This is a genomic window from Salinibacterium sp. NG22 (genome assembly GCF_015864925.1).
Lineage (GTDB): Bacteria > Actinomycetota > Actinomycetes > Actinomycetales > Microbacteriaceae > Rhodoglobus.
Genome location: NZ_JADYWG010000001.1, coordinates 284,603 through 342,273, shown reverse-complemented (window position 1 = coordinate 342,273; position 57,671 = coordinate 284,603). Strand labels below are relative to the sequence as shown.

Genomic DNA, 57,671 nt, shown 5'->3' with positions numbered 1-57,671 from the left:
ACTGTTGATGCGCAAATGAACGAGGGCGCAGTATCCAGTGAGCTTGGTCTTGCGGGCTGGCCTGCCGTTGCAGAAGAGTCGATCATCGCGCGCGACGTGCTCCTCGCCGAGCATGTGGGGGCACGCCTCCATATCTGTCACCTGTCGACCGCTGGCTCGGTCGACGTCATCCGCTGGGCTAAGGCTCGCGGAATTGCTGTGACGGCAGAAGTGACGCCTCACCACCTGCTTCTCACTGAGGAACTGGTGCGCGGCTACGACGCTCGCTTCAAAGTGAACCCGCCTCTGCGTCGTGACGAAGACGTTCACGCGCTTCGTGCCGCTCTCGCCGACGGAACCATTGACATCGTCGCTACCGACCACGCACCACATCCGCCAGAGGCAAAAGAGTGCTCGTGGGCAGAAGCTGCGTTTGGCATGGTCGGTCTTGAATCCGCTCTCAACGTTGTTCAGCAGGCTGTCGTCGATACTGGCCAGTTGAACTGGACGGATGTCGCCCGCGTTCTTTCGCAGAAGCCGGCCGAGATCGGTCGCCTCGACGGCTACGCGACCCCGTTCGCTCTCGGCTCGGCCGCGAATCTCGTGCTGCTCGACCCGAGCGCACGGTCAACGTTCTCGACCGAATCCCTGCGGGGCAAGAGCACGAACTCGCCCTACCTAGGCCGCGAACTCCCTGGCCGAGTGATGACCACCATCCACAACGGCTACGAAACCGTTCGCGATGGCGACGTCGTCGATGCGACTGAGGTCGCTCAGCAGGCCAGACTGGCTGAAAGCGAGGCAGCGAATGTCTAAAGACGTCTCACTGCTCATCGTGATCGGCATCCTGGTTATCTTGCTGGCACTCATGGTTGCTGGCTGGTATTCACGAAAGCGACGACAGGCTCACATCGGGCTCCCGATTGCACCGCCGGCTGACCTCGCCGACACTGAGCTGCGGTTTAGCGGCAAGTACGTATCGACCACGGTTGCCGGCGATCAGCTCAACCGTGTGAACGTGCACGGCCTGGGATTCCGGGCGAACTGTTTGCTCGAAGTGCATCCCGAGGGCATCGTCGTCTCGCGCGCGGGATCAGACGATCTCTGGCTTGCTCGTGACACAGTGCGCGGCATTTCCCGCGCTACCTGGACCATCGACCGTGTGGTCGAAAACAACGGATTGCAGGTGATCGAGTGGACGCTCGATGGCACTGCAGTCGATAGTTATTTCCGAATGGACGACCCCGAGACGTGTGAACGCGCTCTCGATACAGTCGTCGGCAATGAAAGGCAGTCCCTGTGACTTTTGAACCTGCAGTGCTCGTCCTTGAAGATGGCACACGCTATCTCGGTCAGGCCTACGGCGCCCGCGGTCAGCGCCTCGGCGAAGTAGTCTTCGCCACCGGCATGACCGGCTACCAAGAGACGATCACCGACCCCAGCTATGCGGGCCAGATCGTTGTCATGACGGCACCGCACATTGGCAACACCGGTGTGAATGATGAAGACCCTGAATCCTCACGAATTTGGGTCTCCGGTTTCGTCGTGCGCGATGCGAGCCGCGTGGTGTCGAACTACCGTGCCGATGGGTCGTTGGATGACGACCTCGTCACCCAGAACATCGTCGGCATCAGCGGCGTCGATACCCGCGCGATCACCCGTCGCTTGCGCGACTCCGGCTCCATGCGTGGAGGAATCTTCTCCGGCGCGGATGCTGAACTCAGCGACGCCGAGCAACTTGCCGCGGTCACCGCCGCAGCACAGATGAGCGGCCAAAGCCTGTCGTCTGAAGTGTCGACATCTGAGACCTACGTCGTTGCCGCAGTGGGGGAGAGCATCGGCCGCTTGGCTGTTCTTGACCTCGGAGTGAAGACGTCAACGCTCAACTACCTCGCCGAGCGAGGCTTCGACGTTCATGTGCTGCCCCAGACCGTTACTTTCGACGAGCTGCTGTCGATCGAGCCGGTCGCCGTCTTCTACTCGAACGGACCAGGCGACCCGTCGGCATCCGACGCTCACGTTGCACTCCTCACAGAGGTGCTCAAGAAAGGGCTTCCTTTCTTCGGTATCTGTTTCGGCAACCAGCTTCTCGGTCGCGCGCTCGGCTACGGCACCTACAAGCTGCCGTTTGGCCACCGCGGAATCAACCAGCCCGTCATCGATGTGCAGACGCAGCGCACCGAGATCACCGCCCACAACCACGGCTTTGCTGTTGATGCTCCGGTCGGCGAGATCAGCCAATCACCGGCAGGTTTCGGCCGCGTCGAGGTCAGTCACGTCAACCTCAACGACAACGTTGTTGAAGGACTTCGAGCCCTCGATATCCCCGCATTTTCTGTGCAGTACCACCCCGAGGCGGCCTCAGGCCCCCACGACGCCAATTACCTTTTCGACAGGTTCCGCGACCTTGTCCTCGAGAACGCAAAGGACAGCAAGTAATGCCCAAGAGAGAAGACATTTCCTCGGTACTGGTCATCGGCTCCGGCCCGATCGTTATCGGTCAGGCCGCAGAGTTCGACTACTCCGGAACGCAAGCCTGCCGCGTACTGCGTGAGGAGGGCATCCGCGTCATCCTGGTGAACTCGAACCCGGCCACAATCATGACTGACCCCGATTTCGCCGATGCAACCTACATCGAACCGATCACGTGGGAAGTCATCGAGTCGATCATTGCCAAGGAGCGTCCGGATGCGCTGCTGCCGACATTGGGTGGCCAGACCGCTCTCAACGCAGCCATCGAGCTCGACGCTCACGGCATCCTCGAGAAGTACAACGTCGAACTGATCGGCGCGAACCTCGAAGCGATCAACCGTGGTGAAGACCGCCAGATCTTCAAGCAGCTCGTGATCGATTGTGGGGCCGAGGTCGCGAAGTCCTACATCGCGCACACGGTTCCTGAGGCGGTTGAGTTCGCCGAGGATCTCGGATACCCACTCGTGATCCGCCCCTCCTTCACGATGGGCGGCCTCGGCTCGGGCTTCGCGTATTCACGCGAGGAACTGATCCGGATGGTCACCGACGGCTTGCACCAGAGCCCCACGACCGAGGTGCTGCTCGAAGAGAGCATCCTGGGCTGGAAAGAGTACGAGCTCGAGCTCATGCGCGACACGTCAGACAACACCGTTGTCGTGTGTTCCATTGAGAATGTTGACCCGGTCGGTGTTCACACCGGCGACTCGATCACGGTGGCTCCGGCGCTCACGCTGACCGACCGCGAGTACCAGAACCTTCGCAATATCGGCATCGACATCATCCGCGCGGTTGGCGTCGACACCGGCGGCTGCAACGTTCAGTTCGCTATCGATCCCGCTACCGGGCGAGTGATCGTCATCGAGATGAACCCCCGCGTTTCGCGGTCGAGCGCTCTCGCATCGAAGGCAACGGGCTTCCCGATCGCCAAGATCGCAGCCAAGCTCGCCATCGGCTACCGTCTCGATGAGATCCCCAATGACATCACGAAGGTCACCCCGGCGAGCTTTGAACCGACCCTCGACTACGTCGTGGTCAAGGTTCCGCGGTTCGCGTTTGAGAAGTTCCCGGCGGCAGACACCCGCCTCACGACCACGATGAAATCGGTCGGTGAGGCCATGGCAATCGGTCGCAACTATTCGACCGCTTTGCAAAAGGCTCTTCGTTCACTCGAAAAGCGCGATTCGAGCTTCCACTGGAAGGGCGAAGTCGGCGACAAGGCTGAACTGTTGGCGCTGTCGTCCATTGCGACCGATGGTCGTATCGTCACGGTGCAGCAGGCGATGCGCGCTGGCGCCACGACCGAAGAGGTCTTCGAGGCCACCAAGATTGACCCGTGGTTTGTCGATCAGATCGCTCTCATCAACGAAGTTGCGGTTGACATTGCGGATGCCGCAGAGCTGTCAGCCGCATTGCTCACGCACGCTAAGAACCACGGTTTCAGTGACGCGCAAATCGCTGAGCTTCGGGGGACCACTGAGACAGAGGTTCGCGACCTGCGTTGGGGACTCGATGTGCGTCCCGTCTTCAAGACGGTCGACACGTGTGCCGGAGAGTTCCCGGCTCTCACCCCGTACCACTACTCAAGCTACGACTCCGAGACTGAAGTTGCCCCGAGCGATAAGACGAAGGTCATCATTCTTGGTTCCGGCCCGAACCGTATCGGTCAGGGAATTGAGTTTGACTACTCGTGTGTTCATGCCTCGTTCGCCCTCTCTGATGCGGGCTACGAGACCATCATGATCAACTGCAACCCCGAGACGGTCTCGACTGACTACGACACGAGTGACCGTCTCTACTTTGAGCCGCTCACGCTCGAAGACGTGCTCGAGATCGTCCACGCGGAAAGCCAGAGTGGCGAACTCCTCGGAGTGATCGTGCAGCTTGGTGGCCAGACGGCACTTGGTCTTGCTCAGGGTCTCAAGGATGCCGGCATCCCGATTTTGGGAACAACGCCCGAGGCGATCGACCTTGCCGAGGAACGTGGTTTGTTCTCCAAGATTCTCGACAACGCCGGGCTGCTCGCACCCAAGAACGGCACTGCCACGAACCAGACCGAAGCGATTGAAATCGCCGAACACATTGGGTTCCCGGTTCTCGTTCGTCCCTCGCACGTTCTTGGTGGGCGTGGCATGGAGATCATCTATGACTCCGAGGCTCTCGCCGACTACTTCGAACGGGTTCGCGATGTCGTCATCATTTCGCCGAGCTCACCGTTGCTCGTCGATCGGTTCCTCGATGACGCGATTGAGATCGATATCGACGCGATTTACGACGGCACTGAGCTCTACGTCGGCGGCATCATGGAACACATCGAAGAAGCCGGCATTCACTCCGGCGACTCTGCCTGCACCCTTCCTTCGGTCACTCTTGGCCGCGACGTGCTCAAGCGCGTGCGGGAAGCAACCCTCGCTATCGCGGAAGGCGTCGGCGTGCGCGGCTTGCTGAACGTGCAGTTCGCGATCGGTCAGGGCATCCTCTACGTGCTTGAAGCCAACCCGCGTGCCAGCCGCACGGTTCCCTTCGTCTCGAAGGCGCTCGGGATTCCACTCGCGAAGGCTGCGGCTCTCGTCATGGCCGGTTCAAGCATCCGCCAACTCGTCGACAGCGGACTGCTGCCGATTCTTGACGGCTCGCAAGTACCGTCGACGTCACCGGTCTCGGTAAAAGAGGCGGTACTTCCGTTCCGACGCTTCCGCACCGTTGAGGGCCAAGTCGTTGACTCGGTGCTCGGCCCGGAGATGCGTTCCACCGGTGAGGTTATGGGTATCGACTCGAACTTCCCCAAGGCATTCGCCAAGAGCCAAGAGGCCGCGTACGGCGGGCTGCCCGATAGCGGGTCGGTATTCGTGTCGGTTGCTGACCGCGATAAGCGTGCCGTCATCCTGCCGGTTCTGCGCCTTAGCCAGCTGGGCTTCACGATTCTCGCCACCGAAGGCACCGCCGAGATTCTCGCGCGCAACGGCATCGAGGCTCAGGTCGTGCGCAAGTACTTCATGGGCCAGGAAGCAAATGCTGCTGAACCGTCGATCGTTGAAATGATCAACGACGGCAAGGTGGATGTCGTGATCAATACGCCAAGCGGACGCAGTGCGCGTGCCGATGGCTACGAGATCCGCACCGCGACAGTCGCCGCCGACAAGCCGATCTTCACGACCATGGCCCAGCTTGCGGCCGCTGTCGCGTCGTTTGAAGCTATTCGCGACGGCTTTGATGTGCGTTCGCTTCAGGACTACGCCTTGGATCGCGCCGCCGAGCTCGAGAAGGTAGCCAACAATGCCTAGTTTCTCCTCACGGCTTGCGCAGACCTTCGAAGAGTTCGGGGGAGTGTGCATGGGAGTGGACCCGCATCCGTTCCTTCTCGAAAGCTGGGGCCTCTCCAACGACGCCCACGGCGTGCGCGAATTCGCCCTTCGTGCGGTGGATGCTGCCGCCGGCAACGTGGGAATGATCAAGCCCCAAGTCGCTTTCTTCGAACGCTTCGGGTCCGCGGGCTACGCGATTCTCGAGGAGTCTTTCGCCCTGGCGCGCTCCGCCGGATTACTCGTGATTGCCGATGTGAAGCGTGGCGACCTGTCGTCGTCCGTCGATGCTTATGGGCAAGCCTGGCTGACGCCGGGCTCACCCCTGGAGGCCGACGCAATGACTGCCGTGGCCTATCAAGGAGTGTCGGAGCTGTCTGGGCCATTCGAACTTGCTCGCTCTGCAGGCAAAGGAATCTTCGTGCTGGCGGCAACCTCTAACGCTTCGGCGCACAGCATCCAATCGGCGCGAATCGCTGAAGGTGAACACGCGGGCGCGACTGTCGCCGCTAGTGTCGTGCGCGATGTGGCGGCCCTCAATACTGAAAGCGGGCTTGGATCGTTTGGTGTCGTAATCGGTGCGACGGTTGAGGTTGCCGACTACGGCATCCGCAACGGTGAACTGGTTGACTTGCCCATTCTTGCTCCAGGGTTCGGCGCTCAAGGGGCGCAGGTCGAGCAGGCCCGCGAACTGTACGGTGATGCCGTCGCGAATACGATCGTGACCGTTTCCCGCAGTGTGCTGCAAGAGGGTGCCAGTCAGATTCCGGCAGAGCTTCGATCGCTGCGCTCGCAACTTCGTGAGCAGGTTCGCTAATGGGACCTCGCCCGGAGCCACCCGCCGTTGACCGTGCAGCGGCATCTCGCGCGGCAATTGCAGCGCGACGCGCCCGGGCTTCTGTCAAACGTGAAGTTGCTGAGCGCGCTCGAACCGCCCTCAGCGTCGCTCGCACAGCATGGGCTCAGCCCGACAGCGCAGAAGCTCGACTGCTCGTGCGCGAACTACTGATGAGCGTTCCCTCTCTCGGGCCAACCCGGGTCGAATCGATCATGGCCGATCTGGCTATCGCCGATCGCAAACGGGTCGGCGGCCTCGGTCCGAAACAGCGTGAACGCCTCACAAATTACTTGTCAGAGCGTCAGGGGCCCGAGCCAACACGACTCGTTGTCTTGGCTGGTCCGACCGCTGTCGGCAAAGGTACCGTCTCCAGCTTTATCCGCGACAACCACCCCGATGTGCTGCTGAGCGTGTCAGCGACTACTCGTAAGCCCCGTCCGGGCGAGGTGAACGGTGTTCACTACTACTTCGTGACCGACGACGAGTTCGATTCTATGATCGCGAATAATGAATTGCTGGAGTGGGCGGTAGTCCATAACTCCTATCGTTACGGCACTCCACGACCCCCTATCGATGTCGCCCTCTCTGAGGGAAAGCGCGTGATGTTGGAGATTGATCTGCAGGGTGCACGCTCGGTGCGCAAGGTTATGCCCGAGGCACTTTTGGTCTTTCTTCTGCCGCCAACCTGGGAAGAATTGGTGCGCCGCTTGATCGGTCGCGGCACCGAGGATGCCGCAGAACAGAGCCGTCGTTTGGAGACCGCCAAGGTAGAAATGGCGGCCCAAGAAGAGTTCGATGTGAGAGTCGTGAACACAGAAGTAAGCCAAGCGGCTCAAGAAGTCGTAGAATTGATGGATGCGCCCGCTGGCGCGACCACTTCCGACTCCAAGGAGCACCCTCATGGCTGACAAGAACTCGGGCATCATTGATCCCCCCATCGACGAACTGCTGTCGAAGGTTGACTCCAAGTACCAGCTCGTTATCTTCGCTTCGAAGCGCGCTCGCCAGATCAACGACTACTACGCTGACCTCCACGAGGGCAGCCTGTTCGACAACGTCGGACCGCTCGTAGATTCCACGATCGACGACAAGCCGCTGTCCGTTGCTCTCCACGAGATCAACGAAAACAAGCTCGAGCTCAAGCGCCTCAGCAACGAATAGAACCTTTCGGTGGCCGCGCTCAACATTGTCGTCGGTATATCCGGCGGAATAGCTGCCTATAAGGCGGTGTCCGTTGTGCGTGAGCTGGTGCTCGCGGGCCACGACGTTCATGTCGTGGCCACGAGCAACGCTCTCAAATTCGTGGGTCTTCCCACCCTTGAGGCCATCAGCCGCAATCCGGTTCACACCGACCTCTATGAGGGTGTGGACGAAGTACGGCATGTCTCTGTCGGCCAAGCCGCAGATGTCATCGTCGTCGCTCCCGCGACTGCGAATACGATCGCTAAGATCGCGACCGGTCAAGCGAGTGACTTCCTCGGCAACACCATCCTCGCGACCCGTGCGCCCGTCATTGTGGCGCCGGCGATGCACACCGAGATGTGGCAGAACCCGGCGACCGTCGCCAACATCGAGACGCTACGTTCGCGTGGCATCCGCATTGTTGGTCCAGAGTCTGGGCAGCTGACTGGTTCCGATAGCGGGCCCGGTCGGATGTCTGAGCCCAGCGACATCGTCGCCGCGGTTCTTGAGACGGTGGTCTCCTCGCGCGACCTCGTCGGTCGCTCGGTGCTGGTCACGGCGGGTGGCACTCGGGAACCCCTCGATCCTGTGCGCTTCATCGGTAATCGTTCGAGCGGCAAACAGGGCGTCGCTCTGGCAACGGCAGCCGCGGCGCGCGGCGCTGATGTCACCCTCATCGCCGCCAATCTTGAGGTTCCGCTTCCTGCCGGGGTTCGCTGCATCCAGGTGTCTACGACCCTGGAGTTGCAATCAGCGGTGCAGGCTGCAGCGAAGTCGGCCGATGCCATCGTTATGGCGGCGGCGGTTGCTGACTACCGCCCAGCCGAGACTGCTCAATCGAAGATCAAGAAACGCAGCGATTCGAGCACCCTCGAGTTGCGTCTTGAAGAGAACCCCGACATTTTGCGTGGTCTCGCGGCAGAGAGCCCCGAGAGCCAAATCGTCGTGGGCTTCGCTGCGGAGACTGAGCCTCAAGACGCTGCGCTGCTTGAGTTGGGCCGCGCAAAGATCGCCCGTAAGGGCTGTGACTTCTTGGTCATCAACCGCGTCGGGTGGACTGAAGGTTTTGCCTCAGACCGTAACACCGTGATCGTCATCGATAAGGTCGGCGATAGAGTGGGTGAGGCAAGCGGAAGCAAGTTGTCGGTGGCTCACCGCATTCTGGATCTTGTGTTCGCAGCCCGCTGACATCCATTCATCACTACCGGAGACGGCTTATGACTTCGCCCCTGCGCACCTTCACCTCAGAGTCTGTTACCGAGGGACACCCCGACAAGATCTGCGATCAGATCAGTGACAGCATTCTTGACGCTTTGCTCGAGGAAGACCCGAATGCTCGGGTCGCTGTTGAGACTCTCGTGACAACGGGGCTCGTGCATGTCGCCGGTGAAGTGACGACAACCGGCTACGCCGACATCCCCGCGATTGTGCGTGATCGGATTTCCTCCATCGGTTACAACTCGTCTGATGTTGGCTTTGATGGTCGTTCGTGCGGTGTGTCCGTCTCTATTGGTGCACAGTCACCCGACATCGCTCAGGGTGTTGACCGTGCGCTCGAAGCGCGTGAAGGCAATTCAACAGACTCGCTGGATGTCTTGGGCGCTGGCGACCAGGGCGTCATGTTCGGGTACGCCACTAATGAGACTCCGCAGCTCATGCCCGCCCCTGTCTGGTTCGCTCACCGCATGGCCGAGCGTCTCGCGGCTGTGCGAAAAGAGGGGCTTGTCGACTACCTGCGTCCCGACGGAAAGACTCAGGTCACCGTGGGCTACGAGGGATCGGTGCCGCGCAGCATTGAAACCGTCGTGTTATCGACGCAGCATTCGCCCTCGGTGTCAACCGCTCAGTTGCGCCGTGAGATCGAAGAACTCGTCGTGCGACCGATTGCGGAAAGCTCGGGCCTCGACCTGTCGAATCTGCAATCAATCGTTAATCCCAGCGGCCGTTTTGAGATTGGCGGCCCTCAGGGCGACGCCGGTGTCACCGGTCGTAAAGTCATTGTTGATACTTACGGCGGAGCATCCCGTCACGGTGGGGGAGCATTCAGCGGTAAAGACCCCTCGAAGGTAGACCGCTCGGCAACCTATGCCATGCGCTGGGTGGCGAAGAATGCGGTTGCCGCAGGTCTTGCTGATCGTCTCGAAGTGCAGATCGCGTATGCGATTGGCCGGGCAGCACCCGTCAGCCTGTACGTCGAAACCTTCGGCACCGGCCATGTTTCTGACGAGGCCATTCTGGGCGCGATCCATGATGTCTTCGATCTGCGCCCGGGCGCGATCATCCGCGATCTCGATCTCTTGCGTCCCATTTACGCGAAGACTGCAACCTACGGTCACTTCGGTCGTGAGCTTCCTGAGTTCACCTGGGAGCGCCTTGACCGCGTTGAGGCTCTTCGCGGGGCCGCCGGGCTGTAGAGATGAGTGAAGCATCCATCGCTCGGGTGCTCATTGATTCGCCGCTGCCCCAACTCGACAGACTCTTTGACTATGCGGTTCCCGAGAAGTTTCGTGCCGAGGCGCGCGCTGGCGTTCGCGTCAAGGTGCCGCTGCGCACGCTCGGCCGGCTCGTGGAGGGCTGGATCGTCGAGCTCACCGACACCGTCGCCTACGCCGGCAAACTCAGCGAGCTTGAAGCAGTAATCTCCCCGTTCCCCGTGTTGTCTCCCGAGGTGTGGACACTAGCGCGCACGGCGGCGGATCGAGCGGCGGGCAACGCAGCTGATGTGCTGCGGTTGGGCATCCCGAAACGTCATGCTCGGGCGGAGAAGTCACTTCTCGACCCCACGACGGTGACGTACGAACCGCTCCCTGAAGCACGTGCAGTGTCGTACTTCGACGCGGGTGCCATCGGCACTCTTATCGCCGAGCACAAGCGGGCCGCGCTGGCCGCACCGACCGGCGTAGCGGAGGTCGCTCCCGGCGTGTGGGTTGGCCGTTGGGCTGTCACGATGGCCGAACTCGCCTCGCAGGCTCTTGCTCGCGGCACGACCGCGATTCTGGCGACCCCTGACTTTCGTGATCAGGAACAACTTGAGGCAGCCGTCGCGGCTCTGCTGCCCGCTGAGCGCGTGTTGAGATTGGATGCTCGCCAGAGCGTTCAGAAGCGCTACGGCAACTTTCTGCGCACCCACGAAGACACCCCGTTCGTCATCATCGGCAATCGTTCCGCGGTGTATGCACCCGCGTCTAACCTCGGGCTGATCGTGGTGTGGGATGACGGCGATCCGCTCTACAGCGAGAACCTCACGCCCTACATCCATACGCGGGATGCCGCGCTGCTCCGCCAAGAGCAACAACAGTGCTCGCTGGTGTTCATGAGCCATTCGCGCAGCACCGAAGTGCAACGACTCGTTGAAGTCGGGTGGTTAGCGGCCATCAGCCCCGGCGGCATCCGACCGCCAAAGGTGATTCCCACCGCAAACCAGGAGAGCCAGGATCGCCTCGCAGCCCTTGCTCGTATTCCCTCATCAGCGTGGAAGGCGGCGCGCGCCGGGCTCGACGAAGGTCCCGTGCTCGTGCAGGTGGCGCGCCCCGGCTACGCACCCCGCTTGGCCTGCGCCGAGTGCTCGCAGACTGCACGCTGCACGACGTGCGCCGGTCCGCTTGCGCAACACTCTGCCTCCGCCACTCCCAGCTGTGTCTGGTGTGGCGCGCTTGCCGTCAAGTGGCGCTGTCGCGAATGCGATGGCACCCGACTGCGCATGGTGGGGTCGGGCACCGGCCGTACCGCGGACGAATTGGGGCGCGCCTTTCCTGGCTATCGCGTGATCGTCGCCGACGGCGAGCATCAAATCCTCACGGTGCCGAACGAACCTTCGCTCATCATTGCCACTCGCGGCGCAGAGCCGATCGCGGAGGGCGGCTACCGCGCCGTCATCCTGCTTGACGGTGCCGGAATGTTGGCGCGAGAGAGTCTGCGCGTCGCCGAGGACTGTCTGCGCGCGTGGTCAAATGCGATTGCTCTCGGCGCTGACGGCGTCCCCTCCGTCGTTGTCGGGGTCGGCGGCTCACTCGCGACGGCACTTGTCACGTGGCGCCAAGAAGATTTCGCGCAAGCGGAACTCGCCGATCGCCGTGAGTTGCGGTTTCCGCCGGCAGTGCGGGTCGCGACTCTCACGGGAAAGATTCCGCTCGTTTCGGATGCGATTAGCCAGCTGCCGGTCGCTCCGCTCGATGTGCTCGGCCCCGTCGATCTGCCCGATGGGCTGGTTCGCACCATCATCCGTTTCGACTACAAAGACGGAGCAGCCGTCGCTGAGCAACTCAAAGCACTCGTGGTGGCGGCCACGACGGTCTCCCGCAGCAGCCGCAAACCGGGGGCTCCACGCTCCAGCCAGCCGGCGCCAGGGCTACGCGTTCATCTCGACGATCTGGAGCCGTTTGTTGACCTGTAGCCCCAGCGTGCACCCGTTCGGGCCATTTCGCGAGACAATTGGGGGATGACTTCGTTGCGACTTCTTTTTGCCGGTAGCCCCGAGGTTGCTGTTCCCAGTCTCGACGCGCTCTTGAACTCCGAGCACGAGGTAGCTGGCGTCCTCACCCGCACCGACTCGCCGCAGGGCCGTCGACGCGTCATGACACCGACGCCGGTGGCCGCGCGCGCTGAAGAAGCGGGGATCAGCGTGATTCGCGCCAATCGGCTCGACGCCGCTGCAGCATCCGCGATTACTGACCTCACTGTTGATCTGGGCGTCATTGTGGCCTATGGCGGGCTTGTTCCGGCCTCAGTTCTCACGATTCCGCGGCTCGGGTGGATCAACCTCCATTTCTCTCTCCTGCCTCAGTGGCGCGGAGCCGCCCCGGTGCAGCGCGCGATCATGGCGGGCGACACCGTCTCAGGCGCAGCGGTCTTTCAACTCGTCGAACAGCTTGATGCTGGCGACGTTTTCGCGACGATGACTGAACCGATTGGCGCCCAGCAAACAGCAGGGTCGCTCCTGCAACAGTTGTCCTTCTCGGGCGCTGAGCTGCTCAGCCGCGTGGTCGACTCCATCGGCGCAGGCACTGCCACCGCAGTTCCGCAAACCGGCGATGTGACTCTCGCGCCCAAGCTGTCGCTCGAAGACGGCCGCATTGACTGGACAGAGTCCGCTCAGACAGTGCACAACCGCATTCGTGGCGTGACGCCAGAACCCGGTGCCTCGACGACAATCGACGGAGCACGACTCAAGGTTCTCGAGGCCGCGATCGCTCGCGACGTCCCGACGCTCGCGCCGGGGCACTTCGATTTCGTCGGCAAGAAGGTGCTGGTCGGTACCGCAACCGAACCCCTTGAACTTCTCCGGGTCCATCCCGAGGGACGCAAAGCAATGGATGCCGCAGCCTGGTGGCGCGGCCTTAACTCAGAATCAGAGGTGGTGGCTTCGTGAGCTACGCACAGTCAGCCCGTCGGGTCGCGCTCGACGTCATCATGGCGGTGCGCGAGTCGGATGCGTACGCGAACCTTCTTCTTCCCGTGCACCTGGAGCGCGCGAAACTCTCGAGCGCGGATGCCGGCCTTGCCACCGAACTGACCTACGGCACGCTGCGCATGCAGGGCTATTACGACGCGGTGATCGCTCAGGCGGCCGGCCGCGACGTGTCCAAGATCGACCCGCCTGTGCTCGACGTGTTGCGCCTCGCCACGCACCAGTTGCTGTCGATGCGCGTTCCCTCGCACGCGGCAGTGGATGAGTCGGTGCGGCTCGCTAAGACGATCGGATCGCGTTCCGCGGTCGGGTTTGTCAACGCGGTGCTGCGTGCGATCACGAAGCACGATGCTGATACGTGGCGCGAGCGAGTGATTGGTGCTGCAAGCTCGGGGGAGCAAGCCCTTGCGGTGGCGTATTCCCATCCGTTGTGGGTGACCCGGGCTTTCCGGCAGGTATTGGTCGCTGAGGGTCGCGAAGCTGAGCTCGAAGGTTTGCTCGCAGCAGACAATGTTCCGGCCCGGGTATCGGTCGCGGCGCTTCCTGGATTCTCGGAGGTCGCCGACATCGATGTCACGCCGGCAGAATATTCGCCCGTTGGCGGAACTTTGCGTGAAGGAGACCCGTCGAAGAACTCGGCTATCGCCGCAGGGCGCGCTCGAGTGCAAGACGAAGGCTCCCAGATTGCGGCACTCGCGCTCAGCCGCGCTCGGCCCATTGTGGCTGGGGAGTCGTGGCTCGATATGTGTGCCGGACCGGGTGGCAAAGCCGCTCTGTTGGCCGCGGAAGCTCTGGAAGGCGGTGCCGTGCTCACCGCCAACGAACTGATTCCGGCCCGCGCCAAGCTCGTTCGCAACGCCCTCGCGGTCTTCGACGCTCCGCCTGTGGTCTGGGAGAAAGACGGCATCGATATCGGCGAGGAGCATCCCGAGCAGTTTGATCGTATCCTTCTCGATGCGCCGTGCACCGGCCTCGGTGCGCTACGCCGTCGCCCTGAAGCTCGCTGGCGCAAACAACCCGGCGATGTCGCTCAGCTGGGCGCGATTCAGACGGCGTTGCTGCAATCAGCATTGAAGGCACTCAAGCCGGGCGGGGTGTTGGCGTATGTGACCTGCTCGCCTCATGCTGCCGAGACAAAGGCGATTGTCGGTTCTGTGCTGCGCAAGGCTGAGGGCATCACCAAGATGGATACGCCCTCCGTGGTTCAGAGTTTCTCGAAAGCAGAACTCGACCTGCCGGAGGCAACTCATGTTCAGCTGTGGCCACACCGTCACGGAACAGACGCCATGTTCATCCAACTCCTTGTCAAAGCAGACTCCTAGATAGGCTCTCGGTATGTCAGTGCGCATTAGCCCCAGTATTCTCGCCGCCGATTTCGTCAACCTTGAGCGGGATATCGCGAAGATTTCGAATGCGGATTTCGTCCACGTCGACATCATGGACAACCATTTCGTGCCCAACCTCACGTTCGGTCTCCAAATGACAGAGCGTATTCAACAGGTGTCGTCGATTCCGCTCGATGTGCACCTGATGATCACCGATCCCGACCGCTGGGCCCCCGACTACGCCGATCTCGGTGCCTATGGTGTTACTTTCCACGCCGAGGCGGCAGCGGATGCGGTGGCCCTCGCCCGCACGCTGCGGGCGAAGGGTGCGCGAGCGGGCATCGCGGTCAAGCCGGGCACCGCCATCGAGCCGTACCTCGAGTTGCTCGAGGAATTCGACCAGGTTCTCGTGATGACTGTCGAACCGGGTTTTGGCGGCCAAAGCTTTATGGAAGAGACAATGCCGAAGCTGCGACAGCTGCGGGAGCTGGTCGACAAGCGCGGTCTCGACGTGTGGCTCGAAGTTGATGGCGGTGTCGATGAGCGCACGATTGAGATTGCCGCAGCTGCGGGTGCCGACACCTTTGTCGCGGGCTCCTCGGTGTATCGCGGAGATGATCCCTCGTTGCGTGTCTCAGAACTTCGTGAGCGCGCGAGCGCGCACCAGCACTGATCATCGCCGCCGCGTGACCACGCCGCCGAGAGCGAACATGGGCTCACACGGCATCCACTAGCGCCGGTTTTAGTTTTGTTTCTGGTTGACTGGTCATATGACCGATTCAGGAAAAACTAAGCCAGAGGTCGAGTTCTATGCGGGCGATGCCCCCACCGAACTCGTCATTATTGACATTGAAGAGGGAACCGGCGCCGAAGCAACTGCTGGTTCCACCGTTGACGTGCACTACTTGGGCGTCGACTTTGAGACTCTCGAAGAGTTCGACTCCTCGTGGAGCCGCGGCGAGTCCATCAACTTCCCGCTGATGGCGCTCATCAGCGGTTGGCAAGAAGGAATCCCCGGCATGAAGGTGGGCGGCCGTCGCCAGCTCATCTGCCCGCCGCACCTCGCTTACGGTCCCGCAGGCGGAGGGCATCAGCTCTCCGGCCGCACGTTGACCTTCGTGATCGACCTGCTCGGCACGAACTAGTAACCCCACGTTCGAGTCATGCGGCAAGGGACCGCCCTCCGGGGCGGTACCCTTGACGTGTGAAAGACTTCGACGCACTTTTTGCTGAACTCAGCCGCAAAGCGGTAGAACGCCCGGCCGACTCCGGTTCGGTTGCCCTATTGGATGCCGGAGTGCATTCGATCGGCAAGAAGATTGTGGAAGAGGCTGCCGAAGTATGGATGGCAGCCGAGTACCAGTCGGATGAAGAAACCGCAGACGAAATCTCCCAACTCATTTATCACCTTCAGGTTCTGATGGTTGCTAAAGGGCTCAGCCCCGAGGACGTGTGGCGACATCTCTGATGTCCCTACGACCACTTTTCGCACCAACTGACTGAGAGCTGACATGTTAAGAGTTGCAGTGCCCAACAAGGGTTCACTGAGTGAGACCGCTTCCGAAATGTTGTACGAAGCGGGCTACACGGGCCGTCGCGATCCACGCGCGTTGAATGTGCGTGACGACCGCAACGGCGTCGAGTTTTTCTATCTTCGCCCTCGCGACATCGCGACTTACGTGGGCTCGGGAGCGCTCGACGTAGGAATCACCGGCCGAGACCTCCTGTTGGATTCCGGATCCACCGCGACAGAGATCGCCAGCCTCAACTTTGGCGATTCCACGTTCCGTTTCGCCGGGGAGCCTGGCCGCTTCACTGAACTTTCCGATCTCAACGGTGTTCGCGTTGCCACGAGCTACGCCGGGCTCGTCGGTGCCTTCCTCGAACGCAATGGCGTCACGGCAGAGCTCGTCAGCCTCGACGGTGCCGTTGAATCTGCGATCCGACTTGGTGTTGCGGATGCCGTGGCCGACGTCGTGTCGACAGGCTCAACCCTGCGCGCGCAGGGCCTCGAAATTTTCGGCCCTGTCATCCTCGATTCAACTGCTGTGTTGATCAGTTCAGGCAATGAGGTTGAGGGCAGCGCCACGCTCCAACGCCGCCTGCAGGGTGTGCTTGTCGCCCGCCAGTATGTGTTGATCGACTACGACGTGCCGGTAGCCCTCCTCGAGGCTGCGACGAAGGTGACTCCCGGTATCGAGAGTCCAACCGTTTCTCCGCTCCAAGACCCCGCGTGGGTTGCGGTGCGCTCAATGGTGCGTCGCGTCGATACCAATCAGGTGATGGACGAGCTTCACGCGGTTGGGGCGCGCGCGATCTTGGTCAGCGCGATTCACGCAGCGAGGATCTAAAATGGCGGTCGCAGTTCGGGTCATTCCGTGCCTCGATGTCGCCGACGGCCGTGTCGTCAAAGGCGTCAACTTCAAAGATCTCCGCGATGCGGGTGACCCGGTTTCCCTCGCGCGGCTCTACTACGAGCAAGGCGCTGACGAGGTGACGTTTCTCGATGTCACGGCCACAGTCGAGGGACGCGCAACGATGTATGACGTCGTGCGGTCGGCAGCCGAGCAAATCTTTATTCCCTTGACGGTCGGTGGGGGAGTCCGCGAGCCAGACGATGTCTCCAAGCTTCTCGCCCACGGCGCAGACAAAGTCGGGGTCAATAGTGCCGCTCTCGCCCGACCACAGCTCATTGATGACATCGCCCACCGCTTTGGTGCCCAAGTCCTCGTGATGAGCCTCGATATCAAACGGCGTGGTGATGGTTGGATCGTCACGACCCACGGCGGCCGCACCGAAACAGACCGCGACGCGCTCGAGTGGGCGCGCGAGGCGATGGAGCGAGGAGCGGGCGAACTACTCGTCAACTCAATCGACGCGGATGGCACGAAAGAGGGCTTCGACCTCGAACTCGTGTCCGCGATCAGTGAGTTTGCGACAGTCCCCGTCATTGCCAGTGGCGGAGCGGGCAAGGTCGAACACTTTGCGCCGGCTATCGACGCCGGCGCCGATGCCCTGCTCGCGGCATCCGTTTTCCACAGTCGCCAGTTGACGGTGGGAGACGTTAAAGCTTCACTCAACAGTCATGGATTGGTTACACGATGAGCGATGAACTCACTCTTGAGACCGTCAGCGATGTGCTTGAACGCGCGCAGTTTGCTGCCGATGGTTTGTTGCCGGCAATTATTCAGCAGTGGGACACCAAAGAGGTGCTCATGCTCGGGTACATGAACGCTGAGGCGCTCACCCGCACGCTCACCGAAGGTCGCGTGACGTTTTATAGCCGTAGCCGCCAAGAGCTGTGGCGCAAGGGTGACACGAGTGGGCACCGTCAATACGTCCGCACTGCGGCCCTTGATTGCGATCGCGATGCGCTGTTGGTCGGAGTGGAGCAGGTTGGTCCTGCATGCCACACCGGCGCTCATTCCTGCTTCGAAGTAGACCCACTCGTACCTCATCAGGGGTTTTCTCTTGAATAGCACGACGAGTCGCGAGGAATTCGAGGCGCTGGTTTCCGGCGGCAATCGCGTTGTCCCCGTTATCCGTCAGCTCTTTGCCGATGGTGAAACTCCCGTTGGGGTGTATCGCAAGCTCGCCAAGGCAAACCCGGGAACGTTTTTGCTTGAGTCGGCGGGCCAGGGCGGCATCTGGTCACGCTTCTCCTTCGTGGGCGTCGCCAGCTTCGGTGTTCTCACCCAACATGAGCACGGCGTCGAGTGGATTGACTATGGGATGCCGCGCGAGCGAATCCTCGGTGATGACTGCCCGACGGCGCCGCTGGAAGCCCTCGCTCATCTCAACGAGCGTTGGAAAACGCCGCGCGTCGAGGGGCATCCTCCGCTCACCGGCGGCCTTGTCGGGTTCATTGGTTGGGAGGCTGTTCGCGAGCTGGAGAACCTTCCCGATGCCCCGCCCGCCGACTTCGAGGTTCCGAGCCAGGCGCTGAGCTTTGTCTCCGACCTCGTGGTGCTCGACCACCGTTTCGGCACCGTCATGCTCATCTCGACTGCGCTGAACGACGGGCATCAGGATGTCGAGGAGATGTGGACCGAGACCCAGTCCCGCCTCGACGTGCTTCAGTCTGGCCTCGCTCAACCCACGGACGCCTTCCTCGCTGATGTGGATATCGAGATCGATCCCGAGCCAACGTCGCGTTCCACGCCGGCGGAGTACGCGAAGTCGATCGAGAAATCGAAGGAGTTCATCCGCGACGGCGATGTCTTCCAGGTCGTCATTTCGCAGCGGTTCGACCATGAGGTTTCGGCGACTCCGCTTGATGTCTATCGCGTCTTGCGCACTCTTAACCCGTCGCCCTATATGTATTTGCTGTCGCTTGTTGACATGGATGGTCGTCCGTATTCGATCGTCGGCGCGAGTCCGGAAGCACTCGTGAAGGTTTCCCAAAAACGCGTGCACATGCATCCCATCGCCGGTTCACGACCTCGTGGCGCTGACACCGAGCGAGACCTTGAGCTCGCCGAGGAACTGCTCGCCGACACGAAAGAACGCGCCGAACACCTGATGCTTGTTGACCTCGCGCGTAATGACCTCCTGAAGGTATGTACGCCGGGTACCGTCGCCGTCACCGAGTTCATGCAGGTCGAACGATTTAGCCACATCATGCACCTCGTCTCCTCGGTGGAAGGCGATCTCAGGCCCGAAGCCTCCGCTGTCGATGTGTTCCGTGCTACTTTTCCTGCAGGCACGCTCTCGGGCGCGCCCAAGCCCCGCGCCCTTGAGATTATCGACGAGCTAGAACCCGCCCAGCGTGGCGTCTATGGGGGAGTCGTGGGCTACTTCGACTTCGCCGGCGATGCTGATCTCGCGATCGCCATTCGCACGGTCACGATCGTGGATGGCGTTGCTCGCGTTCAAGCCGGAGCTGGCCTTGTTGCCGATTCCGACCCTGCCGCCGAGCACCAAGAGGCTCAGAACAAGGCTGCGGCGCCCCTTCGCGCTGTCGCGGTCGCTAATGCGATGACTCACCTCAGCTCATGATCTGGAAACGTTCACGTTCGATCGTGCTGAGCAGCCTGGTGCTGCTTGGTGCAGTAGTAATGCTGTCGTGGACGCAGCGCTGGTTCACGATCACACTCCAGGATGAGGTGAGCGTCGAGGTGCTGGGCAGCGATGTTGCCGGGGCACTTGCTGCGCTCGCGCTCTCGACTTTCGCGCTCGTCGCAGCCCTCGGCATCGCATCGGTCACTGTACGGCGTGTTCTCGGAGTCATCGCCGCCATCGTGGGGGGAATCATCGTCGCGGTCAGCCAGGCGACGCTTGCCGACCCCGCCCGCGCAGCCTCGGAATTGATTACGGAGGCGACGGGAATCAGCGGCATCGACTCAATCCGTTCCTTAGTGGTCGCTGTTGACGGTAGTGCGTGGTCGTTCACGGCACTGGTTGCCGGCGTCCTCATCATCGCTATCGGCATCGCTGCCGCAGTTTCCGCTCGGCACTGGCCGACCGCAACCAAGAAGTATGACCGAACGACCACGGTTATCGCCGATGATCCGGCATCACAGTGGGATGCTCAAAGTCGAGGATTAGACCCGACAGAGGGCTGATTGGCAACGCCAAGCGGGTTACTCCCGCTACAATTTAGGATCAGCAAAGAATGGAGCCTGATGAGTACTGATACTGACCCCGGCCACGGAAATTCCCCGGCGGCATGGACCGCTGTAGTGATCATGTTGGTCGCGTTCACGATCGGAACGCTCGCTTTTTGGTTCAACGTGGCATGGCTGGTGTACGCATCGGCTGGGCTGGTCGTCGTTGGTCTCCTTGTTGGCCAGGTGCTGAAGAAGCTTGGCTATGGCGTGGGTGGCGACAAGCTCACCCCCAAGCCGCACAGCTAGAGTGCTCTCCGATTTAGTTGACGGCGCGCTCGAAGATGCCGCTGTCCGTCGTGAGTCCGTCAGCCTTGCTGATGTAGAGCGTGCTGCCGCTGATGCGCTTCCGGCGTTAGATGCGCTGGAGGCGTTGTCTCCTCGCGAGCGAGTTCACATCATTGCGGAGATCAAGCGGTCAAGCCCGTCTCGTGGTGCTTTGGCTGAGATCAGCGACCCGGCGTCGCTTGCGACGTCCTACCAAACTGGTGGAGCAAGCGCGATCAGCGTTCTGACTGAACAGCGTCGTTTTGGTGGTTCTCTCGAGGACCTCATGACGGTGAAGTCGATCGTGCGCCTCCCGGTGCTTCGCAAGGATTTCATTGCTGAGCCGTATCAAGTGTTTGAGGCGCGAGCCGCTGGTGCTGACCTCGTTTTGCTGATCGTGGCGGCCCTGGAGCAAGAGAAACTTCGCACGCTCTACGACCTCATCGTCGAGCTAGGCATGACGCCGCTCGTCGAAACACACTCCGCAGACGAGGTCTCTCGTGCTCTCGATGTTGGCGCAAGCCTCGTCGGCGTTAACGCGCGCAACTTGAGCACTTTCGAACTCGATCAGAATCTGTTCGGTGAGCTTGCCGACCAGATTCCTAGTGGAGTCATCCGTATCGCAGAATCAGCGGTCAAAACGGCCGCTGATGTCGCGCACTATCGCAACGCCGGCGCCGATGTGGTTCTGGTTGGCGAGGCTCTCGTCACCGGTGATCCGATCGCCACGTTGCAAGACTTTTTGGACTGCTAATGCTGAAAGATGAACTGGGCCCCTACTTTGGTGAGTTCGGTGGTCGATTCGTTCCTGAATCGCTCATCGCTGCTCTCGACGAGTTGGATGCCGCCTATAACGAAGCCAAGAATGATCCGGAGTTTGTCGCTGAGCTTGCCGAGCTTCACGCAAGCTACACCGGTCGGCCGTCGATTATCACCGAAGTACCGCGGTTTGCGGAGTACGCCGGTGGGGCTCGCATCATTCTGAAGCGCGAAGACCTCAATCACACGGGTTCGCACAAAATCAACAATGTGCTCGGCCAGGCGTTGCTTGCCCGTCGCCTGGGCAAAACCCGCCTCATTGCTGAGACCGGCGCCGGTCAACACGGCGTTGCAACGGCCACCGCTGCTGCGCTCTTCGGAATGTCATGCATCGTGTACATGGGGGAGGTCGATACCGAGCGTCAAGCGCTCAATGTTGCCCGCATGCGGCTTCTTGGCGCCGAGGTTATTCCGGTAACTGCAGGGTCGCGCACTCTCAAGGACGCGATCAACGAGGGTTTGCGCGATTGGGTAGCCAACGTCGATGACAGCCACTACCTCATGGGAACTGTTGCTGGCCCGCATCCCTTCCCCGTCATGGTTCGCGACTTCCACCGTGTCATCGGTGACGAAGCTCGTGAGCAAGTCATCAAGCTGACGGGCGCACTGCCGGATGCCGTCGTGGCGTGCGTCGGTGGTGGCAGCAATGCCATGGGTATTTTCCATGCCTTCCTCGACGACGCCGATGTTGCGCTCTACGGCTACGAGGCCGCTGGAGAGGGCCACCTGACGGAACGTCACGCCGCTACGCTCACTCGCGGTCGTCCCGGTGTTCTCCACGGGGCGCGCAGCTATATGCTGCAAGACGCTGAGGGCCAAACTATCGAGTCGCACTCCATCTCTGCCGGTCTCGACTACCCCGGAGTTGGCCCTGAGCATTCGTGGTTGAAAGACATCGGTCGAGCCAACTATGAGCCCATTACTGATGCTGAAGCCATGGATGCGCTGCGCCTGCTCAGCCGCACCGAGGGCATCATTCCCGCAATCGAGTCGGCACACGCCCTCGCCGGAGCGATCAAGCTCGGCAAGGAACTTGGTCCGGATTCGGTGATCCTCGTGAACCTCAGCGGCCGCGGCGACAAAGATATGGAAACTGCGGCGGAATACTTCGATCTGATCGATTCGGCTGAGAAGGCGTCAGCGGAGGACAGGAAGGCGTCCGACAAGAAGGCCGCCGACGAGCAGAACGCTGCGGGGGATAAGTCATGAGCGCTGTAGAAGAAGCAATCGCTCAGGCGAATCGTGACCGTGCGGGTGCCCTCATCGGCTACTTGCCTGTCGGTTTTCCCACTGTTGCTGAGAGCATCGAAGCTGCTGTGGCCCTCGCAGAGAATGGCGTCGACGTCATTGAGCTCGGCCTGCCGTACTCAGACCCCGTCATGGACGGCCCTGCTATTCAGAAGGCTACCCAGCTCGCTCTCACGAACGGTTTTCGCCTCCAGGACGGCTTCGACGCGGTCGCCGAGATCACGTCTCGCGTGTCGACGCCTGTCGTTCTCATGAGTTACTGGAATCCGATCATGCAGTATGGCGTCGATCGTTTTGCAGACGAGCTGAAGGCTGCTGGCGGAGCGGGAATCATCACGCCAGACCTCGTGAGCGATGAGGCCGCTGACTGGATTGCCGCCTCCGAGCGCACCGGTCTTGACCGCATTTTCTTGGCGGCTCCGTCCTCCAGTGATGAACGGCTCGTGCGCGCTGTTGAGGCCAGCACCGGCTTTGTCTATGCCGTATCGACCATGGGTATCACTGGTGCACGTTCCGACGTAGATATCGCGGCCAAAACCCTCGTGGCACGCTTGCGTGAGGCAGGCTCCACGAGTGCGTGTGTCGGTCTGGGTATCTCCACTGCTGAGCAGGTTCGCGAAGTTCTTACCTACGCGGATGGCGCCATTGTGGGGTCCGTTTTCGTTAGTGCGTTGTCTTCCGGTGGGGTGGATGCTGTCGCTAAAACGGCCGCGTCGCTTTCGACCGGTACTCTTGCTTAGTCGCAGTTCAGAAAGGTCACCGTTTTGTCACTAGTGCCGTTGAGCATTCCCAGCCCGCCTGATTCATGGGCGACGCTTGTTACCCTTCCGTTTGGCCAGTGGTTCAGCAACCTGGGCCTCAATTTCGGCGGTACGGTCGTGATTCACACGTACGCGATCTGCATCCTGATCGGCATTATTGCGGCAACATGGCTGACGTCACGTCGGTTGACTCGTCACGGTGCTGAGCCCGGGATTGTCATTGACATCATCATTTGGGCTGTCCCCCTTGGCCTTGTGGGTGCACGTTTGTATCACGTGTTCACCCACCCGGGCGATTACTTCTACGATGGCGCAGACCCCTGGGAGGTCATTCGCATCTGGAATGGTGGAAACGCCATCTTCGGATCGCTGATTGGTGGTGCTGTCGGTGCCTACATCGGTGCTCGCCTGACGGGCATCCGTTTCTGGAGCTTTGCGGATGCACTGGCGCCCGCAATTTTGCTCGCTCAGGCCATTGGCCGCCTCGGTAACTACTTCAATCACGAACTCTTCGGTCAGCCGACGGCTTTGCCCTGGGGCCTCGAGATTGAGGCGGGCAACTCGGCTATTCCCGTTGGCCTGCCGGTTGACACTCTCTTCCACCCGACCTTCCTGTACGAAATGGTCTGGAACGTCGTCGGAATCGTCTTCTTGCTCACGATGGAGCGCCAGTACGGCTTCGTCAAGAAGCACGTTCTTGGCCTCTCCGTTCCTGTTTTCGCTGCGGTCGGTCCTGTCCGGTTGCAGTGGGGCAAGGTCTGGGCCTTGTACATGATTTGGTACGGAGTCGGCCGCTCGTGGTTCGAATCGATCCGTATTGATCCCAGCGAGGTCTACTTCGGTTTGCGCGTGAACGTGTGGGGAGCCATCCTTACTGTTGCGCTCGGTATCCTGCTCTACGTCATTCAGTCTCGCCGTCACGTTGGTCGCGAAAAGAGCGCCTACGTCGACGGTCACGTCTGGAGTGCCGATGGTGTTGTAAACTCCGATGAAAGATATTCCGAGCATGACATTGTCGTCAGCGCTGCGGAGGAGTCCGCTCCTGTCGTAGATTCGAAGTAGTCCGCCACAAGCGGCCACACCCCCTCAGGCCTGAATCAGGTACTGATTTTCTTTGGGCCATAGAAGTCCCTCTCCGCACCAGTAATACGTGAGGACGGTACGGCATGGCTGTTACCCCACCCTTTGAACGCTTTGGTTCTATTCCCGCAGCACAGGGAATGTACGACCCATCCAATGAGAAAGATGCCTGTGGCCTTGCCATGGTGGCGACGCTTCGCGGCACGCCGGGGCATGACATTATTGCGACGGCTCTAGAAGCGCTGCGCAACCTTGAACACCGCGGGGCCGTAGGGTCCGACGCGGGCACCGGTGACGGTGCTGGCATCATGACGCAGATCCCGGATGCCTTCTTCCGCGATGTTGTCGACTTTGAGCTGCCTTCTGTTGGCCGCTACGCCGTCGGCATTGCGTTCTTGCCGCTCGACAGTGTTGCTCGTGATGACGTCAAGCGCGGCATTGAGAAGCTAGCGGAAGAAGAAGACCTCACTGTCCTCGGGTGGCGCACTGTGCCGATCCAGCCGGGGGAGCTCGGTTCGCTCGCACGGGGAGCAATGCCCGCATTTGAGCAGCTCTTTCTGCAGTCGAAGCGCGTTGACCTCAAGGGCACGCTTCGCGGCATCCACCTCGATCGCCAGACCTACCGCTTGCGCAAGCGGGCTGAGCGGGATCTGCACGTCTACTTCCCGTCGCTGTCGTGCCGCACCATTACCTACAAGGGAATGGTCACGACTCTGCAGCTCGAGCCGTTCTACCCTGACCTGTCAGATGAACGCTTTGCCTCGAAGCTCGCTCTCGTGCACTCGCGGTACTCCACCAACACGTTCCCCTCATGGCCGCTCGCACAGCCGTTCCGTATGGTCGCCCACAACGGTGAGATCAACACGGTGCAGGGAAACCGCAACTGGATGCGCGCACGCCAGTCGCAGCTTGAATCTGCCGTTTTCGGCGATATCAAGGACATTCTGCCGGTCAACACGCCTGGCGCTAGCGACTCGGCGTCGTTCGATGAGGTTGTTGAGCTTCTCAATCTCGCTGGCCGTCCGCTGCCGCATGCCATGATGATGATGGTTCCGGAAGCGTATGAGAACCAGACAGACACCGATCCTCGTCGCCGTGCATTCTACGAGTACCACTCGATGCTCATGGAGCCGTGGGATGGTCCAGCCGCCCTGGTCTTCACCGACGGTTCGCTCGTAGGCGCGACTCTCGACCGCAATGGGCTTCGCCCCGGTCGCTACCTTGTCACCGACGATGGTCTTGTCGTGTTGGCGAGTGAGATTGGCGTCTTCGATATTGAGCCGACGAAGGTCGTGCGCAAGGGTCGGCTTCGCCCGGGCAAGATGTTCCTTGTCGACACGGCTGCCGGTCGTCTTATTGAAGATGATGAGATCAAGGCCGAGCTTGCCGCGTCGCGTCCCTGGGCTGAGTGGCTCGAGAGCGGCCGCATTGCTCTCGAAGAACTTCCCGAACGCGAACACATCGTGCACACGCCGGCGTCAGTTACGCGCCGCCAACGTACCTTCGGTTACACCGAGGAAGAAGTTCGCATTCTCATCGAGCCAATGTCGCGACTCGGTGCAGAACCGCTGGGCGCCATGGGCTCTGACACTCCCATTGCCGTGTTGTCTCAGCGACCCCGTTTGCTATTCGACTACTTCACGCAGCAGTTTGCTCAGGTTACGAACCCGCCGCTTGACTCGATCCGCGAGGCCGTCGTCACGTCGATGCGCCTCGGGGTTGGCCCTCAGCGCAACTTGCTCAGCGCAACTCAGGACCACGCTAGGCAAGTAGCGCTAGCGTTCCCGGTGATTGACAACGATGAGCTAGCGAAGATCCAACACATCGAGCCTCATCCTGGCAGCCGCTTAGCTACCACGATCAAGGGTCTCTATCGTGTGGATGCTGGTCCGTCCGCGATGCAAAAGCGTCTTGACGAAATGTGCGCGGAAGCTGACGCAGCAATCGCCGACGGCGCAGAATTCATCGTGCTCTCCGACCGCGATTCCAACAAGGATTTGGCACCGATTCCGTCGTTGCTCATGTTGGCAACGGTTCACCACCACCTCATCCGCCAAGAAGAGCGCATGAAGGTCGGCATGATCGTCGAAGCTGGCGACGTGCGTGAAGTTCACCATGTTGCGCTTCTAGTGGGTTATGGCGCTTCCGCCATCAACCCGTACCTCGCTATGGAGTCAGCTGAAGAGCTCGTGCGTAATGGCACTATCACCGATATCACTCCCGAGAAGGCTGTTCGCAACCTGATTACCGCGCTCGGTAAGGGCGTTCTGAAGATCATGTCCAAGATGGGCATCTCTGTGGTCAGTTCCTATGCTGGCGCTCAAGCTTTCGAAGCTGTTGGTTTGTCGCAGGCGTTCGTTGACCAGTACTTCACGGGAACCACGAGCATCTTGGGGGGAGTCGGTCTCGACGCGATTGCGCGCGAGAACGCTGCCCGCCACGTAGCGGCGTACCCCGAAGACCGCGCACCCACGGTTCACGAACGACTCAACACGGGTGGCGAGTACCAGTGGCGTCGCGAGGGTCCGCCCCACCTCTTCAACCCGGAGACCGTATTCAAGCTGCAGCACTCTACTCGCACGCGCCGCTACGACATCTTCCGCGAGTACACCTCGAAGGTCGATGAGCAGGCCGAAGCGCTGATGACCCTTCGCGGGCTCTTTAAATTCAACATGACGGATCGCACGCCGGTTCCGATTGATGAGGTTGAACCGATCTCGAGCATCGTTAAGCGATTTAGTACCGGTGCGATGAGCTATGGATCGATTAGCAAGGAAGCGCACGAAACCCTTGCTATTGCGATGAACCAGCTCGGCGCGCGCTCGAACACTGGTGAGGGCGGGGAGGATGTCGATCGACTTCTTGACCCCACTCGCCGCAGCGCCATTAAACAGGTGGCATCCGGTCGCTTTGGCGTCACGAGCATGTACTTGACGCACGCTGACGACATTCAGATTAAAATGGCTCAGGGAGCGAAGCCCGGTGAGGGTGGCCAGCTTCCCGCGGGCAAGGTTTATCCCTGGATTGCGCGCACTCGACACGGCACGCCCGGCGTCGGCCTCATTTCGCCGCCTCCGCATCACGACATCTATTCGATCGAAGACCTCAAGCAATTGATCTTCGATCTCAAGCGCTCGAACCCTTCGGCGCGGGTGCACGTCAAGCTCGTGAGCCAAAAGGGCATCGGTGCTGTTGCTGCCGGTGTCACGAAGGCAAAGGCCGATGTTGTTCTGGTGTCCGGCCACGATGGCGGAACGGGTGCTAGCCCGCTCAACTCGCTCAAGCACGCCGGAACGCCGTGGGAAATCGGTCTTGCGGAAACGCAGCAGACCCTCATGCTCAATGGCATGCGCGATCGCGTTGTGGTGCAGGTAGATGGCCAAATGAAGACCGGTCGCGACGTCATTATTGGCGCGCTTCTCGGTGCCGAAGAGTACGGTTTCGCCACCGCACCTCTCGTTGTCTCTGGTTGCATCCTCATGCGTGTGTGTCATCTCGACACATGCCCGGTCGGTGTTGCCACGCAAAACCCCGTGCTTCGGGAGCGCTTCACCGGCAAGCCAGAGTTCGTCGTCAACTTCTTCGAGTTCTTGGCTCAAGAAGTTCGCGAATACCTCGCTGAGCTCGGCTTCCGCACTCTTGAGGAAGCCATTGGCCACAGCGAGATTCTCGACGTCAACCGCGCTATTTCACACTGGAAGACTGACGGTCTCGACCTGTCGCCCGTGTTCAATGGTCCGGAGTTCAGTGACACTGAGCCTCGCACGCACGCTGTCGAACAGGACCACGAGCTTGCTGAGCACTTTGACCAGCAGCTGATCGCCCTGAGCGAGGCTGCTCTTGAACGCAAAGAGCCTGTCTCGATCGATCTCCGCGTTCGCAACACCGACCGCGCGGTCGGCACGATGCTCGGTCACAATGTCACGTTGCGCCACGGTGAGCACGGCTTGCCCACCGACACGATTTCGATCACGCTGCACGGTTCTGCCGGTCAGTCGCTGGCCGCGTTCGTTCCGGCCGGTATTTCGATCAAGCTGTATGGCGATAGCAATGACTACGTCGGAAAGGGATTGTCTGGCGGTTCCGTCGTAGTACGCCCTGATCTGACGAGCACGTTTGCGGCGGAGACCAACGTCATCGCCGGAAACGTCATTGGTTATGGCGCTACGAGCGGCAGCATCTTCATTCGCGGCAAGGTTGGCGAACGATTCATGGTGCGCAACTCGGGAGCCACTGCCGTCGCGGAGGGAGTGGGAGACCATGCCCTGGAGTACATGACCGGTGGCCTCGTTCTCATTCTGGGAGCCACAGGCCGCAACCTCGGCGCTGGTATGTCGGGCGGCACCGCCTACATCCACCAGCTTCGCGAGGAGCGCGTCAACGGTGACTCACTGAGTTCCGGCGAGCTTCAGCTGAGCGGACTCGGCGGCGCCGACGTTGAGATCGTCAAGGATCTTCTCGAACGCCACCTCGAAGAAACCGGCTCGGTCGTTGCCGAAGGCATGCTGGCAGACATGGATGCCACGGCAGCCCAGTTCACGAAGGTTACTCCTCGTGACTACGCGGCTGTCATCCAAACTCGAGAGACTGCAATAGCCGAGGGACTCGACCCCGACGGGGACGTTACCTGGGCTCGAATTAGGGAGGTAACCGGTGGCTGATCCCAAGGGATTCCTCAAGGTTCAAGAGCGTGAATTGCCGAAGCGGCGGCCTGTCAGCCTTCGGTTGATGGATTACAAAGAGGTCTACGAGCAGCAAGAATCGGGTGAACTGGCCCGTCAAGCTGGCCGCTGCATGGATTGCGGTGTGCCGTTCTGCCATCAGGGATGCCCGTTGGGCAACCTGATTCCCGAGTGGAACGACCTTATGCGTCGCGGCGAGAGCGCTGAAGCTATTGAGCGCCTCCATGCGACAAACAACTTTCCGGAGTTCACCGGACGTTTGTGTCCAGCACCGTGTGAGAGCTCGTGTGTTCTGGGAATCAATCAGCCTGCCGTCACGATCAAGCAGATCGAAGTCTCGATCATTGATCAGGCGTTCGCCGACGGTAATGTCACTCCGCATCCTCCGGGACGTTTGACGGGTAAAACTGTTGCTGTTGTCGGTTCGGGGCCCGCCGGCCTTGCGGCTGCTCAGCAGTTGACGCGCGCTGGCCACACGGTCGCTGTTTTCGAACGTGAAGATCGCATCGGTGGATTGCTGCGCTACGGCATCCCCGACTTCAAGATGGAAAAGCGCCACATAGAGTTGCGTTTGGCTCAAATGCAGGCCGAGGGAACTCGTTTCCGTGCCGGTGTGAACATCGGTGTCGATATTTCGTGGAGCGATCTTCGCACCCGCTACGACGCTGTCGTAGTTGCTACCGGATCTACCGTGCCGCGCGATCTGCCCATCCCCGGCCGCGATGCGCTCGGCGTTCACTTCGCTATGGAGTACCTCGTTCAGTCGAACCGCGCCGTTGCCGGCGACACCGTGAGCGAGCAGGTCACCGCAGAGGGCAAGCACGTCGTTGTTCTCGGTGGTGGCGACACTGGTGCTGACTGCATCGGCACAGCTCACCGTCAGGGTGCATTGTCGGTCACAAACCTGGCCATTGGTGTTCAGCCTCCCGCGGAGCGCCCGGAACACCAGCCGTGGCCATTGACACCGACCCTGTTTGAGATGTCGAGCGCCCACGAAGAGGGCGGCGAACGTGAATACCTTGCATCGACGGTGGAGTTCTTGACGAACTCGGTCGGCGAAGTTCGTGCGATTCGTGTCGCTGAGACCGAGTTCCTCGACGGCCGTCGTGTTCCTAAGGCTGGAACCGAGCGGGAGATTCCTGCCGACCTGGTTCTTCTTGCACTGGGCTTCACCGGGCCTGAGACCGAAACGCTCTCCACACAGCTTCCTCTCGCAGCGGATGCGCGGGGAAACCTCTCGCGCGACGAAAGCTACGAGACCGCAACCCCCGGCGTCTACGTTGTCGGGGATGCCGGCCGTGGGCAGTCGCTCATCGTGTGGGCTATCGCCGAGGGAAGGGCTGCGGCATCCGCCGTAGATCGCTACCTTGAAGGGGAGACGCAATTGCCATTCCCTGTTCGCCCAGACGATCGCGGCATGTCTCTCTAGAAGTTCCACCACCACCACTACCACCACCACTAACCCGTCAAAGGAAGTTATGAGACGCGCAAAAATCGTCGCGACACTCGGCCCGGCTACGTCGAGCTACGAGAACATCAGAGCAATCATCGATGCAGGTGTCGATGTTGCCCGGATGAACCTCAGCCATGGAAGCTACGCCGTCCACGAAGAGGTGTACGCGAACGTTCGTCGCGCCGCTGAGGATGCCGGCAAGCCGGTAGCGGTGATGGTTGACCTCCAGGGTCCCAAGATTCGTCTCGGAAAGTTTGAGGACGGCCCCTACGACCTCGCGGTCGGCGACATCTTCAAGATCACTATCGACGACATCGTGGGTAACCGCGAGATTTGCGGCACCACGTTCAAGGGTCTTCCTCAGGACGTTGCTCCCGGTGACTTCTTGCTCATTGATGACGGCAAGGTCAAAGTTAAGGTCGTGAGCGCGACTGACACGGTTGTCACAACTGAGGTCATCGTCGCCGGTGCGGTTTCTAACAACAAGGGCATCAACCTTCCCGGAGTTGCGGTCAATGTTCCTGCTCTGTCAGAGAAGGATGAAGACGACCTGCGCTGGGGCCTCAAGCTCGGCGCAGACCTCATTGCTCTTTCTTTCGTGCGCAACGCAGAAGACATTGTTCGCGTCCACGAGATTATGGACGAAGAGGGCCGTCGGGTTCCCGTCATCGCAAAGATCGAGAAGCCTCAGGCCGTCGACCACCTCGAAGCGATCATCGATGCGTTCGACGCCATCATGGTTGCCCGTGGTGACCTGGGCGTAGAGCTTCCTCTCGAGGCTGTTCCGATTGTGCAGAAGCGCACCGTTGAACTCGCGCGTCGCATGGCGAAGCCGGTAATTGTCGCGACTCAGATGCTTGAGTCGATGATTTCCAGCCCCGTGCCGACCCGTGCTGAAACATCTGACGTCGCGAACGCAATTCTCGATGGTGCTGATGCCGTCATGCTCAGCGGTGAGACTAGCGTGGGGGAGTACCCCGTGATTACCGTTCAGACCATGGCGAAAATCGTTGAGTCCACGGAAGAGCACGGTCTCGACCGCATCGCAAAGCTGGGCACCAAGCCCAAGACTCAGAGTGGTGCGATTACTCTTGCGGCAGCCGAGGTCGCTTCATTCGTTGAGGCGAAGTTCGTCTGTGTCTTCACGGAGTCGGGAGACTCTGCGCGTCGTATGTCGCGTTTGCGCTTCCGGATCCCTATGAAGGCGTTCACTCCGAGTCCAGAAATCCAGCGTCGCATGTCGCTGATTTGGGGCATTGAGTCGTTCATCGTTGACCGCGTTACGCACACCGATGAAATGTATCGCCAGGTAGACGAACTTCTGCTTGGCCAAGAACTCGCTGAGGTTGGCGACAAGGTCGTCGTGATTTCGGGATCCCCTCCCGGAATTTCGGGTTCCACTAACGACCTGCGAGTGCACGTGATCGGCGATGCCGTGAACGCCAAGGCACCCGCGTGGGCTACGAAGTAGCGTCAGCGCACTAATAAACGCCCAGCAGCGGCGCGAACTCTCGGGTTCGTGCCGCTGCTGTCGTTAACAAGAAAAACCGGGAGCACGTGCTGCTCCCGGTTTTTCGTGTAAATGTTGTGCCGAATGTGGGACTCGAACCCACACGTCCTTTCGAACAAAGCATTTTGAGTGCTCCGCGTCTACCATTCCGCCAATTCGGCTGACTACAACGCTGAATAGAATACCGTAGGCTTGCACTTGTGACTGACCAAAACACCAATCAAACTGCTCCCCGCCGCGTTGTCGTTGCCGAAGATGAGTCGCTCATCCGCATGGACATTGTCGAAATCCTGCGGGATGCCGGCTACGAGGTTGTCGGAGAAGCGGGTGACGGCGAGACTGCTGTTGCGCTCGCTACCGAGCTTCGCCCCGACCTGGTCATCATGGATGTCAAGATGCCTCAGCTCGACGGAATCTCCGCTGCGGAGCGCCTCAGCGCCAACCACATCGCCCCTGTCGTACTGCTGACTGCCTTTAGCCAGAAAGAACTCGTAGAGCGGGCTTCTGAGGCCGGAGCGCTGGCCTACGTGGTCAAGCCCTTCACCCCGAACGATCTTCTTCCGGCAATCGAGATCGCTCTCAGCCGTTACACACAGATCCTCACCCTCGAGGCTGAAGTGAGCGACCTGGTTGAGCGTTTCGAGACCCGCAAGCTCGTCGACCGCGCTAAGGGACTGCTGAACGAGAAGATGGGGCTCAGCGAGCCTGACGCTTTCCGTTGGATTCAGAAGGCATCCATGGATCGCCGCCTGACGATGCACGATGTGTCTCAGGCCATCATCGACCAGCTCAGCGCCAAAAAGTAGCAGGCGCCCGCACCTTCTCCTCTGGGGTTCAGTTGCGGGCTCTCAACGCCGCTGAGAACTCCTAGCGGGGTTTCGACACGCCCGTCGCTACGCGGTTGGGCGATCTTTCAGGATGTTCGTAATCCGGATGGTGGAGAGCCGACGTTCTTCCTCATCGCGGATAACGATTTCATGTGTCGCTAGAGTGCGCCCGAGGGCGATCGCGGTGCAGGTAGCGGTGACGATGCCCGAGCGCACGGAGCGGCTGTGGGTCGCGTTGATTTCGATTCCCATCGCGACACGACCAGGGCCGGCGTGGATCGCCGACGAAATTGATCCGAGGGACTCGCCGAGCACGACGTGAGCGCCTCCGTGCAGGATGCCGATCACTTGAGTGTTGCCTTCAACGGGCATCGTTGCGACGGATCGCTCTGCGCCAAGTTCGAGAAACTCAATACCCATTTTTCGCGTGAGAGAGCCGCCCCCTGACTCGACAATTCGCGCAAATAGTTCGGGATCGAGGTCATCGGGGTACTTCACAGAGGGTGTCCTTCGCATTCGGCCGTTTCCGCTGTCGGCAGCCGCGGCTAGGCTGGCTCCGTGTCGGATTCCCAAAAGCCTACTCTTATGATCATTGATGGCCACTCGTTGGCCTTCCGAGCCTTTTATGCGCTCCCCGTCGACAGTTTTCAGAACCGCGAGGGGCAGCACACCAATGCCATCCACGGTTTCTTGTCGATGCTGATTTCTCTCTTGCAGAACGAGAAACCTACGCATTTGGCCGTTGCCTTCGATATTTCACGGTACTCATTCCGTACGCGGGAGTATCCCGAGTACAAGGGAACCCGTGGCGAAACGCCGGTGGAGTTCGTGGGGCAGATTCCCTTGCTCGAAGAGGCCCTCAAGGCGATGGGCATCCAAACTCTGAGCAAAGAGGACTACGAGGCTGACGACATCCTCGCCACCTTGGCGCACGAGGGCTCAGAGAACGGCTTCCGCGTTCTAGTGGTCTCCGGTGACCGCGATGCCATTCAGATGGTCAACGACAACGTCACCCTGCTGTATCCGAATGCTCGCGGTGTTTCTGAACTCAAGCGTTACGACCGTGACGCGGTTTTCGAGCGGTACGGCATCGAGCCTCACCAGTATCCGGATGTCGCAGCTCTTGTCGGGGAAACCAGCGACAACCTGATCGGCGTCGACAAGGTGGGGGAGAAGACTGCAGTCAAGTGGATCAACCTCTACGGCTCTCTCGATGAGGTGTTGGCTCACGCCGAGGAGATCAAGGGCGTTGTAGGCCAGAACCTTCGTGATCAGATTGATCGCCCCGTTCGCAACCGCAAGCTCAACCACTTGCTCACCGATGTTGAGCTTCCGGTCAATGTCGGCGATCTCGATCGCCGTGCGATCGACGAGGCTGCTGTACGTGAGGTGTTCGATCGCCTGCAGTTCAAGACGCTCTTGCAGCGCGTGATGAAGATTTCTGCGGTCGAAGGCGGCGGTGATGCGCAATCGTCGTCAGCAGCGAGCGCTCCTGACGATGCTGCAGCTATTCCTGCCGTGCGTACCATGGTTGACGAAGAGTTGGCCAAGTGGATTGCGACCAATAGCAACGGCAGTACGTCACCGCTGGGGCTCACCATCGCGAGTGTTGATGGCGTTGTCACCGGTCTTGGTCTTGCGACGGTCTCAGAGACAGCCTTTGTGCCGTGGGCGGCGGATCGCCCTGACTATGACGCGCTCACGCAGTGGCTCGCAAGTGACGCCCCCAAGTACATGCACTCCGCTAAGTCCCAGCTCAAAATTGCCGCCAACTGCGGCCTAACGATCGCGGGCGTGGCGTTCGACACAACGCTCGCGTCGTGGCTCTTGAAGCCGGGCGGCAAGCCTGAAGAGCTTGAGTCTCAGGTGTACAACTACCTCGGCGAAACCATCGAGCAGGGCGACCCCAACCAGTTGGTTCCGGAGACTGAAGAACTGAGTCCCGCCACCAAGTCGTGGTACGTCGTTCGCTTGGCTGCTTACCTTGCTGGGCGCCTCGACGAGGGCTCTCTGGCTGTGCTCACCGATATTGAGATGCCGCTCGTGCCTGTCTTTGCTCAAATGGAACGCACGGGCATTGCGGTCAACCGCCAGTTGCTTGACGACCTCAGTAGCTCCCTCAGCACGACCGCGGCCGATGTCGCCCGCAATGCGTTCGAGGTCATCGGTCGCGAGATCAATCTCGGTAGCCCCAAGCAATTGCAAGAGGTTCTCTTCACGCAGCTTGAGATGCCCAAGACTCGCGCGAACAAGACGGGCTTCTCGACGGATGCCGCGAGCTTGGCTGACCTCCAGGAACAAGCACCGCATCCGTTCCTCGACTTGCTCTTGCAGCACCGCGATGCCACCAAGCTCGTGCAGATCATCACCGGCATTGAGAAAGCTATCGATGCGTCGGGCCGGGTGCACACCACGTACGAGCAGGCCGGCTCGAGCACCGGCCGAATCGCCTCGAACGATCCAAACCTGCAGAACGTGCCAGTCAAGACGGCAACCGGGCGCCAGATTCGTGCTGCTTTCGAAGCGGGAGAGGGGTATGACACGCTTCTCACCGCTGACTATTCACAGATCGAAATGCGCATCATGGCGCACCTTTCGGGCGATGAGGGGCTCATTCAGGCTTTCAACGAGGGCGAAGATCTTCACCGCTTCGTTGGCTCTCGCATCTTCGGCGTTGAGCCGGCCGATGTCACTCCCGAAATGCGTACCAAGGTGAAGGCAATGTCCTACGGCTTGGCATACGGGCTGAGCGCGTTTGGCCTGAGCAAACAGCTTCGTATCGAGACGAGCGAAGCCAAAGCACTCATGACGGATTACTTCGCGCGGTTTGGCGCGGTGCGGGACTACCTCCGCAACGTTGTCGAGCAGGCCCGAGTTGATGGGTACACCACAACGATTTTCGGCCGCCGTCGGCCTTTCGGAGATCTCACGTCAAAGAACCGAGTGTTGCGCGATAACGCGGAACGTCAGGCACTCAATTCGCCCATCCAGGGCTCGGCAGCAGACATCCTCAAGCGGGCCATGCTTCAGATCGATGGCGATATCCGTGAGGAGGGCCTGAAGTCACGAATGTTGCTTCAGGTGCACGACGAATTGGTGTTCGAAATCGCTGGAGGTGAGCTCGAGCGAATGACTACTATTGTTCATGAGCGAATGTCAGGGGCTGCAACCCTGTCGGTTCCGCTTGATGTGCAGATCGGCACCGGTCACAACTGGGATTCGGCGGCACATTAGGCTCGCACCGTGCGGCATCCACTCTCAGAGCACCCCACAAAGGAGCAGCGGTGAGTAGCACAACGGTAGTGATTGGTTCACGGGTTGGCCTGCACGCGCGTCCCGCTTCTGTCTTCACGCATGCCGTTGCGCAGTGCGGAATCACGGTGATGCTGACGGATGCCGCGGGCTCAACGATCAACGCCGGCAGTATCCTCGGCGTGCTCGCGATGGGTATCGGCTATGGCGATGTCATCACTCTCAGCTCAGACGACGAGGCGGCGGAGTCCGTCTTGGCGTCCCTCGCCGAGCTGCTCGAACGCGAACTCGATAGGCCCTAGCGTGACCTCGGGGCGGATTGCCCGCCCCATCAATTCCCGACGATCAATCAAGGAGCCAGACAACGATGTCCGATTTGACGCCCTCTACTTCTGAAGCTGCAACCTCGGGTCGGCAGGCTACGCCGCTCGATGCGATTGCTGAGGAATGGGTCACCACTCTGGTTGAACTAGACCCGACCATCGGAACGTATATCGGTTCGCCGGGACAGCACTCGGGGTATGCCGACTATTCGCCCGAAGGGCATGCTCATGTTGTGGCGTCGACCAGGGACATTCTTGCTCGGCTCGAAGCCGCACCGGTGATGGATGACGTTGATCTCGTTACAAAGTCCGACATGGTCTCCACTCTGAAGCTCGATCTAGAGTCCGATGCCGCGCAATTGTGGAAGCGCGATCTTAATAATCTGGCGAGTCCCGCCCAAGAGATTCGTGGCGTTCTCGATCTGATGCCGACCGCATCGAGCGAAGATTGGTCCGTGATTGCGGAGCGCCTGCACAATATTCCGGAGGCGATCAATGGCTACATCGCCACTCTTCGTCACGGTATGGATGGGGCAGTGGTTCCTGCGCAGCGTCAGGTTGCCGAAGTTGTGGCGCAAGCCCGCCAGATCTCAGCCCCCGGAGGATTCTTCGAGTCGTTCATTGCGCAGGCTGAGGCTGTGGGCGGCGACAGCGCTCTCCAAGCAGCGCTGGCTGATGGCGCTGCCGTTGCGGCATCCAGTTATCAGCAACTTGAGCGTTTTTTGAGTGACGAGCTTGCTCCGCGGGCGACACCTCAGGACGCTTTTGGACGCGAGCTTTACGCGTTGCAGTCTCAACGCTTCCTCGGTGCCACGGTCGACCTCGATGAAACCTATGAGTGGGGGATTGAGGAACTGGCGCGCATGACTGCTGAGCAAAAGCAGATCGCGAACGAGATCAAGCCGGGAGCATCCATCGACGAAGCAATCGAGCTTCTTGACTCTGACCCTTCGCGAACGCTGCACGGCACCGATGCCCTGCAGAGGTGGATGCAGCAGCTCAGCGATGAAGCCATCGAAGCGTTGGCAGGCACCCACTTTGATATCGCAGAGCCCATGCGCGCGTTGGAGTGCATGATTGCGCCGACTCACGACGGAATCATCTATTACACGGGGCCGAGCGATGACTTTTCGAGGCCGGGTCGCATGTGGTGGTCTGTGCCGGAATCGGTCACTGAGTTCACCACGTGGCGCGAGGCGACAACCGTGTATCACGAGGGCGTTCCCGGGCATCACCTTCAGATTGCCCAAGCCGTCTATAACCGCGATCAGCTGAATACCTACCGTCGGCAGCTGTCGGGAACCTCTGGCCATGCCGAGGGATGGGCGCTCTATGCTGAGCGGCTGATGGCGGACCTCGGTTTCCTCGACGACCCTGCCAATCGACTCGGGATGCTCGATGGTCAGCGGATGCGTGCTGCCCGCGTCGTTCTCGACATCGGTGTCCATCTCGGCAAGCCCAAGCTCACTGGTTCGGGCGTCTGGGATTGGGATTATGCTCTCGATTTCATGACGAACAACGTCACGTTAGATCCCGCCAATGTTTGCTTCGAAGTGAACCGTTATTTCGGTTGGCCAGGACAGGCACCGTCATACAAGGTGGGGCAGCGCATCTGGGAGCAGCTGCGCGATGAGTGCAGTGCCATTGAGGGCGCTGATTTCTCACTTCGTGAGTTCCACCGTCGTGCCCTCAATGTGGGTGGCGTTGGGCTGGATACCCTTCGGGCCGCGCTTCTGGCCCCCTACACGGCACGCTGATCCTCGGCAGGATTTTCGCTCGAGAGGTCTGAGGAATCCCGCAGCACGAGATACCTCGAAACACGGCTGATAAGTGGTTGGTTTTACCGCCGTCGAAGCGCTAGGCTGGAGTGTCGCATTTGTGACTTCTTATTCGCCTGCCTGCAGCGAGCACACAGATTCATTTCGCCGTCGGCCCAATTATGCGCTTTTCGAAGCGTGACCCATACCGGAGCAACTACTACATGACAAACGCAACGACTGACAAGGCACCCAAGCAGGTCGCCATCAATGACATCGGATCTGCTGAAGATTTCCTCGCCGCAGTCGAAAAGACGCTGAAGTTCTTCAACGATGGTGACCTTATCGAAGGTACCGTCGTCAAGATCGACCGTGACGAGGTTCTCCTCGACGTCGGTTACAAGACTGAGGGTGTTATCCCCTCTCGTGAACTTTCCATCAAGCACGACGTTGACCCCACTGAGGTTGTCAACGTTGGTGACACCGTTGAGGCCCTCGTTCTTCAGAAAGAAGACAAAGAAGGCCGCCTCATCCTCTCCAAGAAGCGCGCACAGTACGAGCGTGCATGGGGCGACGTCGAGAAGATCAAGGAATCGGATGGCGTTGTCACCGGTTCGGTCATCGAGGTTGTCAAGGGTGGACTCATCGTCGACATCGGACTTCGTGGATTCCTCCCCGCATCGCTCATCGAGCTTCGCCGCGTTCGTGACCTCACGCCGTACCTCGGCCAGGAGATCGAAGCCAAGATCCTCGAGCTCGACAAGAACCGCAACAACGTTGTTCTGTCGCGCCGCGCACTCCTCGAAGAGACGCAGTCGGCTAGCCGCACTTCGTTCCTCAACAACCTCGCCAAGGGCCAGGTTCGCAAGGGTGTCGTGTCGTCGATCGTCAACTTCGGTGCGTTCGTTGACCTCGGTGGCGTAGACGGCCTCGTCCACGTTTCTGAGCTCTCGTGGAAGCACATCGAGCACGCTTCAGAAGTTGTTGAAGTTGGCCAGGAAGTTACGGTTGAGATCCTTGAGGTTGACCTCGAGCGCGAGCGCGTGTCGCTGTCGCTCAAGGCAACGCAGGAAGACCCGTGGCAGGTATTCGCCCGCACCCACGCAATCGGACAGGTTGCTCCCGGTAAGGTCACCAAGCTCGTTCCGTTCGGTGCGTTCGTTCGCGTCGCAGACGGCATCGAGGGCCTCGTGCACATCTCCGAGCTTTCGGGTAAGCACGTTGAACTCGCCGAGCAGGTTGTTTCGGTCGGCGACGAAGTATTCGTCAAGGTCATCGACATCGACCTCGAGCGTCGTCGCATCTCGCTTAGCCTCAAGCAGGCTAACGAGGGTGTTGACCCCGAGGGTACCGAGTTCGACCCGGCACTCTACGGAATGCTCACCGAGTACGACGACCAGGGCAACTACAAGTACCCCGATGGTTTCGACCCCGAGACCAACGAGTGGAAAGATGGCTTCGAGTCACAGCGCGAGAAGTGGGAGCAGGACTATGCTGCAGCCCAGGCGCGTTGGGAACAGCACAAGAAGCAGGTTGCCGCCGCAGCGATTCAGGAAGAGTCGATCAGCAGTGCACCCGCCGGAGCATCGTCGTTCTCCAACGACGACGCTGCAACGAGTGCAGGCGCGGGCACGCTCGCAGACGACGAGACTCTCGCCGCTCTGCGCGAGAAGCTCTCGAGCAACAACTAGTAGCACTTAGCTGAACAGTGTGGCCAGTCTCCTTCGGGAGGCTGGCCACACTCAGTTAACGAGCCACGGCTGTCCGCTGAATGATCGGCGGCAATCGGGCGGGGGAGTGCTCTGCTCAGCTGGCGAGCCTGAGCGGGGTGCCTAGGTTGTGCGCTTTGTGGCGCGTCGCGCTCGTCGAACTCGTGCAACCAGCCACGCCACGAGCCCGATGAGGGCAAGCGTTCCGATGACAGGAACAATGAGCGCCATCAGACTGAGCAGTACGCTACTGATGTCCTCTGCGGCGCTGACCACTGGTGCAGCCGCTCCGGCAGTAGCGGCGTTGAGCACAGGGCGTGCAGCCATTTTGGTGGCGTGCGTGCCGAACGCAAGAATGATTCCGATAACGACGGGCACCCACGCCTCTGACGTGAAAAATGATGCTGGATCGGTGACCACTGCTGTCTCAGAAGCGGCACCCGTACCGAAGGCGATACCGCCTGCTGCGGGACGCGCGATGGTCTGAATCCAATCGTTCACGGAATCCACGACGGGCACTTTGTCGGCGATTACTTCCACGACGAGCAGCACCCCGAGAACGGCGATCACCCAGGGGTTTTCGAGCCACGACCATGCGGCGGGCAGCTCTACAAAGTCAAAGACTCGGCCGGCGATGCCCAATATGAGAAGCGGAATATAGGCGTTGAGGCCAGCCGCAACGGCGAGGCCGCTGCCGGTGAGTATTTCGAACATCCGCTCTCCCTTTCAACAGGCTGAGGTTAGCATTGAGGAATGCACTTGATAGCGCTCACCGGTGGGATTGCTTCGGGAAAGTCGACTGTAGCTAAGCGGTGGGCTGAACACGGAGCTGTCGTCGTCGACGCGGATGCTCTCGCCCGCGAAGTGGTTGAGCCAAGCTCTCCGGCGCTGGCCGCGATCGTCGATCGTTTTGGTGCAGACATCCTTCACAACGATGGATCTCTCAACCGCCAGGCTCTCGGCAGCATCGTTTTTGGCGACCCGGATGCCCGTCAGGCTCTCAATAGCATCACCCATCCGGCGATCAGTCGGCTCGCCCAGCAACGTTTCGCGGCCGCCTTCGATCGCGACCCTGAGGCGCTGATTGTGTACGACATCCCCTTATTGGTGGAGTCGGGTCAACCCGTCGATAAGTTCTCGGCAGTAGTGACGGTTGAGGCTGATCCAGAAACTCGCATTCAGCGTTTGATCGAGCACCGCAACATGCCGCGCAGTGAGGCAGAGGGGCGCGTCGCGTCTCAGGCGTCGAGCGCCAATCGCAGAGCGGTGGCCGACTTCGTCGTGGATTCCGGAGCCGATTTGACGGATACAGAACGTCACGCTGACGAAGTGTGGCAGTTGCTTCGCGACCAATTAGTGAGTTCGCGCTAAGCGTTCGCTTGGCGACTCCGTTTTCGGGTCGTTGTCAGTGCCGGTGCCTACACTTGAGGTATGGAACCAACTCGCTCAGTACGTCCTTTTGAGGTAATTAGCGAGTACTCACCTTCCGGAGATCAGCCTCAGGCGATCCGCGAGCTTGCTCAGCGAATCAATGCCGGCGAAACCGATATTGTGCTGCTCGGCGCCACCGGCACGGGAAAGTCGGCAACAACCGCATGGCTTATCGAACAGGTGCAGCGACCAACGCTCATCATGTCCCACAACAAGACTCTTGCCGCTCAACTGGCCAACGAGTTCCGGGATTTGATGCCCAACAACGCGGTGGAGTATTTCGTTTCGTACTACGACTACTACCAGCCCGAGGCCTACATTCCGCAGACAGATACCTTTATCGAGAAGGACTCGTCGGTCAACGCCGAAGTCGAGCGACTGCGACATTCCACTACCAACTCTTTGCTCAGCCGCCGCGACACGGTCGTGGTCTCCACAGTGTCGAGCATTTACGGGCTTGGCGCTGCTGAGTCCTATCTTGAAGCGATGATCGCCCTGCAGGTGGGAATGCGCATCGATCGCGAAACGCTCATCCGCAAGTTTGTGGGAATGCAGTATCAGCGCAACGACTACGACTTCTCGCGGGGAAACTTCCGCGTGCGCGGCGACACCATTGAGATCATTCCAGTGTATGAAGAGCTTGCTATCCGAATCGAGATGTTCGGAGACGAAATCGAGGCGCTCTACTCCCTGCATCCGTTGACCGGCGACATCGTCAAGAAGATGGATTCGGTGTCGGTGTTCCCTGGCACCCACTATTCGGCAAGCCCCGAAACGATCAAAACCGCAATCGTGTCCATTCAGGAAGAGCTCGCCGACCGGCTTGGCGTGCTGGAGCGTCAGGGAAAGCTCCTCGAAGCTCAACGCTTGCGTATGCGCACGACCTTCGACATCGAAATGATGGAGCAGATCGGTTTCTGCAACGGCATTGAGAACTATTCTCTCCACATGGATGGGCGCCAACCCGGCGAACCACCAAGCTGTTTGCTCGACTACTTCCCGGATGATTTTCTCGTGGTGCTCGATGAGTCGCACGTCACGGTGCCTCAGATCGGCGCCATGTACGAGGGCGATGCCTCACGAAAGCGCACTCTTGTGGAACACGGGTTCCGCCTCCCGAGCGCGCTCGACAATCGCCCGTTGAAATGGGAAGAGTTTCTTGAGCGTGCCGGCCAGAAGGTCTACCTTTCTGCGACACCGGGCAAATACGAGATGGGTATCACTGACTCCGTTGTCGAGCAGGTGATCCGCCCGACAGGACTCATCGATCCGCAAATCGTCGTTAAGCCGTCGAAGGGTCAAATTGACGACCTTCTCGAACAAATCAGGCTTCGCGTCGAGAAGAACGAGCGTGTGCTCGTCACCACGCTCACAAAGAAGATGGCTGAAGAACTCACCGAATTCCTTTCGGAGAATGGTGTTCGGGTGCGCTACTTGCACTCTGACGTCGACACGCTACGCCGCGTGGAGCTACTCACCGAGCTCCGACAGGGCATCTATGACGTGCTCGTGGGCATCAACCTCCTGCGGGAAGGGCTTGACCTTCCCGAAGTGTCGCTCGTCGCGATTCTGGATGCAGACAAGGAAGGCTTCTTGCGGTCGTCCACATCACTCATTCAAACCATCGGGCGTGCCGCTCGAAACGTCTCCGGCGAGGTTCACATGTACGCCGACGTCATTACGCGATCGATGGCGTTTGCGATCGAGGAGACTGATCGTCGCCGCGAAAAGCAGGTGGCATACAACACCGAGCACGGTATTGACCCCCAGCCGCTACGCAAGAAAATTGCTGACATCACTGATGCCCTTCTCCGTGAGGGCGCTGACACCGCAGAGCTGCTCGCGACCCGCAATCGTGACGGCAAGAAACGCACTCCGACGCCCAAACTGGCGCGGGAAGGAATCGCTGCCGCCGGCGGAAATGATCTTGAAAATATCATTGGCGATCTCAACGAACAGATGCTTCAAGCGGCATCCGAGTTGAAGTTTGAGCTTGCTGCTCGATTACGAGATGAAGTTCAGGAACTCAAGAAGGAACTGCGCCAGATGGAGCAGGCTGGTCATTTAAAGTAGTAGCCAGCGTTTCGTGCATCGCAATCATGCGGCGCTCCTGAGCGAAGGAGTCGTGGGGGAGTGCGGTCGTTCGCGCCGCCCCACGTCGTTCCTCTACCGGGATATCGGCAAGAACTCTGAGCGCGTGAGCGATATGAGTAAGATCCGGAGCCACCGTGAGTCCACCGCCATCGGCGAATGCAATGTGCTCCTTGCTCGCGGTAGTGATAATCGTGGGAGTGCCCGTAGCGAGGGATTCCAGAGCTATGGCCTGAGCGCACGATCCGTTTGTTGTGACGATCGCAAGGTCTGCAGTCGCAAAGACTTCTGCTCGCTCCACCAGCGTGAGATCGTGCGCGCTCAGAAATTGAAGTGAAATCCCCACCGCACTTCGTTCGAGCCGGGCACGCAGCGGGCCATCGCCCAAGATCACCAAATGGAGGTCCTCGCCCTGAGAAGCTCGGTGTCGCACTGCGTCGATCGCGACTGAGACCGCTCCCGAGGAGGTGAGCGGCGCCGCACATACGACGACCAATTCGGCGCCGCTTGAGTCGCGGAGAGTGCTGTTGTGGCGCAGCGGAGAGAACACTTCGACGTTTACCCCTGACGGGATGCTCACAACGCGATTGTCGGGAGCGAACGCCGTTGCAGGGTCGGTCGCCGTGCGCGAGTTTTCGAGGGTCGCAGAATCGGAACCCTGCGCGCCGACTACCCCCGTGTGAATGACCTGATCGAACCCCAGTGGGGTGTGTGCCGTAGCCCACTCGGCTTCGTCATCGTCCGTGAGGAGCACGGCCGGCACACGGTTGTCGCGAGCCCACGCGCCCAGTTCGCGAGCACTGAGGCGGTCGGCGACTTCGATCTGATCGGGCACAAGTTTTTCGAGAGCACGGCGCACAGCTTTGGCGATAGGAACGAATCCGCGGGATAATGCTCGGCCACGAGCGGGGACCGTGACCACAGTGCCGTATTCGGTCCAGGTCACCGATGACTCGGCTCCGGGGATGACGATGGAAAACTCGTGCCCGGCTGCCTGATACGCCAGACCACGAGAACGCACAGCGCTTGAAGGCAATAAGGCTGGTGCCGAGTAAAAGCTCGTAACGTGCGCAATGTGCATTCACCCATTATCGCGGGGACGAGCACTCTGTGCTGGGCGAACGTCCAGACAATGTCAGTGGTTTCCGTAGAATAGGAAGAGTGACTACAGCACAGTCGATTCCTAATTCTCACCTCAGCGTCCGTGGCGCTCGGGTTCACAATCTCAAGAACGTTGACCTCGAGATTCCGCGCGACTCTCTCGTCGTCTTCACTGGTCTTTCCGGGTCAGGCAAATCGAGCCTCGCGTTCGACACTATTTTCGCAGAGGGCCAGCGACGCTACGTCGAATCGCTTTCGGCCTATGCGCGTCAATTCCTAGGCCAGGTCGATCGGCCAGACGTCGATTTCATTGAGGGACTCAGCCCGGCGGTCTCGATTGACCAGAAATCCACGAACCGGAACCCACGGTCAACCGTCGGAACGATCACAGAGATCTACGACTACATGCGACTGTTGTGGGCGCGCATCGGAGTTCCGCACTGCGCCGTGTGCGGCGAAAAGATTGAGCGCCAATCGGTGCAACAAATTGCCGACCAACTGATGAAGCTTGAGAGCGGCACACGCTATCAAATTGTCAGTCCCGTCGTTTCTCAGAAAAAGGGCGAGTTCGTTGATCTCTTCGCGGAGCTCGCCTCGAGCGGTTACTCCCGCGCCATCGTGGATGGCGATGTCATCCAGCTCAGCGAGCCTCCCAAGCTGAAGAAGCAGTACAAACACGATATTTCTGTGGTCGTTGACCGGTTGGTGGCAAGCGACGACATCCTTACGCGCCTTACCGATTCACTCGAGACCGCACTGCGACTCACCGACGGAACTGTCGCAATCAACTTTGTTGACGAGGAGGGGGATGCCGCGTGGCGTTCGTTCTCCGAGAAGCTGTCCTGCCCCAATAATCACCCCATCCAGCTCACCGAAATCGAGCCACGCACCTTCTCATTCAACGCCCCTTTCGGCGCGTGCCCGGAGTGTTCGGGGCTCGGTACCCGCATGTCGATCGACGCAGAGCTCCTCATCGCCGATGATTCAGTCAGTCTCTCTGAGGGCGCAATCTTGCCCTGGACGAACTCGGGCAAGGGTCTCTATAACTACTTCGAAAAGTTGCTCGGCGGCCTAGCCCTCGACCTTGATTTCTCGCTCGACACTCCGTGGGGCGATCTCCCCGAAGATGTTCGCGAAGCAGTATTGCGAGGCAACGATTTCAAGGTGTCCGTTAAGTGGAAAAACCGCTACGGGCGCGAGATGAAGTACTCCACGGGGTTTGAGGGAGTGATTCCCTACATCGAGCGCAAATACCTCGAGGCGGAGACAGATGTTCAGCGCCAGCGCTATGCGGCGTACCTCCGCGAGATTCCCTGCCCCGTATGTGATGGCAAGCGTTTGAAGCCAGAGGTCTTGGCCGTTACTGTCGCTGACAACAGCATTTCTGACATCTGCGAGCTCAGCCTCATCGATGCCTACGGCTTCATGAATGAACTGGTTCTCTCTGAGCGGGATGCCCACATCGCTGCTCAAGTGCTTCGCGAAATCCGATTGCGCCTAGAATTCTTGGTCGAGGTCGGCCTGAGCTATCTGAACCTCGCACGTGCGGCCGCAACATTGAGCGGTGGCGAGGCGCAACGCATTCGTCTGGCGACCCAAATTGGCTCCGGTCTCACTGGCGTGCTCTATGTGCTCGACGAGCCCAGCATCGGACTTCACCAGCGTGACAACCGACGATTGATAGAAACTCTCGTCAAGCTCAAGAACCTCGGCAACACCCTCATCGTGGTTGAGCACGATGAAGATACGATTCGCACCGCCGATTGGGTTGTCGATATTGGGCCTGGCGCCGGCGAACACGGTGGAGAAGTCGTTCACTCCGGTTCCTACGAAGAGCTACTCACCAATACACGGTCGATAACCGCTGACTACCTGTCGGGGCGTAAGGCCATCGAAACGCCGAAGAAGCGTCGCCCGATTGACAAGGCGCGCCAGATTACCGTTGAGGGAGCGAAGGCGAACAACCTCAAGAACGTCACCGTCAAATTCCCGCTTGGCACGTTCACCGCGGTCACGGGCGTCAGTGGTTCTGGAAAATCAAGCCTCGTCAACGACATCCTCTACAAGGTCCTTGCCAACGAACTCAACGGTGCGCGCCAGATTCCAGGCAAGCACACGCGAGTCACGGGCCTCGAGAACCTCGACAAGGTAGTTCATGTCGACCAGAACCCGATCGGACGCACTCCACGATCCAATCCCGCCACGTACACGGGCGTCTTCGACAAGATCCGCACGTTGTTCTCCGAGACCGCGGATGCGAAAGCTCGAGGATACTTGCCCGGTCGCTTCAGCTTTAACGTCAAGGGCGGTCGCTGCGAGAACTGTTCGGGTGACGGCACTATCAAGATCGAGATGAACTTCTTGCCCGACGTGTACGTCGCGTGTGAAGTGTGCGGGGGAGCGCGCTATAACCGCGACACCCTCGCCGTAAAGTACAAGGCCAAGAACATCGCTGAAGTGCTCGACATGCCGATCAGTGAGGCCGCGGACTTCTTCGAGGCAATCACGAGCATTCACCGTTACTTGAAGACGCTCGAAGAGGTCGGGCTTGGCTATGTGCGTCTCGGCCAGAGCGCGACAACTCTCTCGGGCGGTGAGGCACAACGAGTCAAGCTTGCTACTGAGCTCCAGCGCCGATCGATGGGGCGCAGCGTCTATGTGCTCGATGAGCCAACGACAGGTCTCCACTTCGAAGACGTGCGCAAGCTCTTGTTGGTGCTCAACGGTCTCGTTGATAAGGGAAACACTGTCATCGTGATCGAGCACAACCTTGATGTCATTAAGTCTGCTGACTGGCTCATTGATCTCGGCCCCGAAGGCGGGTCTGGCGGCGGAGAGCTGCTGTCCGTCGGAGCTCCCGAGAAGGTCGCCAAGGTCGCGGGAAGCCACACTGGCCAGTTCTTGGCTGAAGTATTGAGTGGCAATCGTGTCTAGGCCGCTGGGAGTCAACGGTGGCTAACACTGTTCCTTGGCGCCCGCGCGCAGGAGACATCCCTAACCAGCCTGGCGTTTATCGGTTTACCGACGATAAGAAGCGCGTGCTCTACGTGGGAAAAGCGAAGAACTTGCGCGCCCGTCTCAGCAACTACTTTGCACCGCTGACCACTCTTCACGAGCGCACTCGACGGATGGTGCTCACCGCAACAAATGTTGAGTGGACGATCGTCGGCAATGACTTTGAAGCGCTGCAGCTGGAATACACCTGGATCAAAGAGTTCGATCCGCCGTTTAACGTTCAGTACAAAGACGACAAGTCCTACCCGTACCTTGCGATCACGATGGGTGATCCTGTTCCACGGGTGCTTGTCACGCGCAATCGTAACCTGCCCAATGCGCGATACTTCGGCCCCTATTCGCGCGCGTGGGCCATCCGCGACACGGTCGATGTGATGCTCAAAGCTTTCCCGATGCGCAGCTGCTCGACGTCGGTCTACAAGCGCGCCCAACAAACTGGTCGCCCCTGCTTGCTCGGCGATATTGGTAAGTGTGCGGCGCCCTGTGTCGGCCGAGTGACGCTCGAAGAGCATAAATCGATTGCACTAGATTTTGCGTCGTTCATGGGAGGCAACGACTCTCGAATGCTCAACTCAATCAAAGCCAAAATGGCAGAGTCCGCAGCGACTCAGGAGTATGAGGCGGCCGCGCGCTATCGTGACCAAATTGGGGCGATGGAGACAGCGCTCGCTAAAAACCAGATCGTGTTGTCCGAGGATGTGGATGCCGATTTCTTCGGAATTGCGCACGATGAGCTCGCAGCCGCCGTGCAACAGTTCATTGTTCGAGGCGGCCGAATTCGCGGTGTTCGTGGATGGGTCGTCGATAAAGAACTGGATGTCGAACTCGGCGGACTGGTCGAATCTGTGTTGCAGAACGCCTACGACGACACCGTCCCACCGCGCGATGTCCTCGTGCCAGCGCTGCCAGAGGACGGCACTGCGCTGGAAGAGTGGCTAGCGCAGCGCCGTGGGCCGGGCGCGCGCGTCCGTTTGAGGGTCGCGCAGCGGGGCGAAAAGGCGTCACTGGCACAGACCGTGGAGACAAACGCTAAGAACGCGCTCATGCTCTATAAGTCGAAACGGAGCGGCGACTTCGTTGCTCGTTCGCAGGCGCTGGCAGATATCCAGGAAGCATTGGGAATGACCGAGGCTCCGCTTCGGATGGAATGTTTCGACGTTTCGCACCTCTCAGGCACGAATGTGGTTGCATCCATGGTCGTCTTCGAAGATGGACTGCCCAAGAAGCAGCACTACCGGCGTTTCAATATCCCCGAGACCACCGACGACACTGATTCCATCTACCAGGTCCTCACGCGTCGGCTTGCCTATCTTGCCGCCGGGAATGCGGTCCCCACTGCCGCTGAAGCCCAGGCGACTTCGCCCAACAAGACGCTCAGTACGGGGGAGCCCGATGAGGATGCCGCAGTTTCTGCGGAGCTCGCGACCGATGTCGTGGCTCCTTCTCCCAAGTTTGCTTATCCGCCCCAATTGCTCATCGTTGATGGTGGGCAACCGCAGGTTTCAGCGGCACAGCGCGCTCTCGAGGAGTCCGGCGTTTCCGGTATCCAACTCGCTGGAATTGCTAAGCGACTAGAAGAGATCTGGCTGCCCGACTCTGAGTATCCGGTTATTCTTCCCCGCAATAGTGATGCGCTTTTTTTGATTCAACGCATCCGCGATGAGGCGCACCGCTCCGCAATTACTCATCAGCGTCAGCGAAGGTCAAAGGACATTTCCTCGATCCTCTCCACTGTTCCGGGCCTCGGCCCGTCCCGCATCAAGGCGCTGTTGCAGCACTTTGGCTCCGTCGCTCGGCTCAAGGCGGCAACGCCCGAACAGATCACAGAGGTCCCGGGAGTCGGAGAGGCGACTGCTGCCGCGATCATCGATAAGCTCGGTCAGCGCTAGCTCAGGTAGTCTGAAGCCACCATGAAACCCGTGACAGAGCAGCAAGAAGTTCTTATTGTGACTGGCATGTCGGGCGCCGGTCGTTCGACCGTCGGCAACGCGCTAGAGGATCTCGGCTGGTATGTCGTAGATAACTTGCCACCTCAGATGCTTCTGCCTCTTGTGGACCTCGCTCACCGCGCCGGAGATTCCCTCCCACGCGTGGCTGCGGTTATCGACGTGCGTGGTGGCAAACTCTTCTCGGATGCCCAGCATGCAATTGAGGCCCTCCGTGCTTCCACTTCTCTTCGGGTTCTTTTTCTTGATGCCGAAGATGCCGCGCTGGTTCGCCGTTTTGAGCAGGTCCGCCGGCCGCACCCTCTCCAAGATGAGGGAACCCCGCTCGATGGAATTGCTGCCGAACGAACCCGTATGGCGGAGATTCGCTCCAGTAGCGACATCATCATCGACACTACAGACCTCAACATCCACCAGTTGGCGATGACCATCATCGAAAAGTTCTCTGCGGAGAGCGACGCTGGATTGCGTATTACTATTGAGAGCTTCGGATTTAAGTACGGACTTCCAGCAGACGCCGACATGGTTGCTGACTGCAGATTCTTACCTAATCCCTTTTGGGTGCCCGAGCTCAAAGCATTAGACGGACTCGATGAACGCGTCCGTGCCTATGTCGTTGGGGCGCCAGGAGCACAGGAGTTCGTTGCAGATTATGCGCGAGCCCTCGAACCTGTATTCGCCGGGTATCAGCGCGAGAATAAAAGACACGCAACGATCGCGATCGGCTGTACTGGTGGCAAACACCGTTCGGTTGCGATTGCCGAAGAGCTGTCAGCTATTCTTAGCGGCCTGCCCGGTGTAGCCGTAAGCATTAAGCATCGGGACCGTGGACGAGAGTAGATTGCTCATCCAACAGAACCGCCATCTTGGAAGGAAGGCCAGTTAGTGGCATTAACTGCTGAAGTCAAAGACGAACTGGCACGAATTCAGTTGGGCAAGACGACTGAGCGCGCTGCAGAGCTCGCAACAATTTTGCGGTTCTCGGGTGGTCTCCATCTGATTTCCGGACGTATCGCCGTCGAATCTGAGCTGGAAAGCGAATTGCTCGCTCGCCGTGTGCGGCGCGACATTGCTGAGCTGTACGGCGTTCGCTCTGAGATTTCGCGCGTTGCGTCTTCCGGTGGCCGGCGTACGAACAATCTTCTGGTGCGCGTTCTCGACGGGGGAGAGACCCTCGCTCGCCAGACTGGACTTTTGGATGCCCGCCGCCGCCCCATCCGCGGCCTCCCGAACCGCGTGACTACTGGCGGCCGCGGTGAACTCGCTGCTGTCTGGCGTGGGGCGTTTCTTGCGGCAGGCTCGCTCACAGACCCGGGTCGCTCGGCCGCTCTCGAAGTAACCTGCCCTGGCAACGAGGCCGCAATGGCGCTCGTTGGCGCTGCAGGTCGACTCCGCGTCGCCGCAAAGGCACGCGAGGTTCGCGGTGTTCACCGTGTCGTTGTTCGCGATGGCGAAGCCATTAGCGCCATGCTCACGATCATGGGCGCCGAGACGACTGTGGTGAGCTGGAACGAATTGCGTCAACGTCGCGAAGTTCGCGCCACCGCCAACCGCCTAGTGAACTTTGACGATGCGAACCTTCGCCGTTCGGCGCAAGCTGCTGTTGCCGCGTGCGCCCGCGTCGAACGCGCTCTTGAGATCCTGGGGGATGACGTGCCGCAGCACCTGCGTTACGCCGGCGAACTTCGCCTCAGCCACCGAGACTCAAGCCTGGACGAATTAGGCCACCATGCTGATCCGCCGATGACGAAGGATGCTGTTGCTGGCCGCATCCGTCGGCTACTGGCAATGGCGGACAAGCGCGCAAGCGACCTCGGTGTAGCCGGTACTGAAGCAAACCTTCCCGCTGAGTTGGACGAGGCTTAGCGTTCCCTCCATACGACACGTGCGTCGGATGGACGTGGTTAGACTGGATGTATCTCACCTGACCGTGCTCGCCAGCCGGCGCAGGAATCACGATCCTAGGAGGACTTCCGATGGCTGATTACACGCTTCCAGAACTTTCGTACGACTACTCCGCGCTTGAGCCAAGCATCAGCGCCATGATCATGGAGTTGCACCACAGCAAGCACCACCAGGCATATGTCACTGGTGCGAATGCTGCGATCGCCGGGCTTGCTGAAGCTCGCGATTCCGGAAACCTCGCCAATGTAAACAAGCTCGAGAAGGACCTCGCGTTCAACTTGGGTGGACACATCAACCACTCCATTTTCTGGACCAACATGTCGCCCAACGGTGGCGACAAGCCCACCGGCGACCTTGAGAGCGCCATCGACGACCACTTCGGCTCGTTCGATAAGTTCACGGCACACTTCACAGCGACCGCTATGGGCGTGCAGGGTTCAGGCTGGGCAGTGTTGGCTTGGGACTCCATCGGTGAGCGCCTCATCATCGTTCAGTTCTTCGACCAGCAGGGCAACTTGCCTGCGGGCATCGTTCCTCTCCTCATGCTTGATGTGTGGGAGCACGCCTACTACCTCGACTACAAGAACGTGCGTGCTGACTACGTCAAGGCGTTCTGGAACATCGTTGACTGGGCCAACGTTCAGGACCGCTTCAGCGCAGCGCGCTCGAAGACAAACGGTCTGCTGCTACTCTCGTAGCGGCATCGTGGCCGGGTTAGGCCCCGGCTTTAGCCCAGTCTCCACCCAAGCAACACCCCCACCACTACAGCACGACGCGTCCTAGACGCCTGATTTTCTGGAGCAACAGTGAGCGTAAAAATCGGTATTAATGGTTTCGGTCGCATCGGTCGCAACTTCTTTCGAGCGGCAATGGCTAAGGACAGCAACATTGAAATTGTTGCGGTCAACGACCTCACAGACAACAAGACCCTCGCTCATCTCCTCAAGTACGACACCATCACTGGTCGTCTAAACGCTGAGGTTACGTTTGATGACGAGCAGATCGTCGTCGACGGCAAGGCAATCAAGGTTTTCGCTGAGCGCGATCCCTCGAACCTCCCGTGGGGCGAGCTTGGCGTCGACATCGTCATCGAGTCGACCGGTCACTTCACCAAGTCGGCGGATGCCGCGAAGCACATCGCTGCTGGTGCCAAGAAGGTCATCGTTTCGGCCCCGGCTTCGGGCGATGACGTAGCAACTCTGGTGCTCGGCGTCAACGAGGGAATCTACGACCCCGCCGTTCACAACATCATCTCGAACGCATCGTGCACGACCAACTGCCTCGCACCGTTGGCCAAGGTCTTCATGGACAACTTCGGAATCGACACCGGGTTCATGACGACTGTTCACGCGTACACCGCAGATCAGAACCTTCAGGACGGCCCGCACGGAGACCTTCGCCGCGCTCGCGCAGCAGCGCAGAACGTCATCCCGACGTCGACTGGTGCAGCTAAGGCACTCGGCTTGGTCATCCCTGAGCTCGTCGGCAAGCTCGATGGTTATGCACTTCGCGTTCCCGTCATCACTGGTTCGATCACTGACCTCACCATCACGACTTCGTCTGAAGTTACGGTCGAGCAGGTCAACGCGGCGTACAAGGCCGCGGCTGAGGGCCCTCTCAAAGGCATCCTCAAGTACACCGAGGACCCCATCGTTTCCACCGACATCGTCGGCGACCCACACTCGTCGATCTTCGATGCAGGACTGACGAAGGTCATTGGCAACCAGGTCAAGGTCGCTTCGTGGTACGACAACGAGTGGGGTTACTCCAACCGCCTCGTTGACGTTGCAGAATACGTCGGCGCCCGCCTCTAACATCCAACGACTATGAGCCTCAGAACTCTTTCAACGCTTCCCGACTTGCGCGGTAAGCGCGTGATCGTCCGTTGCGACCTGAACGTACCCCTCAAGGACGGCCAGATCACGGATGACGGTCGCATTCGTGCATCGTTGCCCACGCTCAACGCACTCATCAATGAGGGCGCTCGCGTCGTCATCGTGTCTCACCTGGGTCGCCCCGGTGGTGAGCCCGATGCTCAGTACAGCCTCGAGCCGGTCGCACAGCGGCTCTCGGAGCTGTTGGGCAAAGCCGTTGTGTTCGCTAAGGACACCGTCGGGCACGCCGCTGAGCAAGCGGTTGCCGAGCTCGACGATTGCGGCGTAGCGCTGTTGGAGAATCTGCGGTTCAACTCCGGTGAAACCTCAAAGTCAGAGACGGAACGTGAAGAGTTTGCCGCCAAGCTCGCTCGCTTCGGCGACGCGTTCGTCTCTGACGGTTTCGGAGTAGTTCATCGCAAGCAAGCAAGCGTGTTCGAGTTGGCTAAAGCCCTCCCGAGTGCTGCTGGTTTGCTTATCGAGACTGAACTTGGCGTTCTTGAGCGCCTCACGGTAACCCCAGAGCGTCCTTACACGGTCGTGTTGGGCGGTTCTAAAGTTTCTGACAAGCTCGACGTCATCGGCGCGCTTCTTCCGCGCGTTGATTCGTTGCTCGTTGGTGGCGGAATGCTCTTCACCTTCCTTGCCGCGCAGGGCTACAAGGTTGGAGCTAGCCTCCTTGAGAACGATCAGCTCGATACAGTCAGGGGCTATATCGCCCAGGCTGAAGAGCTGGGTGTCGAGATTGTTCTTCCGACAGACATTGCAGTGGCCGCTTCGTTCGGACCGGATGCCGCTCACACGGTAACGCCGGCTCAGGCGATCGAAGATACCGAGTTCGGTGCTGCTGGCATCGGGCTCGACATCGGGCCAGACACTGCAGCTCGATTCGCCGAAGTAATTCGGGCCTCCAAGACTGTTTTCTGGAACGGGCCTATGGGCGTGTTCGAGTTCCCAGCATTTGCGGCAGGAACGAAGGCAGTCGCGCAAGCGCTCACGGAGACAGATGGATTCGGCGTTGTCGGTGGTGGCGATTCTGCCGCAGCCGTTCGCGCATTAGGTTTTGACGACGACCAGTTTGGTCACATTTCTACGGGTGGCGGTGCGAGCCTCGAGTTTCTCGAAGGCAAGCAGCTCCCCGGACTGGAGGTACTTGGATGGCAAAGGTAAAGCGCGTCCCGCTTATTGCGGGCAATTGGAAGATGAATCTTGACCATCTTCAGTCAATCGCGTTTGTGCAGAAGTTGGCATGGACGTTGAAAGATGCAAATCACGACTTTGGTGTCGACGGTGCAGAGGTTGCGGTGTTTCCCCCGTTCACCGATCTGCGTTCGGTGCAAACCCTCGTCGCAGCGGACAAGCTTGACGTACGCTTCGGCGGCCAAGATCTTTCCGAACATGATTCGGGTGCATACACGGGAGAAATCTCCGGTGCGTTCCTGTCATCGCTTGACTGCCGCTATGTGCTGGTCGGTCACTCCGAGCGTCGCACGATGCACGGAGAAACCGATGAGCAGCTTGCTCGCAAGGTTGCCGCAGCGCTGAAGCACGGCCTCGTGCCGGTTCTGTGCGTCGGCGAGACCGCGGATGACCTCGAAGCTCACGGTCCTAGTGCTGTCCCCGTCGCTCAGCTGAAGGCCGGACTCGCTGGACTCTCTGGCACGCCAGAGCTCGTAGTTGCTTACGAGCCCGTCTGGGCTATCGGCTCGGGCAAGGCCGCGACGCCTGAACAGGCCGAGCAAGTTGCGGCACGACTGCGCGAGACCCTCGCTGAGGTGCTCGGCGATGATGTCGCTGCGGCCACACGAATCCTCTATGGCGGTTCCGTGAAGTCAAGCAACATTGCGAGCCTCATGCGCGAACCCAACATTGACGGCGCTCTTGTGGGCGGTGCAAGCCTTGATGTGGCGGAATTTGCCAGCATCTCGCGCTTCTCCAAGCACGTCGGCACCTAGCCGTTATACTGTTCGAGGCCGGAACGGCCTGTTCGAAAGGTTCTTTGTGGAAATTCTCCAAGTTGTGCTGCAGGTATTGCTCGGCATTACGAGCTTGCTGCTCACACTTCTCATCCTTCTTCACCGCGGACGCGGTGGAGGTCTCTCCGACATGTTCGGCGGGGGAACCACGTCCAATCTGGGTGCTTCCGGTGTTGCAGAACGCAACCTGAACCGCATCACTGTGATCCTGGGCGTCGTATGGATCAGTTGCATCGTCGTACTCGGTCTCATCACCAAATACAACGGCGCTTAAGAACCTCCAGTTTTAGCAAACGAAGGAACACAGTGGCAGCAGGCGGAAGTGCAATTCGTGGGTCGCGCGTTGGCTCGGGCCCCATGGGGGAACAAGATCGTGGTTTTCACGCTGAACGCGTGCAGATCTCGTACTGGGACGCTCTCGGGAACGAAACCGTAAGGTCGTTCTCGGCGAACGTTCCCGACGACGAAATCCCCGCGACGATTGATTGCCCGTCGTCCGGTCTTCCCGCGGGCCGCGACAAGGAGAACCCGCCGTCGGCTTCGAAACTGGAGCCCTACAAAACCCATCTTGCCTACGTCAAAGAGCGTCGCAGCGATGACGAAGCGACTGAGCTCCTCGATGAGGCTCTTCTGCAGCTTCGAACCCGTCGTGGCACGGCTACCGCGGAATAGCACGATCGCTGTCAGCGTGGTCTTTTAACATCGCATAGTGCGGTCGACACAAGCCTAAGAACAGAGGCCCCAACCGAATCGGTTGGGGCCTCTGTTCGTTAAAACCGCATCTGAGGTTTAGTGCTCGTCCGTGGAGTCTGCGCTGGTCCAGAACTGCCCAGGATCGATCAACGATGCCGGAACTTGGGCTGCGGCGTCGGAATCGACAAAGAACAAGGTTTTGCGACGGCCTTCAAGGCCCGCTGCGGGAACCTCGTTGTAGCTGGCACCGGCCAGAGTGAGTCCCAAAGCGGAAGCTTTATCGCTTCCGGCAACGACTGCCCAGATTCGAACTGAAGAGTTGATCACTGGCAGCGTGAGGCTCACTCGTTCGTCAGGGGGCTTGGGGGAGTTGCGCACAGCAATAACGGTTCGCTCGGTTTCACGGATGCCTTCGCGCTCCGGAAAGAGCGAAGCAATGTGACCGTCCGGGCCGACCCCGAGGAAGACGATGTCGAAGTTCGGGTACTTGCCGTTACGTGCGGAGTGAGCTGCCAGGTCGTTGGCATAAGCCTGAGCCGCGTCATCCAGAGTGAGACCCGAGTCGGATGCCGCAACGGCGTGGACACGGCTGGGGTCGACGGGGATGTGATCGAGCAGAGCAGCGCGCGCCTGAACATCGTTGCGCTCGGGATCGCCGGCAGGCAGCCAACGCTCATCGCCCCACCAGAAGTTAACGCGTGACCAGTCAACACCGTCGCGTTTGGACGACTTATTGATGGCTTCGAGAACTGCTATCCCCATACTTCCACCGGTAAGAACCACGGTTGCTTCATCGAACTCGGCGATGAAGTGGGGGACTTTCGAGAGAAAGCGCGCAGCAACAGCTTTCGCCAGCTTCGCTTTATCGGTGTGGACTATCGCACGACGTTCGTTACTCATTCGCTCTTCGCCTTCGTAGAGTTGTTGATCTGAACCCCAGTGATCTCGCTGACACCGTGACGAACCACGTCACCAAAGAGGCTGTCAGGGTCGAGGCGGCGGAGTTCTTCCGCCAGACAGTCGCGAAGACTGCGCCGTGGCAGCGAAATGTCGTGCACGGGCTGGTCTGGCTGTGTCAACGTTGCGATGTTGGCCATGTTGCGCTCGAGCGTGATCGTGCCCGATGCTCGCTCAAGGATGACGGCGTGGATGCCGGTGGGAACAGGCGAGCCCTCAGCCACGTGCAGCGTGACCTTCACTTTGAGCTGCATCTGCAACCAGGCTGCGAGCAGCATCGTGGAGGCGGAATCGGCGGCGCCACTGACGGTGACGGCGGTGATGGCCTCGTACGGAGGCTGATCCAGCACAGCGGCAAGCTGCGCGCGCCACAGCGTAAGTCTGGTCCACGCGAAGTCTGTGTCACCAGGTACGTAGGTCTTGCACATGCGGTGCATTGCATCCAGCGGGTTGGTGCTGGCAGCCGCATCGGTGATGCGGCGCTGTGCAATACGACCGATTGGTGACTGTGAGGCACTAGCAGGGCCTTCACCGGGCCACCACGCGACGACGGGAGCATCGGGCAGGAGCAATCCAGTGACGAGGCTCTCCTGGTCGAGTGCGGCATCTCCGTGGGCGGTGACAACGATTACCTCGCTCGCACCGGCGTCTCCGCCAACACGAATCTGAGCATCAACGCGAGCGTCGTCGTCACGAGCGGATGACGCGCTGCTCGTTGACACAACCAGTACACGCATCGGGTGTTCACGCGAGGCGTCGTTTGCCGCTTCAATTGCTTCTTCTTCGTTGCCGAACTCGGTCGCAATGATGAGCGTGAGCACGCGACCTAACGCGACCGCACCGCCATCCTCTCGAATGCGCACGAGCGCTTTCGAGATTTTCGCGG

50 protein-coding genes and 1 tRNA gene (2 of these 51 running past the window's edge) are annotated in these 57,671 nt (G+C 59.8%); 45 read left to right on the top strand and 6 right to left on the bottom strand.

The genetic code is table 11. The features are described 5' to 3' along the window. From I6E81_RS01690 to pyk, 28 genes are all read left to right on the top strand, one after another. On the top strand, positions 1-795 hold the 3' portion of the coding sequence (locus I6E81_RS01690) for a dihydroorotase (RefSeq protein WP_197105693.1). It extends 531 nt beyond the left edge of the window; 795 of the gene's 1,326 nt are visible here — the last part of the coding sequence; its start codon lies off the left edge, out of view; its stop codon occupies positions 793-795. Beyond that, positions 788-1,282, top strand: coding sequence for a hypothetical protein (locus I6E81_RS01685; RefSeq protein WP_197105692.1), 495 nt, complete (start codon positions 788-790; stop codon positions 1,280-1,282). Before I6E81_RS01690 ends, I6E81_RS01685 begins: the two co-directional genes overlap by 8 nt. After that, complete coding sequence (gene carA, locus I6E81_RS01680) at positions 1,279-2,418, top strand: glutamine-hydrolyzing carbamoyl-phosphate synthase small subunit (protein WP_197105691.1); 1,140 nt, start codon at positions 1,279-1,281, stop codon at positions 2,416-2,418. The genes I6E81_RS01685 and carA overlap by 4 nt, the downstream gene beginning before the upstream one ends. Next, positions 2,418-5,732 (top strand): carbamoyl-phosphate synthase large subunit, encoded by a 3,315-nt coding sequence (gene carB, locus I6E81_RS01675; protein ID WP_197105690.1) that lies wholly within the window; start codon positions 2,418-2,420, stop codon positions 5,730-5,732. The genes carA and carB overlap by 1 nt, the downstream gene beginning before the upstream one ends. Then, the gene (gene pyrF / locus I6E81_RS01670) at positions 5,725-6,567 is read left to right on the top strand and encodes an orotidine-5'-phosphate decarboxylase (protein ID WP_197105689.1); all 843 of its coding nucleotides are present in this window, start codon (positions 5,725-5,727) and stop codon (positions 6,565-6,567) included. The genes carB and pyrF overlap by 8 nt, the downstream gene beginning before the upstream one ends. Further along, on the top strand, positions 6,567-7,496 hold the full coding sequence (gene gmk, locus I6E81_RS01665; RefSeq protein ID WP_197105688.1) for a guanylate kinase: 930 nt from the start codon (positions 6,567-6,569) through the stop codon (positions 7,494-7,496). The genes pyrF and gmk overlap by 1 nt, the downstream gene beginning before the upstream one ends. Next, positions 7,489-7,749 (top strand): DNA-directed RNA polymerase subunit omega, encoded by a 261-nt coding sequence (gene rpoZ / locus I6E81_RS01660; RefSeq protein ID WP_197105687.1) that lies wholly within the window; start codon positions 7,489-7,491, stop codon positions 7,747-7,749. Before gmk ends, rpoZ begins: the two co-directional genes overlap by 8 nt. A gap of 9 nt (positions 7,750-7,758) precedes the next feature. Then, complete coding sequence (coaBC, locus tag I6E81_RS01655) at positions 7,759-8,958, top strand: bifunctional phosphopantothenoylcysteine decarboxylase/phosphopantothenate--cysteine ligase CoaBC (RefSeq protein WP_197105686.1); 1,200 nt, start codon at positions 7,759-7,761, stop codon at positions 8,956-8,958. 29 nt (positions 8,959-8,987) lie between these two features. Further along, positions 8,988-10,184, top strand: coding sequence for a methionine adenosyltransferase (gene metK, locus I6E81_RS01650; RefSeq protein ID WP_197105685.1), 1,197 nt, complete (start codon positions 8,988-8,990; stop codon positions 10,182-10,184). Between the two features lie 2 nt (positions 10,185-10,186). Then, positions 10,187-12,163: a primosomal protein N' gene (locus I6E81_RS01645; protein ID WP_197105684.1), complete on the top strand. Its 1,977-nt coding sequence runs from the start codon at positions 10,187-10,189 to the stop codon at positions 12,161-12,163. 54 nt (positions 12,164-12,217) lie between these two features. Next, a complete protein-coding gene (fmt, locus tag I6E81_RS01640; protein ID WP_197107120.1) occupies positions 12,218-13,138 on the top strand; it encodes a methionyl-tRNA formyltransferase in 921 nt (306 codons plus the stop codon). Beyond that, on the top strand, positions 13,135-14,499 hold the full coding sequence (locus I6E81_RS01635; protein WP_197105683.1) for an RsmB/NOP family class I SAM-dependent RNA methyltransferase: 1,365 nt from the start codon (positions 13,135-13,137) through the stop codon (positions 14,497-14,499). The genes fmt and I6E81_RS01635 overlap by 4 nt, the downstream gene beginning before the upstream one ends. Positions 14,500-14,512: 13 nt before the next feature. Further along, a complete protein-coding gene (gene rpe, locus I6E81_RS01630) occupies positions 14,513-15,175 on the top strand; it encodes a ribulose-phosphate 3-epimerase (protein ID WP_197105682.1) in 663 nt (220 codons plus the stop codon). A gap of 97 nt (positions 15,176-15,272) precedes the next feature. Further along, a complete protein-coding gene (locus I6E81_RS01625) occupies positions 15,273-15,647 on the top strand; it encodes an FKBP-type peptidyl-prolyl cis-trans isomerase (protein ID WP_197105681.1) in 375 nt (124 codons plus the stop codon). A 59-nt stretch (positions 15,648-15,706) separates the two neighbouring features. Beyond that, complete coding sequence (locus tag I6E81_RS01620) at positions 15,707-15,970, top strand: phosphoribosyl-ATP diphosphatase (protein WP_197105680.1); 264 nt, start codon at positions 15,707-15,709, stop codon at positions 15,968-15,970. A gap of 43 nt (positions 15,971-16,013) precedes the next feature. Next, a complete protein-coding gene (hisG, locus tag I6E81_RS01615) occupies positions 16,014-16,853 on the top strand; it encodes an ATP phosphoribosyltransferase (RefSeq protein WP_197105679.1) in 840 nt (279 codons plus the stop codon). Between the two features lies 1 nt (position 16,854). After that, positions 16,855-17,607 carry an imidazole glycerol phosphate synthase subunit HisF gene (gene hisF / locus I6E81_RS01610; protein ID WP_197105678.1) on the top strand — a complete coding sequence of 251 codons (753 nt, stop codon included), beginning with the start codon at positions 16,855-16,857 and terminating at the stop codon, positions 17,605-17,607. Continuing rightward, positions 17,604-17,981, top strand: coding sequence for a phosphoribosyl-AMP cyclohydrolase (gene hisI, locus I6E81_RS01605; RefSeq protein ID WP_197105677.1), 378 nt, complete (start codon positions 17,604-17,606; stop codon positions 17,979-17,981). The genes hisF and hisI overlap by 4 nt, the downstream gene beginning before the upstream one ends. Further along, positions 17,974-19,500 (top strand): anthranilate synthase component I, encoded by a 1,527-nt coding sequence (locus I6E81_RS01600; RefSeq protein WP_197105676.1) that lies wholly within the window; start codon positions 17,974-17,976, stop codon positions 19,498-19,500. Before hisI ends, I6E81_RS01600 begins: the two co-directional genes overlap by 8 nt. Continuing rightward, the gene (locus I6E81_RS01595; protein ID WP_197105675.1) at positions 19,497-20,066 is read left to right on the top strand and encodes a Trp biosynthesis-associated membrane protein; all 570 of its coding nucleotides are present in this window, start codon (positions 19,497-19,499) and stop codon (positions 20,064-20,066) included. The genes I6E81_RS01600 and I6E81_RS01595 overlap by 4 nt, the downstream gene beginning before the upstream one ends. Positions 20,067-20,126: 60 nt before the next feature. Further along, complete coding sequence (locus I6E81_RS01590) at positions 20,127-20,357, top strand: DUF6704 family protein (RefSeq protein WP_197105674.1); 231 nt, start codon at positions 20,127-20,129, stop codon at positions 20,355-20,357. Position 20,358: 1 nt separating this feature from the next. Then, positions 20,359-21,129: an indole-3-glycerol phosphate synthase TrpC gene (gene trpC, locus I6E81_RS01585; protein ID WP_197105673.1), complete on the top strand. Its 771-nt coding sequence runs from the start codon at positions 20,359-20,361 to the stop codon at positions 21,127-21,129. Beyond that, a complete protein-coding gene (gene trpB / locus I6E81_RS01580) occupies positions 21,129-22,403 on the top strand; it encodes a tryptophan synthase subunit beta (RefSeq protein WP_197105672.1) in 1,275 nt (424 codons plus the stop codon). Before trpC ends, trpB begins: the two co-directional genes overlap by 1 nt. Continuing rightward, entirely contained in the window at positions 22,400-23,182 is a 783-nt protein-coding gene (trpA, locus tag I6E81_RS01575) for a tryptophan synthase subunit alpha (RefSeq protein ID WP_197105671.1), read from the top strand. The genes trpB and trpA overlap by 4 nt, the downstream gene beginning before the upstream one ends. Before the next feature lie 33 nt (positions 23,183-23,215). After that, positions 23,216-24,265 carry a prolipoprotein diacylglyceryl transferase gene (gene lgt, locus I6E81_RS01570; protein ID WP_197105670.1) on the top strand — a complete coding sequence of 350 codons (1,050 nt, stop codon included), beginning with the start codon at positions 23,216-23,218 and terminating at the stop codon, positions 24,263-24,265. 104 nt (positions 24,266-24,369) lie between these two features. Then, positions 24,370-28,944, top strand: coding sequence for a glutamate synthase large subunit (gltB, locus tag I6E81_RS01565; protein WP_197105669.1), 4,575 nt, complete (start codon positions 24,370-24,372; stop codon positions 28,942-28,944). Beyond that, positions 28,937-30,394: a glutamate synthase subunit beta gene (locus I6E81_RS01560; RefSeq protein ID WP_197105668.1), complete on the top strand. Its 1,458-nt coding sequence runs from the start codon at positions 28,937-28,939 to the stop codon at positions 30,392-30,394. The genes gltB and I6E81_RS01560 overlap by 8 nt, the downstream gene beginning before the upstream one ends. A gap of 49 nt (positions 30,395-30,443) precedes the next feature. Beyond that, positions 30,444-31,889, top strand: a complete 1,446-nt coding sequence (gene pyk, locus I6E81_RS01555) for a pyruvate kinase (RefSeq protein WP_197105667.1) — start codon at positions 30,444-30,446, stop codon at positions 31,887-31,889. Positions 31,890-32,006: 117 nt separating this feature from the next. On the opposite strand, the gene I6E81_RS01550 is transcribed toward pyk, so the two are convergent. Further along, positions 32,007-32,089, bottom strand: a tRNA-Leu gene (locus I6E81_RS01550). A gap of 39 nt (positions 32,090-32,128) precedes the next feature. On the opposite strand from I6E81_RS01550, the gene I6E81_RS01545 reads away from it, so the two are divergent. Next, entirely contained in the window at positions 32,129-32,734 is a 606-nt protein-coding gene (locus I6E81_RS01545) for an ANTAR domain-containing response regulator (protein ID WP_197105666.1), read from the top strand. A gap of 87 nt (positions 32,735-32,821) precedes the next feature. On the opposite strand, the gene I6E81_RS01540 is transcribed toward I6E81_RS01545, so the two are convergent. Further along, positions 32,822-33,253, bottom strand: a complete 432-nt coding sequence (locus tag I6E81_RS01540; RefSeq protein ID WP_307784078.1) for a hotdog fold thioesterase — start codon at positions 33,251-33,253, stop codon at positions 32,822-32,824. 87 nt (positions 33,254-33,340) lie between these two features. Here I6E81_RS01540 and polA point away from each other — a divergent pair, with 87 nt between their 5' ends. The 4 genes from polA to rpsA all read left to right on the top strand — a co-directional run bounded on the left by polA (position 33,341) and on the right by rpsA (position 39,778). Then, positions 33,341-35,989: a DNA polymerase I gene (gene polA, locus I6E81_RS01535; RefSeq protein WP_231603837.1), complete on the top strand. Its 2,649-nt coding sequence runs from the start codon at positions 33,341-33,343 to the stop codon at positions 35,987-35,989. 50 nt (positions 35,990-36,039) lie between these two features. Further along, positions 36,040-36,309, top strand: coding sequence for an HPr family phosphocarrier protein (locus tag I6E81_RS01530; protein ID WP_197105663.1), 270 nt, complete (start codon positions 36,040-36,042; stop codon positions 36,307-36,309). A gap of 65 nt (positions 36,310-36,374) precedes the next feature. Then, positions 36,375-38,087 (top strand): DUF885 domain-containing protein, encoded by a 1,713-nt coding sequence (locus I6E81_RS01525; RefSeq protein ID WP_197105662.1) that lies wholly within the window; start codon positions 36,375-36,377, stop codon positions 38,085-38,087. A gap of 224 nt (positions 38,088-38,311) precedes the next feature. Continuing rightward, positions 38,312-39,778, top strand: coding sequence for a 30S ribosomal protein S1 (rpsA, locus tag I6E81_RS01520; RefSeq protein ID WP_197105661.1), 1,467 nt, complete (start codon positions 38,312-38,314; stop codon positions 39,776-39,778). A gap of 141 nt (positions 39,779-39,919) precedes the next feature. Here the strand turns inward: rpsA and I6E81_RS01515 are convergent, their stop codons facing one another. Continuing rightward, positions 39,920-40,510, bottom strand: a complete 591-nt coding sequence (locus I6E81_RS01515; RefSeq protein WP_197105660.1) for a DUF4126 domain-containing protein — start codon at positions 40,508-40,510, stop codon at positions 39,920-39,922. A 39-nt stretch (positions 40,511-40,549) separates the two neighbouring features. Here I6E81_RS01515 and coaE point away from each other — a divergent pair, with 39 nt between their 5' ends. Together coaE and uvrB are read left to right on the top strand one after the other, a co-directional pair. Then, positions 40,550-41,167 (top strand): dephospho-CoA kinase, encoded by a 618-nt coding sequence (gene coaE, locus I6E81_RS01510; RefSeq protein ID WP_197105659.1) that lies wholly within the window; start codon positions 40,550-40,552, stop codon positions 41,165-41,167. A gap of 60 nt (positions 41,168-41,227) precedes the next feature. Beyond that, a complete protein-coding gene (gene uvrB / locus I6E81_RS01505; protein ID WP_197105658.1) occupies positions 41,228-43,300 on the top strand; it encodes an excinuclease ABC subunit UvrB in 2,073 nt (690 codons plus the stop codon). Here the strand turns inward: uvrB and I6E81_RS01500 are convergent. Beyond that, on the bottom strand, positions 43,254-44,399 hold the full coding sequence (locus I6E81_RS01500; RefSeq protein WP_197105657.1) for a glycosyltransferase: 1,146 nt from the start codon (positions 44,397-44,399) through the stop codon (positions 43,254-43,256). The genes uvrB and I6E81_RS01500 overlap by 47 nt on opposite strands. Positions 44,400-44,479: 80 nt before the next feature. Here I6E81_RS01500 and uvrA point away from each other — a divergent pair, with 80 nt between their 5' ends. From uvrA to I6E81_RS01450, 10 genes are all read left to right on the top strand, one after another. Beyond that, complete coding sequence (uvrA, locus tag I6E81_RS01495) at positions 44,480-47,353, top strand: excinuclease ABC subunit UvrA (protein WP_197105656.1); 2,874 nt, start codon at positions 44,480-44,482, stop codon at positions 47,351-47,353. A 17-nt stretch (positions 47,354-47,370) separates the two neighbouring features. Continuing rightward, positions 47,371-49,323, top strand: coding sequence for an excinuclease ABC subunit UvrC (gene uvrC / locus I6E81_RS01490; RefSeq protein ID WP_197105655.1), 1,953 nt, complete (start codon positions 47,371-47,373; stop codon positions 49,321-49,323). A gap of 21 nt (positions 49,324-49,344) precedes the next feature. Continuing rightward, positions 49,345-50,220: an RNase adapter RapZ gene (gene rapZ / locus I6E81_RS01485; RefSeq protein WP_197105654.1), complete on the top strand. Its 876-nt coding sequence runs from the start codon at positions 49,345-49,347 to the stop codon at positions 50,218-50,220. 45 nt (positions 50,221-50,265) lie between these two features. Next, on the top strand, positions 50,266-51,246 hold the full coding sequence (whiA, locus tag I6E81_RS01480) for a DNA-binding protein WhiA (RefSeq protein ID WP_197105653.1): 981 nt from the start codon (positions 50,266-50,268) through the stop codon (positions 51,244-51,246). A gap of 110 nt (positions 51,247-51,356) precedes the next feature. Further along, positions 51,357-51,983 carry a superoxide dismutase gene (locus tag I6E81_RS01475; RefSeq protein ID WP_197105652.1) on the top strand — a complete coding sequence of 209 codons (627 nt, stop codon included), beginning with the start codon at positions 51,357-51,359 and terminating at the stop codon, positions 51,981-51,983. A gap of 108 nt (positions 51,984-52,091) precedes the next feature. Further along, entirely contained in the window at positions 52,092-53,099 is a 1,008-nt protein-coding gene (gap, locus tag I6E81_RS01470) for a type I glyceraldehyde-3-phosphate dehydrogenase (RefSeq protein WP_197105651.1), read from the top strand. Positions 53,100-53,111: 12 nt separating this feature from the next. Next, positions 53,112-54,329, top strand: a complete 1,218-nt coding sequence (gene pgk / locus I6E81_RS01465; RefSeq protein ID WP_197105650.1) for a phosphoglycerate kinase — start codon at positions 53,112-53,114, stop codon at positions 54,327-54,329. Further along, positions 54,317-55,114, top strand: coding sequence for a triose-phosphate isomerase (gene tpiA, locus I6E81_RS01460; RefSeq protein WP_197105649.1), 798 nt, complete (start codon positions 54,317-54,319; stop codon positions 55,112-55,114). The genes pgk and tpiA overlap by 13 nt, the downstream gene beginning before the upstream one ends. A gap of 46 nt (positions 55,115-55,160) precedes the next feature. Next, positions 55,161-55,409, top strand: a complete 249-nt coding sequence (secG, locus tag I6E81_RS01455) for a preprotein translocase subunit SecG (RefSeq protein WP_197105648.1) — start codon at positions 55,161-55,163, stop codon at positions 55,407-55,409. Positions 55,410-55,441: 32 nt separating this feature from the next. Continuing rightward, positions 55,442-55,807, top strand: a complete 366-nt coding sequence (locus I6E81_RS01450; protein WP_197105647.1) for an RNA polymerase-binding protein RbpA — start codon at positions 55,442-55,444, stop codon at positions 55,805-55,807. A gap of 117 nt (positions 55,808-55,924) precedes the next feature. Here I6E81_RS01450 and pgl read toward each other — a convergent pair whose 3' ends face one another. Both pgl and I6E81_RS01440 read right to left on the bottom strand, forming a co-directional pair. Then, positions 55,925-56,728: a 6-phosphogluconolactonase gene (pgl, locus tag I6E81_RS01445; protein WP_197105646.1), complete on the bottom strand. Its 804-nt coding sequence runs from the start codon at positions 56,726-56,728 to the stop codon at positions 55,925-55,927. Then, positions 56,725-57,671: the 3' portion of a glucose-6-phosphate dehydrogenase assembly protein OpcA gene (locus I6E81_RS01440; RefSeq protein ID WP_197105645.1), read on the bottom strand. It continues 28 nt past the right edge of the window; 947 of the gene's 975 nt are visible here — the last part of the coding sequence; the start codon falls outside the window, past its right edge — the gene reads right to left on this strand; its stop codon occupies positions 56,725-56,727. Before I6E81_RS01440 ends, pgl begins: the two co-directional genes overlap by 4 nt.

Bases quoted from the DNA above. Each gene is read 5' to 3' on its own strand.
- I6E81_RS01685 (WP_197105692.1), top strand. From the start codon at position 788: ATGTCTAAAGACGTCTCACTGCTCATCGTGATCGGCATCCTGGTTATC.
- carB (WP_197105690.1), top strand. From the start codon at position 2,418: ATGCCCAAGAGAGAAGACATTTCCTCGGTACTGGTCATCGGCTCCGGC.
- pyrF (WP_197105689.1), top strand. From the start codon at position 5,725: ATGCCTAGTTTCTCCTCACGGCTTGCGCAGACCTTCGAAGAGTTCGGG.
- gmk (WP_197105688.1), top strand. From the start codon at position 6,567: ATGGGACCTCGCCCGGAGCCACCCGCCGTTGACCGTGCAGCGGCATCT.
- rpoZ (WP_197105687.1), top strand. From the start codon at position 7,489: ATGGCTGACAAGAACTCGGGCATCATTGATCCCCCCATCGACGAACTG.
- metK (WP_197105685.1), top strand. From the start codon at position 8,988: ATGACTTCGCCCCTGCGCACCTTCACCTCAGAGTCTGTTACCGAGGGA.
- I6E81_RS01645 (WP_197105684.1), top strand. From the start codon at position 10,187: ATGAGTGAAGCATCCATCGCTCGGGTGCTCATTGATTCGCCGCTGCCC.
- rpe (WP_197105682.1), top strand. From the start codon at position 14,513: ATGTCAGTGCGCATTAGCCCCAGTATTCTCGCCGCCGATTTCGTCAAC.
- I6E81_RS01625 (WP_197105681.1), top strand. From the start codon at position 15,273: ATGACCGATTCAGGAAAAACTAAGCCAGAGGTCGAGTTCTATGCGGGC.
- hisG (WP_197105679.1), top strand. From the start codon at position 16,014: ATGTTAAGAGTTGCAGTGCCCAACAAGGGTTCACTGAGTGAGACCGCT.
- hisF (WP_197105678.1), top strand. From the start codon at position 16,855: ATGGCGGTCGCAGTTCGGGTCATTCCGTGCCTCGATGTCGCCGACGGC.
- hisI (WP_197105677.1), top strand. From the start codon at position 17,604: ATGAGCGATGAACTCACTCTTGAGACCGTCAGCGATGTGCTTGAACGC.
- I6E81_RS01595 (WP_197105675.1), top strand. From the start codon at position 19,497: ATGATCTGGAAACGTTCACGTTCGATCGTGCTGAGCAGCCTGGTGCTG.
- I6E81_RS01590 (WP_197105674.1), top strand. From the start codon at position 20,127: ATGAGTACTGATACTGACCCCGGCCACGGAAATTCCCCGGCGGCATGG.
- trpB (WP_197105672.1), top strand. From the start codon at position 21,129: ATGCTGAAAGATGAACTGGGCCCCTACTTTGGTGAGTTCGGTGGTCGA.
- trpA (WP_197105671.1), top strand. From the start codon at position 22,400: ATGAGCGCTGTAGAAGAAGCAATCGCTCAGGCGAATCGTGACCGTGCG.
- gltB (WP_197105669.1), top strand. From the start codon at position 24,370: ATGGCTGTTACCCCACCCTTTGAACGCTTTGGTTCTATTCCCGCAGCA.
- pyk (WP_197105667.1), top strand. From the start codon at position 30,444: ATGAGACGCGCAAAAATCGTCGCGACACTCGGCCCGGCTACGTCGAGC.
- polA (WP_231603837.1), top strand. From the start codon at position 33,341: ATGATCATTGATGGCCACTCGTTGGCCTTCCGAGCCTTTTATGCGCTC.
- I6E81_RS01525 (WP_197105662.1), top strand. From the start codon at position 36,375: ATGTCCGATTTGACGCCCTCTACTTCTGAAGCTGCAACCTCGGGTCGG.
- rpsA (WP_197105661.1), top strand. From the start codon at position 38,312: ATGACAAACGCAACGACTGACAAGGCACCCAAGCAGGTCGCCATCAAT.
- I6E81_RS01515 (WP_197105660.1), bottom strand. From the start codon at position 40,510: ATGTTCGAAATACTCACCGGCAGCGGCCTCGCCGTTGCGGCTGGCCTC.
- coaE (WP_197105659.1), top strand. From the start codon at position 40,550: ATGCACTTGATAGCGCTCACCGGTGGGATTGCTTCGGGAAAGTCGACT.
- uvrB (WP_197105658.1), top strand. From the start codon at position 41,228: ATGGAACCAACTCGCTCAGTACGTCCTTTTGAGGTAATTAGCGAGTAC.
- I6E81_RS01500 (WP_197105657.1), bottom strand. From the start codon at position 44,399: ATGCACATTGCGCACGTTACGAGCTTTTACTCGGCACCAGCCTTATTG.
- rapZ (WP_197105654.1), top strand. From the start codon at position 49,345: ATGAAACCCGTGACAGAGCAGCAAGAAGTTCTTATTGTGACTGGCATG.
- I6E81_RS01475 (WP_197105652.1), top strand. From the start codon at position 51,357: ATGGCTGATTACACGCTTCCAGAACTTTCGTACGACTACTCCGCGCTT.
- pgk (WP_197105650.1), top strand. From the start codon at position 53,112: ATGAGCCTCAGAACTCTTTCAACGCTTCCCGACTTGCGCGGTAAGCGC.
- tpiA (WP_197105649.1), top strand. From the start codon at position 54,317: ATGGCAAAGGTAAAGCGCGTCCCGCTTATTGCGGGCAATTGGAAGATG.
- pgl (WP_197105646.1), bottom strand. From the start codon at position 56,728: ATGAGTAACGAACGTCGTGCGATAGTCCACACCGATAAAGCGAAGCTG.